The organism is Streptomyces olindensis (assembly GCF_040645895.1).
In the GTDB taxonomy this organism is placed as follows: domain Bacteria; phylum Actinomycetota; class Actinomycetes; order Streptomycetales; family Streptomycetaceae; genus Streptomyces; species Streptomyces olindensis.
This window is the reverse complement of record NZ_JBEYZD010000049.1, coordinates 11,899-62,476: the sequence shown is the minus strand read 5'-3', so window position 1 is coordinate 62,476 and position 50,578 is coordinate 11,899. Positions and strand designations below refer to the sequence as shown.

General features: G+C 72.3%; 49 protein-coding genes and 6 tRNA genes. 20 read left to right on the top strand and 35 right to left on the bottom strand.

Annotated elements, in window-relative coordinates; translation table 11 throughout:
• Positions 1–89: 89 nt before the first annotated feature.
• Both ABZ948_RS28020 and ABZ948_RS28015 read right to left on the bottom strand, forming a co-directional pair.
• Positions 90–161 (bottom strand) — tRNA-Val (locus ABZ948_RS28020).
• An 87-nt stretch (positions 162–248) separates the two neighbouring features.
• Positions 249–707: a TIGR02611 family protein gene (locus ABZ948_RS28015; RefSeq protein ID WP_359763997.1), complete on the bottom strand. Its 459-nt coding sequence runs from the start codon at positions 705–707 to the stop codon at positions 249–251.
• Between the two features lie 191 nt (positions 708–898).
• Between ABZ948_RS28015 and ABZ948_RS28010 the strand changes: the two genes are divergently transcribed.
• Positions 899–1,312, top strand: a complete 414-nt coding sequence (locus ABZ948_RS28010) for an SsgA family sporulation/cell division regulator (protein ID WP_004002642.1) — start codon at positions 899–901, stop codon at positions 1,310–1,312.
• A gap of 287 nt (positions 1,313–1,599) precedes the next feature.
• Positions 1,600–2,160: a CGNR zinc finger domain-containing protein gene (locus ABZ948_RS28005; RefSeq protein WP_359763995.1), complete on the top strand. Its 561-nt coding sequence runs from the start codon at positions 1,600–1,602 to the stop codon at positions 2,158–2,160.
• A 74-nt stretch (positions 2,161–2,234) separates the two neighbouring features.
• On the opposite strand, the gene ABZ948_RS28000 is transcribed toward ABZ948_RS28005, so the two are convergent.
• On the bottom strand, positions 2,235–2,411 hold the full coding sequence (locus ABZ948_RS28000) for a hypothetical protein (protein ID WP_359763994.1): 177 nt from the start codon (positions 2,409–2,411) through the stop codon (positions 2,235–2,237).
• A gap of 152 nt (positions 2,412–2,563) precedes the next feature.
• Positions 2,564–3,001: a hypothetical protein gene (locus tag ABZ948_RS27995; RefSeq protein ID WP_359763992.1), complete on the bottom strand. Its 438-nt coding sequence runs from the start codon at positions 2,999–3,001 to the stop codon at positions 2,564–2,566.
• A gap of 231 nt (positions 3,002–3,232) precedes the next feature.
• On the opposite strand from ABZ948_RS27995, the gene ABZ948_RS27990 reads away from it, so the two are divergent.
• Positions 3,233–3,757 (top strand): DsbA family protein, encoded by a 525-nt coding sequence (locus tag ABZ948_RS27990; RefSeq protein ID WP_359763990.1) that lies wholly within the window; start codon positions 3,233–3,235, stop codon positions 3,755–3,757.
• A 38-nt stretch (positions 3,758–3,795) separates the two neighbouring features.
• Here the strand turns inward: ABZ948_RS27990 and ABZ948_RS27985 are convergent, their stop codons facing one another.
• The 3 genes from ABZ948_RS27985 to ABZ948_RS27975 are packed head-to-tail and all read right to left on the bottom strand — an operon-like array spanning position 3,796 to position 6,536.
• Entirely contained in the window at positions 3,796–4,620 is an 825-nt protein-coding gene (locus ABZ948_RS27985; protein ID WP_359763988.1) for a GNAT family N-acetyltransferase, read from the bottom strand.
• 54 nt (positions 4,621–4,674) lie between these two features.
• The gene (locus ABZ948_RS27980) at positions 4,675–5,496 is read right to left on the bottom strand and encodes an aminotransferase class IV (RefSeq protein WP_359763986.1); all 822 of its coding nucleotides are present in this window, start codon (positions 5,494–5,496) and stop codon (positions 4,675–4,677) included.
• Positions 5,493–6,536 (bottom strand): chorismate-binding protein, encoded by a 1,044-nt coding sequence (locus ABZ948_RS27975; RefSeq protein ID WP_359763984.1) that lies wholly within the window; start codon positions 6,534–6,536, stop codon positions 5,493–5,495. Before ABZ948_RS27975 ends, ABZ948_RS27980 begins: the two co-directional genes overlap by 4 nt.
• A 177-nt stretch (positions 6,537–6,713) precedes the next feature.
• Here ABZ948_RS27975 and ABZ948_RS27970 point away from each other — a divergent pair.
• The 5 genes from ABZ948_RS27970 (at position 6,714) to ABZ948_RS27950 (ending at position 7,183) form a co-directional block, all read left to right on the top strand.
• A tRNA-Gly gene (locus tag ABZ948_RS27970) sits at positions 6,714–6,786 on the top strand.
• A gap of 37 nt (positions 6,787–6,823) precedes the next feature.
• Positions 6,824–6,897: transfer RNA gene (locus ABZ948_RS27965), tRNA-Cys, on the top strand.
• A gap of 1 nt (position 6,898) precedes the next feature.
• Positions 6,899–6,970: transfer RNA gene (locus ABZ948_RS27960), tRNA-Val, on the top strand.
• Between the two features lie 26 nt (positions 6,971–6,996).
• Positions 6,997–7,068, top strand: a tRNA-Val gene (locus tag ABZ948_RS27955).
• Positions 7,069–7,111: 43 nt separating this feature from the next.
• Positions 7,112–7,183 (top strand) — tRNA-Val (locus ABZ948_RS27950).
• Between the two features lie 61 nt (positions 7,184–7,244).
• On the opposite strand, the gene ABZ948_RS27945 is transcribed toward ABZ948_RS27950, so the two are convergent.
• From ABZ948_RS27945 to ABZ948_RS27930, 4 genes are all read right to left on the bottom strand, one after another.
• Complete coding sequence (locus ABZ948_RS27945; RefSeq protein WP_351348659.1) at positions 7,245–7,535, bottom strand: TFIIB-type zinc ribbon-containing protein; 291 nt, start codon at positions 7,533–7,535, stop codon at positions 7,245–7,247.
• A gap of 79 nt (positions 7,536–7,614) precedes the next feature.
• Positions 7,615–8,556: a phosphotransferase family protein gene (locus ABZ948_RS27940; protein ID WP_359763982.1), complete on the bottom strand. Its 942-nt coding sequence runs from the start codon at positions 8,554–8,556 to the stop codon at positions 7,615–7,617.
• A gap of 492 nt (positions 8,557–9,048) precedes the next feature.
• Positions 9,049–9,258, bottom strand: coding sequence for a hypothetical protein (locus ABZ948_RS27935; protein ID WP_031114762.1), 210 nt, complete (start codon positions 9,256–9,258; stop codon positions 9,049–9,051).
• A 234-nt stretch (positions 9,259–9,492) separates the two neighbouring features.
• Positions 9,493–9,732 carry a DUF8836 family protein gene (locus ABZ948_RS27930; RefSeq protein ID WP_359763980.1) on the bottom strand — a complete coding sequence of 80 codons (240 nt, stop codon included), beginning with the start codon at positions 9,730–9,732 and terminating at the stop codon, positions 9,493–9,495.
• 195 nt (positions 9,733–9,927) lie between these two features.
• On the opposite strand from ABZ948_RS27930, the gene ABZ948_RS27925 reads away from it, so the two are divergent.
• Positions 9,928–11,376, top strand: coding sequence for a serine/threonine-protein kinase (locus ABZ948_RS27925; RefSeq protein ID WP_359763978.1), 1,449 nt, complete (start codon positions 9,928–9,930; stop codon positions 11,374–11,376).
• A 27-nt stretch (positions 11,377–11,403) separates the two neighbouring features.
• Here ABZ948_RS27925 and ABZ948_RS27920 read toward each other — a convergent pair whose 3' ends face one another.
• The 10 genes from ABZ948_RS27920 to ABZ948_RS27875 form a co-directional block, all read right to left on the bottom strand.
• Positions 11,404–11,808 (bottom strand): NUDIX domain-containing protein, encoded by a 405-nt coding sequence (locus ABZ948_RS27920; RefSeq protein WP_359763976.1) that lies wholly within the window; start codon positions 11,806–11,808, stop codon positions 11,404–11,406.
• Between the two features lie 10 nt (positions 11,809–11,818).
• Positions 11,819–12,637 (bottom strand): TrmH family RNA methyltransferase, encoded by an 819-nt coding sequence (locus ABZ948_RS27915; protein ID WP_359763974.1) that lies wholly within the window; start codon positions 12,635–12,637, stop codon positions 11,819–11,821.
• A gap of 63 nt (positions 12,638–12,700) precedes the next feature.
• The gene (gene cobA, locus ABZ948_RS27910; protein WP_359763972.1) at positions 12,701–13,942 is read right to left on the bottom strand and encodes a uroporphyrinogen-III C-methyltransferase; all 1,242 of its coding nucleotides are present in this window, start codon (positions 13,940–13,942) and stop codon (positions 12,701–12,703) included.
• 310 nt (positions 13,943–14,252) lie between these two features.
• On the bottom strand, positions 14,253–18,545 hold the full coding sequence (gene cobT, locus ABZ948_RS27905) for a nicotinate-nucleotide--dimethylbenzimidazole phosphoribosyltransferase (RefSeq protein ID WP_359763970.1): 4,293 nt from the start codon (positions 18,543–18,545) through the stop codon (positions 14,253–14,255).
• Positions 18,546–18,924: 379 nt separating this feature from the next.
• On the bottom strand, positions 18,925–20,142 hold the full coding sequence (gene cbiE, locus ABZ948_RS27900) for a precorrin-6y C5,15-methyltransferase (decarboxylating) subunit CbiE (RefSeq protein WP_359763968.1): 1,218 nt from the start codon (positions 20,140–20,142) through the stop codon (positions 18,925–18,927).
• Positions 20,143–20,287: 145 nt separating this feature from the next.
• Positions 20,288–20,920 carry a GNAT family N-acetyltransferase gene (locus ABZ948_RS27895; RefSeq protein WP_359763966.1) on the bottom strand — a complete coding sequence of 211 codons (633 nt, stop codon included), beginning with the start codon at positions 20,918–20,920 and terminating at the stop codon, positions 20,288–20,290.
• A 140-nt stretch (positions 20,921–21,060) separates the two neighbouring features.
• A complete protein-coding gene (locus ABZ948_RS27890) occupies positions 21,061–21,879 on the bottom strand; it encodes a MetQ/NlpA family ABC transporter substrate-binding protein (RefSeq protein WP_359763964.1) in 819 nt (272 codons plus the stop codon).
• Between the two features lie 61 nt (positions 21,880–21,940).
• Entirely contained in the window at positions 21,941–22,648 is a 708-nt protein-coding gene (locus ABZ948_RS27885) for a methionine ABC transporter permease (RefSeq protein ID WP_359763962.1), read from the bottom strand.
• Complete coding sequence (locus ABZ948_RS27880; protein ID WP_359763960.1) at positions 22,645–23,679, bottom strand: methionine ABC transporter ATP-binding protein; 1,035 nt, start codon at positions 23,677–23,679, stop codon at positions 22,645–22,647. Before ABZ948_RS27880 ends, ABZ948_RS27885 begins: the two co-directional genes overlap by 4 nt.
• A 374-nt stretch (positions 23,680–24,053) precedes the next feature.
• Positions 24,054–24,704 carry an HAD-IA family hydrolase gene (locus tag ABZ948_RS27875; RefSeq protein ID WP_359763959.1) on the bottom strand — a complete coding sequence of 217 codons (651 nt, stop codon included), beginning with the start codon at positions 24,702–24,704 and terminating at the stop codon, positions 24,054–24,056.
• Between the two features lie 69 nt (positions 24,705–24,773).
• On the opposite strand from ABZ948_RS27875, the gene ABZ948_RS27870 reads away from it, so the two are divergent.
• Positions 24,774–25,133, top strand: coding sequence for a hypothetical protein (locus ABZ948_RS27870; RefSeq protein ID WP_359763958.1), 360 nt, complete (start codon positions 24,774–24,776; stop codon positions 25,131–25,133).
• Entirely contained in the window at positions 25,114–25,545 is a 432-nt protein-coding gene (locus ABZ948_RS27865; RefSeq protein WP_359763956.1) for a hypothetical protein, read from the top strand. The genes ABZ948_RS27870 and ABZ948_RS27865 overlap by 20 nt, the downstream gene beginning before the upstream one ends.
• Before the next feature lie 68 nt (positions 25,546–25,613).
• Here the strand turns inward: ABZ948_RS27865 and ABZ948_RS27860 are convergent, their stop codons facing one another.
• The 3 genes from ABZ948_RS27860 to ABZ948_RS27850 form a co-directional block, all read right to left on the bottom strand.
• Complete coding sequence (locus tag ABZ948_RS27860; protein ID WP_359763999.1) at positions 25,614–26,111, bottom strand: GNAT family N-acetyltransferase; 498 nt, start codon at positions 26,109–26,111, stop codon at positions 25,614–25,616.
• A 57-nt stretch (positions 26,112–26,168) separates the two neighbouring features.
• Entirely contained in the window at positions 26,169–26,663 is a 495-nt protein-coding gene (locus tag ABZ948_RS27855; protein ID WP_359763954.1) for an RNA polymerase sigma factor, read from the bottom strand.
• Positions 26,664–26,767: 104 nt separating this feature from the next.
• Positions 26,768–27,931: a glycerophosphodiester phosphodiesterase gene (locus ABZ948_RS27850; protein WP_359763953.1), complete on the bottom strand. Its 1,164-nt coding sequence runs from the start codon at positions 27,929–27,931 to the stop codon at positions 26,768–26,770.
• A 383-nt stretch (positions 27,932–28,314) separates the two neighbouring features.
• Between ABZ948_RS27850 and ABZ948_RS27845 the strand changes: the two genes are divergently transcribed.
• Positions 28,315–28,989: a lysophospholipid acyltransferase family protein gene (locus tag ABZ948_RS27845; protein WP_359763951.1), complete on the top strand. Its 675-nt coding sequence runs from the start codon at positions 28,315–28,317 to the stop codon at positions 28,987–28,989.
• Between the two features lie 33 nt (positions 28,990–29,022).
• Here the strand turns inward: ABZ948_RS27845 and ABZ948_RS27840 are convergent, their stop codons facing one another.
• The 11 genes from ABZ948_RS27840 to argH form a co-directional block, all read right to left on the bottom strand.
• Positions 29,023–30,249: a sensor histidine kinase gene (locus tag ABZ948_RS27840; protein ID WP_359763949.1), complete on the bottom strand. Its 1,227-nt coding sequence runs from the start codon at positions 30,247–30,249 to the stop codon at positions 29,023–29,025.
• Positions 30,249–30,917 (bottom strand): response regulator transcription factor, encoded by a 669-nt coding sequence (locus ABZ948_RS27835; protein ID WP_359763947.1) that lies wholly within the window; start codon positions 30,915–30,917, stop codon positions 30,249–30,251. Before ABZ948_RS27835 ends, ABZ948_RS27840 begins: the two co-directional genes overlap by 1 nt.
• A gap of 14 nt (positions 30,918–30,931) precedes the next feature.
• Entirely contained in the window at positions 30,932–31,840 is a 909-nt protein-coding gene (locus tag ABZ948_RS27830; RefSeq protein ID WP_359763945.1) for a S1C family serine protease, read from the bottom strand.
• Positions 31,841–31,856: 16 nt separating this feature from the next.
• On the bottom strand, positions 31,857–32,807 hold the full coding sequence (locus ABZ948_RS27825) for a VWA domain-containing protein (protein ID WP_359763943.1): 951 nt from the start codon (positions 32,805–32,807) through the stop codon (positions 31,857–31,859).
• 13 nt (positions 32,808–32,820) lie between these two features.
• Positions 32,821–33,729 carry a DUF58 domain-containing protein gene (locus tag ABZ948_RS27820; protein ID WP_359763942.1) on the bottom strand — a complete coding sequence of 303 codons (909 nt, stop codon included), beginning with the start codon at positions 33,727–33,729 and terminating at the stop codon, positions 32,821–32,823.
• Positions 33,726–34,724 carry an AAA family ATPase gene (locus ABZ948_RS27815; RefSeq protein WP_359763940.1) on the bottom strand — a complete coding sequence of 333 codons (999 nt, stop codon included), beginning with the start codon at positions 34,722–34,724 and terminating at the stop codon, positions 33,726–33,728. Before ABZ948_RS27815 ends, ABZ948_RS27820 begins: the two co-directional genes overlap by 4 nt.
• Positions 34,721–34,948, bottom strand: a complete 228-nt coding sequence (locus tag ABZ948_RS27810) for a hypothetical protein (RefSeq protein WP_359763938.1) — start codon at positions 34,946–34,948, stop codon at positions 34,721–34,723. Before ABZ948_RS27810 ends, ABZ948_RS27815 begins: the two co-directional genes overlap by 4 nt.
• Before the next feature lie 111 nt (positions 34,949–35,059).
• Positions 35,060–36,595, bottom strand: a complete 1,536-nt coding sequence (locus ABZ948_RS27805; RefSeq protein WP_359763936.1) for an MFS transporter — start codon at positions 36,593–36,595, stop codon at positions 35,060–35,062.
• A complete protein-coding gene (locus ABZ948_RS27800; RefSeq protein WP_359763934.1) occupies positions 36,592–37,143 on the bottom strand; it encodes a TetR/AcrR family transcriptional regulator in 552 nt (183 codons plus the stop codon). The genes ABZ948_RS27805 and ABZ948_RS27800 overlap by 4 nt, the downstream gene beginning before the upstream one ends.
• 92 nt (positions 37,144–37,235) lie before the next feature.
• On the bottom strand, positions 37,236–38,207 hold the full coding sequence (locus ABZ948_RS27795; RefSeq protein WP_359763932.1) for an aldo/keto reductase: 972 nt from the start codon (positions 38,205–38,207) through the stop codon (positions 37,236–37,238).
• A 154-nt stretch (positions 38,208–38,361) separates the two neighbouring features.
• Positions 38,362–39,795 (bottom strand): argininosuccinate lyase, encoded by a 1,434-nt coding sequence (argH, locus tag ABZ948_RS27790; RefSeq protein WP_359763930.1) that lies wholly within the window; start codon positions 39,793–39,795, stop codon positions 38,362–38,364.
• Between the two features lie 216 nt (positions 39,796–40,011).
• Here argH and ABZ948_RS27785 point away from each other — a divergent pair, with 216 nt between their 5' ends.
• From ABZ948_RS27785 to ABZ948_RS27750, 8 genes are all read left to right on the top strand, one after another.
• Entirely contained in the window at positions 40,012–40,950 is a 939-nt protein-coding gene (locus tag ABZ948_RS27785) for a hypothetical protein (RefSeq protein WP_359763928.1), read from the top strand.
• Between the two features lie 137 nt (positions 40,951–41,087).
• Entirely contained in the window at positions 41,088–41,675 is a 588-nt protein-coding gene (locus ABZ948_RS27780) for a pyridoxamine 5'-phosphate oxidase family protein (protein ID WP_359763926.1), read from the top strand.
• 3 nt (positions 41,676–41,678) lie between these two features.
• On the top strand, positions 41,679–42,380 hold the full coding sequence (locus ABZ948_RS27775) for a L,D-transpeptidase family protein (protein ID WP_359763924.1): 702 nt from the start codon (positions 41,679–41,681) through the stop codon (positions 42,378–42,380).
• A gap of 83 nt (positions 42,381–42,463) precedes the next feature.
• Positions 42,464–47,398, top strand: coding sequence for an HD domain-containing protein (locus tag ABZ948_RS27770; protein WP_359763922.1), 4,935 nt, complete (start codon positions 42,464–42,466; stop codon positions 47,396–47,398).
• Positions 47,391–47,786, top strand: a complete 396-nt coding sequence (locus tag ABZ948_RS27765) for a hypothetical protein (RefSeq protein WP_359763920.1) — start codon at positions 47,391–47,393, stop codon at positions 47,784–47,786. Before ABZ948_RS27770 ends, ABZ948_RS27765 begins: the two co-directional genes overlap by 8 nt.
• Positions 47,783–48,388, top strand: coding sequence for a hypothetical protein (locus ABZ948_RS27760; RefSeq protein WP_359763918.1), 606 nt, complete (start codon positions 47,783–47,785; stop codon positions 48,386–48,388). Before ABZ948_RS27765 ends, ABZ948_RS27760 begins: the two co-directional genes overlap by 4 nt.
• A 146-nt stretch (positions 48,389–48,534) precedes the next feature.
• Positions 48,535–49,917, top strand: coding sequence for a ferredoxin reductase family protein (locus ABZ948_RS27755; RefSeq protein ID WP_359763916.1), 1,383 nt, complete (start codon positions 48,535–48,537; stop codon positions 49,915–49,917).
• Between the two features lie 40 nt (positions 49,918–49,957).
• Positions 49,958–50,578 (top strand): FMN-binding protein (locus ABZ948_RS27750; protein ID WP_359763914.1); only part of this gene is annotated, 621 nt, incomplete at its 3' end.

The window sequence follows — 50,578 nt, the reverse complement described above, 5'->3', positions numbered from 1 at the left end:
GATCACCGGCGGCGCCGGCCACGACGACTCGGGCCTGCTGATGCTGGGCACGGGGGAGTCGTACACGAGCCCCGTCCCGCCGATCCGGGTGGGCGATACTGGGTTCGAACCAGTGACCTCTTCGGTGTGAACGAAGCGCTCTCCCACTGAGCTAATCGCCCGGACGCAGGAAGAACATTACCCCATGTCAGGGGGTGCCTGTGACCAGCACCGGCCGGTGCCCGCCGGCATCGGCACCCCCGCACCGCTCACTGGTTCTTGATCTTCCACGGCATGACGATGCCGAACTTCCACACGTAGATACCGGCCAGTACGGCCACGATCACCACCCCGATGGTCGTCAGGATGATGTTGCGGCGCCGCACCTTGGGGTCGAGGGCCCGCTGAGCCGCCTCGGTGACCTTCCGCTTGGTCCAGCGGAGCACCAGCTGCGCCCACACGAACTCCGTCGCCCAGATCGCCATGCCGCCGAAGATCACGACCCAGCCCGGCCCGGGCAGGGGCAGCATGATGATGCCCGTCACGACGACCGCGAGCCCGATGATGAAGACGCCGACCTGCCAGCTCACGTGCAGCAGGCGGCGCGCCTTGATGAATTCCGGCGCCCGCGAGCCGAGCCCCCGCTCCTGCTCGCCGTGCACCTCTTCCGTCCCCATTTCGTCCGACGCCACGGCCACCTCGCCCGGCTCGTCACTCCCCGTATTCATACAGCCAAACACTACCCGAGCGAAACCAGTCACCGGAATGGACGCACGACGCGAACGATCTCTCGGCCGGAAGAGTTACGTAAAGGCACGCAAAACACTCAGAGGGGTTTACAACGGCACCGTAGGTGGCATGTCGATTTCGCCGACGTGCGAATCCCCGAGCGCACACTGAGCGAAAGGCCCTGGCGCTTATGAACACCACGGTCAGCTGCGAGCTGCACCTGCGCCTCGTTGTGTCGAGCGAGTCCTCCCTGCCTGTCCCCGCAGGCCTGCGGTACGACACGGCCGACCCCTACGCCGTGCACGCCACCTTCCACACCGGAGCCGAGGAGACCGTCGAGTGGGTGTTCGCCCGCGACCTCCTCGCCGAGGGACTTCACCGCCCTACGGGCACCGGCGACGTCCGCGTCTGGCCGTCGCGCAGCCACGGTCAGGGCGTCGTGTGCATCGCCCTGAGCTCCCCGGAGGGCGAGGCCCTGCTCGAGGCCCCGGCACGGGCCCTGGAGTCCTTCCTGAAGCGGACCGACGCCGCCGTGCCGCCCGGCACGGAGCACCGGCATTTCGATCTCGACCAGGAGCTCTCGCACATCCTGGCGGAGAGCTAGGGCGAGGCCCCCACAAAGCCGCCCGGCGCCGTCGACTCGGGGAGACGGCTCGGGCCAGGACAACCGCATACGGGACACACCGGCGCCGGCACCGCGGCTCACGCGGGCCGGCGCCGGTTCGCGTCCGACCTGGGGCCGACCGCGGGCGGGACGGGAACCACGCCGGACCGGTCGGCGTTGTATTCGAAGCCATGTGCGGGCATGAGGGCCTTCCGACGGTGGTGGAGCCGTTACCATCGGCCAGCATCCGCGGGCGCCCGCCCGAGACCCAGGCCAGGGAGCGAATCGTGCTGATCACCCATGACACCCGGTGCGCCCTCGACACCGTGGTGGATCTGGTGAACACCGCGCCGGAGGACGACTCGGCGGCGGACGGGCTGCCGGACGTGGCGACCCTCGCGGACTTCGTACGCAACCACGAGATCAGCGACGTCGGGGTGCTCTCGGATTTCGACCTCTCCGCGGTCCGGAAGGTCCGCGGCCGGTTCGCCGCCGTCTTCTCGGCCCCCGACGCCCGGACCGCCGCAGGCCTGATCAACGAGCTGGTCGCGGCCGCCGGCACCACGCCCCGGCTCACGGACCACGACGGCTACGACTGGCATGTCCACTACTTCGCGCCCGGCGCCTCCGTGGCCGACCACCTGGCCGCCGACTGCGGGATGGCGCTGGCCTTCTTCGTGGTCGCCGGAGAGCAGGAGCGACTGCGGCGCTGCGAGGCGCCCGACTGCCGGCGCGCCTTCGTCGATCTGTCCCGCAACCGCTCGCGGCGCTACTGCGACAGCCGTACCTGCGGAAACCGCCTGCACGTGGCCGCGTACCGGGCGCGCCGGAAGGAAGCCGCGGGCTGAACCGGGAGGCGCCGGGGCGGGTCTTCGATGCCGACGCGGTCCCGGCGGGTGGCGCCGGGTACCGCGGGTACGGCTCACAGCAACAGCAGATCGTGCAACGAGGCCATGAGCAGCAGACACCCGATCACCGCCAGGAAGATCATCAGCGGTGGCTGGGAAAGGGCGAAGAGGCAACCACGTGGCTCGTCCCGCGGGGGGCGTGGCTCGTCCCGCGGCGGGGCGGGGTCGCTCTGTTCCGTCGTGTCCAGCATCTCGCGGCGATGATGGCGCAGTCGCCGTGCCGGACGCGATCAGCGCCCTCGTTCCGTGCGGGAGTGCGTCGATTGCGTGAGGTCCGGGTCAGGTTGTGATCACTTCCGCGCGCCGGCGGACCCACTGTGACGGTTCGGGCCGGGCGCGGGCGTCATATGCCGTGCTTCTTGAGGATGGCCTCGATGTCGCTGAAGTCCTCGTCTCCCCGGGGCGCCGCCGCGGGCCGGGCCGCCGGACCGGAGCCCTGTCCCAGGGAGGGCGCCGAGGCCCCGGGGGCCACCGCCTCGGGCTGAGCCGCGGCGCGGGCCGCCCTGCGCTCCTTGCGGGTGCCGCCGCGGCGGCGCTCCACCGCACGCGTGGTCGTGAACAGCACCCACGCGACGCCGAGCACCCCGAAACCGGCCCAGGCCGTCGGGCTGAAGGCGGTGTCGGCCAGCCACTCGACGACACCCGTCATCACCAGGCCGATCGGCACGAGTGAGTACGCCGCGATCCGCGTCGCCGCGAGGAAACGCTTGCGGTACGCCGTGATGGCCGCGATGCCCAGGCCTGCCGCGGACACGGCGGAGCAGACGGTCTCGGCAATCATCCGGTCCTCCAGGCGTGGCGCGGTCGAGCAGGGGCACTTCGTCCCTTCCATCCTGCACCCGCCGCACCCCGCCGGGCCATGCTCCGGCCCGACATCAGGGACATCTCCGGGTCGGCTCGTCCGCAGGTGCCGGTGCGATCTCCACCCCTAGGGCACCGCTCGCCCTGCGGTGGTCCCGGAGGCCGGGAGTCCGATTGGGGCGGAGACCGGAGCTGCTGGGAGACTGTCGGCATGAGCGACTCCTCCCCCGACCGTCCCTCCGTTGCCGTCCTCGAGGTCTGGTGCGAGCTGCAGTGCCCGGACTGCCGCACCGCTCTGGACGATCTCCGTGCCCTGCGCGCCCGCTACGGCGACCGTCTGGAACTGCGGCTGCGGCACTTCCCGCTGGAGAAGCACAAGCACTCCTTCGCCGCCGCGCAGGCCGTCGAGGAGGCGTGGGAGCAGGGGCAGGGGTGGCCGTACGTCGAGGCCGTGCTGGGCCGGGTCGAGGAGCTGGGCCGTAAGGGGGAACCCTTCCTGGTCGAGGTGGCCCGGGAACTGGGCCTGGACGCCGAGGAGTTCGACACCGCGCTGATCGACGGCCGGCACATCCTGATCGTGGACGCCGACCAGGCCGAGGGCAAGGCGATCGGCGTGACCGGCACCCCGACGTACGTCATCGGCGGTGAGCGGCTCGACGGGGGCAAGAGCCAGGAGGGCCTGCGGACGCGGATCGAGGAGATCGCGGACCGGCTGCTGGCCGGGCAGGAGGGCTGACCGTCGCCGCCCGGCCCCGCTCCCCCGGGTCCGGGCCGCTACAGCAGCGGCTTGTACATGGCGTACTGCTTGGTCTCGTAGCCGAGTGACGCGTAGAGCCGTTCGGCCGGGGTGTTGCCGGCGAAGACGTTGAGGCCGATGGTCCGCCGGCCCTCGGCGATCGCCTGGGCCTCGGCCAGCAGCATGAGGGTGCGGCCGTGTCCCTTCCCCCGGTGGGCGGCGTGGGCCTCGACGTCGAAGACGAAGGCGGCGTTCTCGCGCAGCGCGAGCCACAGCTCGCCCACCGGCGTCCCCAGGTGTTCGACGACGCTGATGAGCATGCCGGGGGTGGCGAGGCCGTCGGGCAGCAGGGTGGCGTGGTCCCGCTCGGACTTGGTCCGGGCCTCGGCCTCCGGAACGCCCCGCTCGATCCAGCTCCGGGCGTAGTCCTCCTTGCCCTTCTCCAGCCAGGGGACGAACTCGGCCTCGGTCATGGGCCGGGCACGGCTGCCCTCGGGCAGGTCCGGCGGGGCGTCGCCGAGCGCTTTCTCCATGAGGCGGTTGCGCACGACGTAACCGAGCGCGGTGGCGAGCCGGACCGCCGCCTCGGCCTCGGCGGGCACCGACGCCTCGATGCGGCGGCACCCCCACCCGCGGGCCACCTCCTCGGCGGCCAGCGCGGCCACCGTGCCGCGGCCGCGTCTGCGGTCGGGCTCCTCGATGCGCAGGTTCATGATCCGGGCCACCGCGTCGCCGAACACGGGGTGGGTGCCGAGGTGTATCGCCCCGACGGGACGGCTGTTCACGCACACCTGGTAGCGGCGCGAGCGCGTCCCGTCGGCATTCTGCTGAAGCGGCTCGGTCGGCCGCAGGGTCGTGGTCATCAGGGGTGTTCTACCCGCAACCGCGCCGCTGTTCAGCCCAATAAGCGCGGGCTGTCAGGGATCCAGGTCGTCCCCGGACCGCTCCTCGAAGATCCGCATGGCCTTGGCGGTCACCGGGCCCGGCGCGCCGGGCAGCTCACGGTCGTCGACGCGGTGCACGGCCTGCACGTCGCGCAGGGTGGACGTCAGGAAGACCTCGTCGGCCCGTGCCAGGACGTCCAGCGGCAGATCCGTCTCCTCGGCGCCGGTCCACTCGATGGTGAGCGCCCGCGTGATGCCCGCGAGGCAGCCCGAGGCGAGCGGCGGGGTGTGGATCTCGCCGTCGAGGACGACGAAGACGTTCGACCCGGTGCCCTCGCAGAGCCGGCCCACCGTGTTGCCGAACAGGGCCTCGGAGGCGCCCTGTTCGCGGGCGCGGGCCAGGGCGACGACGTTCTCGGCGTACGAGGTGGTCTTCAGTCCGGTGAGCGCGCCGCGTTCGTTGCGGGTCCAGGGGACCGTGATCACGGCGGTGGAGTCGGGGCGGCGGGTCGTCTCGCCGAGGGCGACGACGAGGGTCGGGCCGTGGTCGCCGCGGTCGGAGCCGAGCGGGCCGTGGCCGCCGGTGTAGGTGATGCGGAGGCGGCCGAGCGGCACGGGGTTGGCGTCCAGGACGGCGGCACAGGCGCGGCGCACCTCGTCGTGGTCCGGGTCGGGCAGTCCGAGGCCGCGCGCGGAGCGGGTGAGCCGGTCGAGGTGCCGGGTGAGCGCGAACGCCCGGCCGTCCACGGCCTTCACCGTCTCGAAGATGCCGTCGCCCACGGTCAGTCCGTGGTCGAAGACGGAGACGCGGGCGGACTCGATGTCCTGCAGCCCGCCGTCGAGCCAGATCTTCACGTCAGGTCCCCTCCACTCACGTCGTACTCTCCCGACGCTATCGCGAGCAGCCGGGCCGCCTTCAGCTCGGTCTCCCGCCACTCCCCCTCGGGATCGGAGCCCCAGGTGATGCCGGCGCCGGTGCCGAAGCGCAGCATGCCCTCGGCCCGGTCGATCCAGAAGGTGCGGATGCCGACGGCCAGCTCGCCGGTCCCGCGGTCGGCGTCGACCCAGCCGATCCCCCCGCAGTACGGGCCGCGGGGCGCCGTCTCCAGCGTGTCGATGATCCGCAGGGCACTGGACTTGGGCGCGCCGGTGACGGAGCCGGGCGGGAAGGCCGCGCCGAGCAGCTCGGCCCAGCCGGCCCCGTCCCGCAGCTCACCGCGGACCGTCGACACGAGGTGGACCAGCCCCGGGTGCTTCTCGACGGCACACAGGTCGGGCACCGTCACGCTGCCCGTGGCGCAGACCCGCCCGATGTCGTTGCGGACGAGGTCCACGATCATGACGTTCTCGGCGTAGTCCTTCTCCAGCAGGTCCGCCTCCGTGCGGCCGGTGCCCTTGATCGGCCCGGACAGAACGGTCCGCCCCTCGCGCCGCAGGAACAGCTCGGGAGAGGCGGTCGCGATCTCCACGCCGTGACCGGGCAGGCGGATCGTTCCTGCAAACGGTGCCGGGTTGCCGCGGGCCAGCAGTGCGGTGAGGGCGTCGACGTCGGCGCCGGGCCGCACGGGCGCGGACAGCACCCGGCACAGGTTCGCCTGGTAGACCTCGCCGGCCGCGATGTGCTCGCGGATGCGCCGCACTCCGGCCGTGTACGCGGCGCGGTCGAGCGACGACGTCCAGTCGCCGGCCGCCGGCCCGTGCCAGGCCCCGGGCACCGGCACCGGCACGTCCGCCTGTCGCACCTCCCGGAAGCGGGCGCAGGTCAGACGGCCCTCGAAGTCGGCGCAGACGGCCCAGAAACCGCTGGATTCCAGGGCTTCGGGATCGTCGGTGACGTCGAGGAGCCCGGTGGCGACGCGGTCGCCGAAGCGGGCCAGAGGAGGGAGGTCGAGCACGCATCGAGTCTATGGCGGGTGACCGGCGGGTGACCGGGACGTGTCCCTTCCGGAGGCTCCGCGACGTCCCTGAGCAGGTGAAGCGCAGCACGCTGCACAAACGCGTTTTTGTACTGGCCCCGGAATCCGCTAGAGTTCAACACGTCGCCGGGCCGCGAGGGCGGACCGAAACGACAAGCGGACGTAGCTCAGTTGGTAGAGCGCAACCTTGCCAAGGTTGAGGTCGCGAGTTCGAACCTCGTCGTCCGCTCGAAGGAACAGGGGGCTTCCCGGTCCCCTACACTCCTGGTGGAGTGGCCGAGAGGCGAGGCAACGGCCTGCAAAGCCGTCTACACGGGTTCAAATCCCGTCTCCACCTCCAAGGACGATTAGCTCAGCGGGAGAGCGCTTCCCTGACACGGAAGAGGTCACTGGTTCAATCCCAGTATCGTCCACTGGATCTTCTCGAAGATCCCGACCCGCGCGATTAGCTCAGCGGGAGAGCGCTTCCCTGACACGGAAGAGGTCACTGGTTCAATCCCAGTATCGCGCACGCAGTGCCCATGATCCGCTCCAGTGCGTGGTCATGGTCCCGAGGACGATTAGCTCAGCGGGAGAGCGCTTCCCTGACACGGAAGAGGTCACTGGTTCAATCCCAGTATCGTCCACATCACACCGGAGCCCCCGGCCGTACCTACGGCCGGGGGCTTCGTCGTGTCGGGAGTCCGGTCAGGACGAGAACAGCATGTGCCCGAAGCTCTTGTGGCGGTGGTGACCGTGGTGGCCGTGGTGGCCGTGGCCACCGTGCGGGGCTCCCCAGGCGGGGGCCGGAGGGGCCGGGTAGGCCTGCGGGGCCGGTGGGGGCGGAGGGGCGGGCTGGGACCACTGGGCCTCCAGGCGGGTCAGCGACTCCAGCTCGCCGTAGTCGAGAAAGATCCCGCGGCAGCCGCTGCACTGCTCGATCTGGACACCGTTGCGGTTGTACGTGTGCATCGGCGCACGGCACTTCGGACACTGCATGGTCGTTCAACTCCTCGCCGGTCGGTCCTGCTTCGCCTCTCGCCAGGACAGACTCTGTCCCGCTGTGGTCGGTTGCACCCTACTTCGCGTACTCCTGCGCCAACTGCGGCGGGACGGCAGCCATTCGGTCACAGGCGTCCACGACCGCCTGCTCCACCTCGTCCAGGGGCCGGCCTGCCGCGACCGCCTTGGCGACGGTCCGGGCCGCGGTCTGCACGGTGAGGGCGCGGGCGGGGGTGTCGAGAGCGGGCCAGGGGTCGCCGTCGGCGGGGACGGCCGGGCCGCCTGCCTGCTGGTAGGCGGTGAGGAAGCGGGCCCATTCGTCGGGCGGGAGGAGCCCGCAGGCGTACCAGGCCGCGGGGCGGGCCAGGTCCCAGGCCGGGACGCCGACGCCGAGGTCGTCCACGTCGATCAGCAGCCAGGGGCCGGTGGGGGCGGGATGGCGTACGAGCTGGCCGAGGTGGAGGTCGCCGTGGCAGAGGGTCGTGGCGTCGGGCTGAGGCGTCTCGGCGCGGGCCCAGGCGGGGAGGGTGCCCCAGGCGCGCAGGACGGGGGCGGCCGCGGGGTGCGCGCCCGCCGCGCGGAGCCGGGCGACGGCCCGGGCCGCCTTGGCGGGGCCGCGCATGGGCGGGAGGCCCTCGGGGGCCGGGGTGCGGTGCAGCCGGGCGAGGAGGGTGGCGGCGGCTTCCCAGGGCGCGGCGTCCGGGTCGTCCGGGTCGACGGGGGTGCCGTAGGGCCAGAGCGTGACCAGCCGGTCGTGCAGGTCGAGGGGGGCGGGGGCGAGCGGGGGCAGGAGGATGCCGGGGTGGCCGGAGGCGACGGCGAGCCGGCTGGTCAGCTCGGTGGGGCTGGTGCCCGGGGGGTGAGCCTTGGCGACGGTGTCGCCGTGGCGTACGACGGTGCCGTCGGGGCGGTCCGCGAGGGTGGCCGCGCCGCAGGGGCAGGACGAGGAGCGGGCGTGTGCGGTGGCCTGCGCTCGGGCGGTGAGGGCGGGTATGAGCAGGTCCGGGGCGGGTGTCACGGGGTGAGGGTACGGCCTGGGCCGCGTGGATGGTTCCGGGTGCGCGGTCGTGGATGGTTCCGGGCGCGCGTGGGTCGGGTGGTTGGTTCCCGGTGCGCGTGGATCGCGAGGATCGTCCGGAGGCGCGTGGGTCGGGTGGTTGGTTCCCGGTGCGCGTGGATCGCGAGGATCGTTCCGGAGGCGCGTGGGTCGGGTGGTTGGTTCCCGGTGCGCGTGGATCGCGAGGATCGTTCCGGAGGCGCGTGGGTCGGGTGGTTGGTTCCGGGCGCGCGTGGATCGCTGAATCGTTCCGGGTGCGGCGTCGGCGCTGGGGGCCGGGGGCCGCCGCCCGGCGGAACGGGGTGTCTCGCCCGAGTTCTTCAGGCAAAAGCAATGCCGGCGCAGCTCCCCAGCTGCGCCGGCATTTGTGCCGTCCGCCGCACCCCCGTCCCCACGGGGTTTCATGGGTGGATGTCCCCGCCCGGACCGCTCTTCCGGGCCTGGGGTCGCCGCTCAGCGCCCCAGCATCTCGCCCACGGACGACGCCTGTGTGGCCACTGTCTCCCAGCCGTCGAAGACGACGAGGAGCAGGACCGCCAGGGGAAGGGCCATCAGCGTCGCCACCACGGGGTGGCGACGGCCCTGACGGCGGCGGCGGAACGCGGCGGCGTACACCTTGCGTCCCTCCTCGCGGATCAGTGTCCGCGGTGCCGTGTGGGCCATGGTCCCTCTCCTGACCGTTCTCAGTTGTCGTTGGCAGCGGCGGGCGTCTGACCTCGGGGGACGAGTGCTGCACCCGCCGCTTGACCTCAAATCTAGGCGCCCGGCCCCTCCCCGGCGTCATGCCCTCGTACCGATTGGCGGGCCTCCCCGAGGATGAGCCGTCACCTGCGATGTACTCCCCTGGGTGGAGACGGGGAGGCGGGTCTCAGGGTCTTCCCCGACGGGGTGACCGGATCACCCCTCTTTGTCCGAGCTGTCCTCGCGCGGAACCGGCTGTTCCACCAGCGCCAGCACCCGATTCGCCATGAAGCGGGCGGTACGTACGACCGTCCCGCTACGGGTGACTTCGCTCACTTCCACGACACCTCGGCGTACCGCCGTCTCCACCCTGCGGCCCGCCCTGCTTGCCACCACCTCGTAGGTGCGCGTCGTGTCCCCCGCATCCACGACTATCTCCACTCGATCACCCTTCACAGGACCAATCCCCCTTCTGCGACGGGTGGTTGGGATCACTCACGACGCGAAGTCCGCCTCTTCACGCCCTCCCTGACCACCTTTCAAGTCTCCCACCCACCACTGACAATCCATCACCCTGAGAGGGCGCGGCCTCTGCGCGCGGGCGGCCGTGGAAACGTAAGCTGTGGCTCGTCACAGGACCGGGCAGCGGGGATGAACATGGCGATGATGCGCCTGAGGCGCGAGGACCCGCGCGTCGTCGGCTCGTTCAGGCTTCACAGACGGCTCGGCGCGGGTGGAATGGGCGTGGTCTACCTCGGCTCCGACAAGAAGGGGCAGCGGGTCGCGCTCAAGGTCATCCGACCGGACCTGGCGGAGGACCAGGAGTTCCGCTCGCGCTTCGCCCGTGAGGTCTCGGCGGCACGACGGATCCGCGGGGGATGCACGGCACGGCTCGTCGCGGCCGACCTTGACGCGGACCGGCCCTGGTTCGCCACGCAGTACGTCCCCGGCCCCTCGCTGCACGACAAGGTCGCCGCCGAGGGACCCCTCGGCGCGGCCGATGTCGCCGCCGTCGGCGCCGCCCTGTCGGAGGGCCTGGTCGCCGTGCACGAGGCCGGGGTGGTGCACCGGGACCTGAAGCCGTCCAACATCCTGCTGTCCCCGAAGGGGCCGCGGATCATCGACTTCGGCATCGCCTGGGCGACCGGCGCCTCGACGCTGACCCATGTCGGCACGGCGGTCGGCTCGCCCGGCTTCCTCGCGCCGGAGCAGGTGCGCGGGGCGGCCGTCACGCCGGCCACGGACGTGTTCTCGCTGGGCGCCACGCTCGCGTACGCCTCGATGGGCGACTCGCCCTTCGGCCACGGCAGTTCCGAGGTGATGCTGTACCGCGTCGTGCACGAGGAACCGCAGCTGCACGGCGTACCCGACGCGCTGGCCCCGCTCGTCCGGGCCTGCCTCGCGAAGGACCCCGAGGAGCGGCCCAGCACGCTCCAACTCTCCATGCGGCTGAAGGAGATCGCGGCCCGCGAGTCCCAGGACCTCGCCGGCGTGCGTCCGCCTGCGCCGCGCGGCGGCGAGGCCGACCGGCCCACCGGCACCTATCCCGAGCGCACCCGGCGTCCGCAGGGGCAGCAGGGCGTGGGGGCTTCCGGCGCGCAGCGGGGCCGCGGGACTCCCCCGCCGCGGGGGTCCTCGCCCGCGGAGGACGGCGGGCAGCCCCGGCGCAGGACCGGTGCGCAGGGCACGGCCAACCCGGTGGGCCGAGCGCCCCGCGGCGCTGCTCCGGCCAGTGGCCGCGGCGCCCCGCGTGGCGGCACCCCGTCACGCACCGGGGGTTCCGGGTCCCGGCCCACGCCCACCGGGCGCAACGGAACGCGCTCGGGCAGCGGCAGCCGTCCCGCCCCGCACAGCGGTACCGGGCGTTCCCCGTCCCGGAACACGGGGACCGGGCTGCGGCCCGCCAATCCGCGGCTGCTGCGGCAGCGGCTGTTCGTGTTCGTCGTGGTCACGCTGCTGGTGGCGGTCGGCATCGCGCTGGTGCAGGGCTGCCAGGGTCCGGCGCGCGGGCTCGGCGGTGACGGAGCCGGCGTACGGCAGGAGCAGGTGCAGCAGGAGCACGTGCAGCAGGATCCGGCACCGCGGGACTACCGGCCGTAGGGCGGCGGCCCCGCAGGTGACCGGATGTCAGAGTCCGGGCAGGATCCGCTCGAAGAACGCGCGGTCACCGTCGAAGACCGGGTCCAGGGCGAGGAACTCCTCCGGCGTGACCCAGCGGGCCTCGGCGACCTCGGCCGGGTCGGGGACCACCTCGCCGGTGTCCGCGCGGGCGGTCCACCAGTGGAGACGGAAGCGCCGGTCGTCGGTCTCCGACTCCCACACCTTGGCCAGCGGCACGACGGTGAGGCCGACCTCCTCGCGCACCTCGCGGGCGACGGCCTGCTCCTGGGTCTCCCCCGGTTCGACCTTGCCGCTGAGCGGCTGCCAGTAGCCGGGGCGTGCGACGGCCGGGCCGCGCCGGATCGCGAGCACGCGCTCCCCGCGCAGAAGTACGGCGACGATCGCCTCGCGCATCGCCTCGCGCTGTGCCATGGGCGGGGTCCTAGACCTGGGGGCGGCCGGTGGCCACGGCGTAGAAGGCCACGGCGGCCGCCGCGCCCACGTTGAGGGAGTCGACGCCGTGGGACATGGGGATGCGGACCCACTCGTCGGCGGCGACCAGGGCCTGGGTGGACAGGCCGTCGCCCTCGGCGCCGAGCATGAGGGCCACGCGGTCCATGGTGTGCGGGGCGGCCTCGTCGAGGGCCCGGGCCTTCTCGTCCGGGGTGAGGGCGAGGAGGGTGAAGCCCGCCTCGCGGACCGACTCCAGGCCCTTGGGCCAGGTGTCGAGGCGGGCGTACGGCACGGAGAAGACCGCGCCCATGGAGACCTTCACGCTGCGACGGTAGAGCGGGTCGGCGCAGTCCGGGGAGAGCAGGACCGCGTCCATGCCGAGGGCGGCGGCCGAGCGGAAGATCGCGCCGATGTTGGTGTGGTCGTTGACCGACTCCATGATGACGACGCGGCGGGCGCTCCGCAGGAGGCCGGCGGCCGTGGGCAGGGGCTTGCGCTGCATGGAGGCCAGCGCCCCGCGGTGCACGTGGTAGCCGGTGACCTGCTCGGCGAGTTCGGGGCTGACCGCGTAGACGGGGGCCGGGAGTTCGTCGATGACGTCCCGCATGACGTCGACCCACTTGGCCGAGAGCAGCATGGACCGCATCTCGTAGCCCGCTTCCTTGGCCCTCCTGATGACCTTCTCGCCCTCGGCGATGAACAGGCCCTCGGCGGGTTCGCGCTTGCGGCGCAGCTCCACGTCGGTCAGACCGGTGTAGTCGCGCAGGCGCGGGTCGTCGGGATCCTCGACGGTGATGAGATCGGCCACAGGGTGATACTGCCTTGTCCTGGGTGCGGTGCCAACGGCTCGGAACGGTTGTGTTACCCGGGGTTACTCGCGGGGTGCGGTGGGCGTGGGGCCGACCTTCACGACCTCGCCGACGACGATGACCGCCGGGGGCTTCACGTCCTCGGTCCGCACGGTCTCCGCGACCGTCGCCAGGGTCGCGTCGACGCGGCGCTGACCGGCCGTCGTGCCTTCCTGGACCAGGGCGACGGGCGTGTCCGGGGACTTGCCGTGCGCGATGAGCGTCTCGGCGACCTTCCCGATCGTGGCGACGCCCATGAGGATCACCAGCGTGCCGGTCAGCTTGGCGAGGGACGGCCAGTCGACCAGGGAGCGCTCGTCGTCGGGGGCGATGTGGCCGCTGACCACCGTGAACTCGTGGGCGACGCCCCGGTGGGTGACCGGGATGCCGGCGGCGCCGGGGACCGAGATGGAGCTGGAGATGCCGGGCACGACCGTGCACGGGACGCCGGCCTCGGTCAGCGCCTGGACCTCCTCCATGCCGCGCCCGTAGACGAAGGGGTCGCCGCCCTTGAGCCGTACGACCGACTTGCCCTGCTTGGCGTACTCGATCAGGGCGTCGTTGATGGCCTCCTGGGCCATGAACCGGCCGTACGGCAGCTTCGCCGCGTCGATCACCTCGACGCTCGACGGGAGCTCGGCGAGCAGGTCGCGCGGGCCGAGGTGGTCGGTGATGACCACGTCGGCCTCGGCGAGCAGACGGCGGCCGCGCACGGTGATCAGGTCCGGGTCGCCGGGGCCGCCGCCGACCAGGGCGACTCCGGGCGTGCGGGTGCGGTGGTGCGGGGCGACGAGCGTGCCGTCGCGCAGGCCCTCGACGACCGCGTCACGGATGGCGGCGGTGTGGCGGGGGTCGCGGCCGCGCGCGTCGGTGGTGAGGACGGCGATCGTGACGCCCTCGCTGTGGCCGGTGGCCGGGGTCCACGCCGTCGCCTGGTCGGCGTCGTCGGAGCGGACGCACCAGACGCGGTGGCGCTCCGCCTCGGCCGAGGCGCGGGCGTTCGCCTCCGTGTCGCCGGTGGCGATGAGGGCGTACCAGGCGTCCGCGAGGTCGCCTTCCGCGTACGGGCGCTTCTCCCAGGTGATCTCGCCGGCGTCCGCCATCGCCTCGACGGAGGGGGTGGCCTCGGGGGACACGAGGAGGACGTCCGCGCCGGCCGCGATGAGCGCGGGGAGACGGCGCTGGGCGACCTGGCCGCCGCCGAGGACGACCACGCGGCGGCCGGTGAGGCGGAGGCCTACGGGGTAGGCGGGGTGTTCGGCCATGGGGGTGCGGCTCCTGGTGATGGCGGTGCGGTGGCCCTGACGTGCGGATTTTAGTCGGCGGGAGGCATGGCGGGGCGGGGGGTCCAGTGGCTGGGCACCGGGGTCGTCCGCCGGCGGGTGGTCCGTGAGACCGGCAGGTGGTCCGTGAGACCGGCGGGTGGTCCGTGAGACCGGCAGGTGGTCCGTGAGACCGGCGGGCGGTCCGTGAGACCGGCAGGTGGTCCGTGAGACCGGCGGGCGGTCCGTGAGACCGGCGGGCGGTCCGTGGGAGGTGTGCCGCGCTGCGGCGGCCGCCCACGGACCGCGGCACCTACTTCTCGGTCACCCCTGCCGAGTCGAACGTCGCCACCTCGTGCATCGCCCGCGCCGTGCTCTGGACCAGCGGCAGGGCCAGCAGGGCGCCCGTGCCCTCGCCCAGGCGCAGGTCGAGGTCGACCAGGGGGCGCAGGCCCAGCTTGTTGAGGGCCGCCACGTGGCCCGGCTCGGCGCTGCGGTGGCCCGCGATGCACGCGGCCAGGACCTCCGGGGCGATCGCGCGGGCGACCAGGGCGGCGGCCCCGGCGCTGACGCCGTCGAGGATCACCGGCGTGCGCAGGGACGCGCCGCCGAGGAGGAGGCCGACGATGGCGGCGTGTTCGAAGCCGCCGATCGCGGCGAGCACGCCGATCGGGTCGGCCGGGTCGGGCTGGTGGAGTTCGAGGGCGCGGCGGACGACCTCGGTCTTGCGGGCGAGGGTCTCGTCGTTGATGCCGGTGCCCCGGCCCGTGACCTCGGCCGGGTCCGCTCCCGTGAAGACGGAGATCAGCGCGGCGGACGCGGTCGTGTTCCCGATGCCCATCTCACCGGTGAGCAGGGCCTTGTTGCCGGCCGCGACCAGGTCGCGGGCGGTGTCGATGCCGACCTCGATGGCCTGCTTGGCCTCCTCGCGGGTCATCGCGGGGCCGGTCGTCATGTCGGACGTGCCGCCCCGGATCTTGCGGGGCAGCAGCCCCGGGGTGGCCGGGAGGTCGGCGGCGACGCCCACGTCGACGATGCAGACCTCGGCGCCGACCTGGGTGGCGAAGGCGTTGCAGACGGCGCCGCCGCCGAGGAAGTTGGCCACCATCTGGGCCGTGACCTCCTGCGGCCAGGGGGTGACCCCCTGCGCGTGCACACCGTGGTCGCCGGCGAAGATCGCGACGGCGGCGGGCTCCGGGATGGGCGGCGGGCACTGGCGGGACAGGCCCGACAGCTGGGCGGAGATGATCTCCAGCATGCCCAGGGCACCGGCCGGCTTGGTCATGCGCTTCTGGCGCTCCCACGCCTCGCCGAGCGCCTTGGCGTCCAGCGGGCGGATCTGCGCCACGGTCTCGGCGAGCAGGTCGTGCGGTTCCTCTCCGGGAAGGGCGCGGCGGCCGTACGTCTCCTCGTGCACGACCCAGGACAGCGGGCGGCGCTTGGACCAGCCCGCCTGCAGCAGCTCGGGCTCGTCCGGGAACTCGTCGACGTAACCGACGCACAGGTAGGCGATGACTTCGAGGTGCTCGGGCAGCCCCAGGGCGCGGACCATCTCGCGCTCGTCGAAGAAGCTGACCCAGCCGACGCCGAGGCCTTCGGCGCGGGCGGCGAGCCAGAGGTTCTCCACGGCCAGGGCCGCCGAGTAGGGGGCCATCTGGGGCTGTGTGTGGCGGCCGAGGGTGTGGCGGCCGCCGCGGGTCGGGTCGGCGGTGACGACGATGTTCACCGGGGTGTCGAGGATGGCCTCGATCTTCAGTTCCTTGAACTGCTTGGCCCGGCCCTTGGGCAGGGACTTCGCGTACGCGTCGCGCTGGCGCATGGCCAGTTCGTGCATGGCCCGCCGGGTGTCGGCGGAGCGGATGACGACGAAGTCCCAGGGCTGCGAGTGGCCCACGGAGGGCGCGTGGTGGGCGGCCTCCAGGACGCGGAGCAGCACCTCGTGCGGGATGGGGTCACTGCGGAAGCCGTTGCGGATGTCGCGGCGTTCGCGCATGACCTTCAGTACGGCCTCGCGCTCGGCGGGGTCGTAGCCGGGGGCGGCGGGTCCGGAGGACTGTCGTGCTTCTGCCACTGCGGCCGCGCTCTCTCCTCGGTGGTGTTCCTGGTCCGCCAGGTCGTCCTGATCGGCGGCCCGGGTGTCCAGGTCGTCGGCGTTCTGCGCGAGTTCGGTGTCGCCGTCGCGGGGGGCCGGGACGGTGGCGACGGGCGCCGGGGCTTCCGGTGCTCCGGGCTGTGCCGGCTGGGACTGCTGCGGTCCCTGGACCGGGTGGCCGCCGTGTTCCTCCGGGGTCGGGGCGGGGAGGACGACGGTGACGTCCTCGGAGGATGCCGGGGCGGGGGCCGCGGGTGCGGGTGCGTGTGCGGGTGCTTCCGGGCCTGCCGGGGAGGGGGCGGCTTCGGCGGTCTCGGGGGTGGCTTCGGCTGTCTCGGGGGTGGGGGTCACCGGCTCGGGCGCGGCAGCCACCGGCTCGGGCGCGGGTGGCGTTTCGGCGGGTGCGTCGGCAGGCGACTCAGCCGGTGCCTCGGCCGCCGGGGCGGGCGCGGGGGGCTCGGGGGCCTCGGTCGGTGAGCCGGGGGTGGCCGTGTCGGCGGTCTCGACGGGCGCGGCTACGGCAGGGGGCTCGGCTGGGGCGGTGGTCTCCGGTGCGTCGACGGGGGCGGCGGCTGCCGGTACGTCGGCGGGGGCGGCTGTCTCGGCGGGCTCCGCTGCGTCGGCCGGCGTCGGTGCCTCGGCGGGCAGCGCGACTGCTTCCTCGGCGACCGGCTCGGCTGCTGCCGGAGCGACAGCTTCCGGGCCGACGGGCTCGGCTGCCGGGGCGGTGGCGTCAGGGGTGGGCGCTTCGGGGGCTGGCACCTCGGCGGCGGGCATGGCGGTCTGCTGAGCCGTCACCTCGGGGCCCTGCGGGGCTGCCTCGGCGTCAGGCGCCGTGGGTTCTTCGGGAGTCTGGGGGTCCGCCTCGCCGCCGGGGGTGACCGGCTGCTGCGCGGCGGCCTCAGGGGCGGGCATGGGTCCGGCCGGTGCGGCGGCCTCGGAGCCGACGGCCGGTGCGGCAGCGTCCGGGCCGACGACCGGCGCCGACGTCGGGGGGGCAGCCTCGGGGCTTGCCGCTTCGGGGGCCTGGGCGTCCTGGGCGGCGGCCTCGGGGGTCACCGCGTCCGGCGCCTCGACGGCAGTCTCGGGACCCACCGCGGCAGGCGACTCGGCGACGGCGTCAGCAGCAGTCGCGTCAGGTGCCGGGGTGGCGACGTCAGGTGTCTGGGCGTCAGCTGCAGGGTTCACCGCGTCAGGTGCCTGGGCGACAGCGTCCTGAGCCACCGGCTCCGGTACCTCGTCAACGCCCTCGGCAGCCACCGCACCCGGAACCTGGGGAACAGCGCCCGGCTCCTGCGCAACGGCCTCCGGGCCGCCGCCCTCCGCCCCGGTCACCGCCTCGGGCGCCGCGACGACACTCTGCTCCGGCCCGGTCGCAGCGTCGGGGAACGGGACCGCTTCCGGGGCCGGTGCGGCCTCCGGAGCGGGGGCGGGCGCCGCGCCCTGCTCCGCACCGGCGGCCGGGACCTGCTCGCCGCCTGCGGCGGAATCGTCGGCGGAGTCGTCGGCGGCACCGAGCCCCGAGGCCTCGGGAGAAGCGGCCGGCTGTCCCGGCTCACCATCCTGCCCCGCACCCTCAACGACCGGAACCGGCGCCTCGACCGGCGCCGGCACCACATCCGGGGCGGCAGCGGCCTGGCCGGAGTCCGGGGCGACGCCCGCCCCGGCGGGGCCGCCCGCAGCCGCCTCGGCCTGCCCGGCCTCGGCCACGGCCACCTGGCCCGCGTCCGGAGCGGCGACCGCACCGGCGGCGTCGCCCTCGGCCGCCGTCCCCTGCGCGGGAACGTCCTGCGCCGCCCCGGCGGCGGCCACCTGGCCCCCGGCGGGCTCGCCCACAGGCGCCGCGCCCTGCGCGGGCTGCTCGGCGTGAACCCCCTGCACGGCCCCCTGCACAGCCCCCTGCGCGGCCTCCGTCGCCACCCGGGCCACCACGGCCTGGGCCGCGCCGACCGGCTCGGCTGCCGGAACAACCGTTTCCGCAGGCGCCGCCCCGGCGCTCACCTGGGCGGCGGGCGCGACCTGTACGCCCCAGGGCGCCGCCGGCGCCGAGGGCGCCTCCGGGGCGCGCGGGACGTCGAGGTACTCGGGGCCGGCCGACGGCGCCGCGGGCTGCCGTACGGGCGCGTCCGCGGGGCCGCGGTCGGCGAGGGAGCGGACCGGGCTGGCGGAGCTGTCGGGCAGGGGCGGGCCGAGGTGCAGCGGCCGGCGCGGGGTGATGGGCGGGATCGGCGGAGGGTCGGGCAGCCGGACGCCACTGAGGTCGACCGAGCCGCTGTCGCGGCCGGAGATCTCGTGCGGGCCCGGCTCGTGGACGGCCTCGACGACCGGTTCCGGCGCGGGCGGGGGGACCTCGTTGCCCCAGGCGCCCTGGGCGCCCGGCAACAGCAGGTCTTCGTCCTCGGCGGAGTTGTCGGAGAGGTAGGCGTACGCACCGTGCGCGGGGGCGCCCGGCTGATCCACCATGCCTGCGTTCTCCGGCAGTCCCTCGCCCGGGACCTGGCCGGTGTCGGTCATGCGTACCCCTCGCCCATCGGTTAGTGCTCCTACGACCAGCTCACCCGGAACGGCGCACCGACCGCCCCACAGTGGAGAACGAGCGTGCGTCCCCAGCGGCACGAGCGGCCCGCCCGGAAAAGGCGACAAAGCCATTCACTGGCATTGTTGCGGCCGTGGCACCCTCACGGCAGCTCGATCCGTGACGGTTCCGCTGTGGACTGCGCCACGTTGCGCGTCCTCCGGTTCTGCCGTACCACACCCACCCCAAAACGGGTAGGTTTTCCGGACATTGACCGACGAAGTGCCGGGCGTCCGCGTGCGGTGCAGCGATCGGCCAGCCTACCGCGCGCAGTACGACAAACCGATCACGGGGACGGCCGTCGGGACGGTCGCCGGGTCAGGCGCCGCGCTTCGGCAGGACGCCGCTGAGCAGGAACGCGACGCTCCGTTCCTTCTCCGTCCAGGCCCGGGTGTCGAGTTCGACGGACTGCAGCAGGGCGCACTCGACGCCGTAGCCGTGCTCGGTCAGGTCGCGGCCGATGAGTTCGGCGGCGTCGCGGGTGGCGGCGTGCGTGACGATGCGCTGCGGGCGGCGGTCGGCGACGGCCGAGACGACGGCCGCTCCCCCGCCGGCGACGCGGACGACGTCCGGTTCGGGGAGGTTCTCCAGTACGTGCGGGGCGGTGCCGTGCACGATCTGGAGCTGGACGCCGAGGCGGCGGGCGGTGGCGTCGGTGCGGGCGCAGGCGGCCCGGTCGCGGTCGACGGCGATGACGGCGGCGCCGGCGCGCGCGGCCTCGACGGCGAAGGCACCGCTGCCGCAGCCGATGTCCCACACGAGGTCGCCCACGCGCGGGCCCAGGCGGGCGAGTTGGGAGGCGCGCAGCAGCGGGGTCTCCCCCTCGCCGAGGTCGCCGCCGTACGCGTCGGCGGGCAGGGCCCAGCCGCGTGGTCCGGCGGACGGGTCGCGGCCGGCGATCCAGCCGGTCTCCCCCGCCGTGTCCGGCCGGGCCGGGCCGCCGAGGACGATGACGACGTTGGGGTCGCGCCAGGTGTGGTCGGCGGCCTTGTCGGAGGTGACGACGCTGACCCGCTCGCGTTGGGTGCCGAGTTCCTCGCAGATGACGAAGGAGCGGTGGACTCCCTCCAAAAGCAGACCCAGTTCGGCGGGGCCGGCGCCGGGTGAGGTGAGCACGGCGACTTTGGTGTGGGCCCGGCATACGTTCACCGCGCGTCGCAGGGTGCGGCGGTGTGCGACGACCACCTGTGCGTCGTCCCAGGGCATACCGGCGCGGGCGAAGGCTGCGGCGACGGAGGAGACGGCGGGGACGACCTCGACCTCGAGGCCGAACTCGGGGGCGCGCAGGGTGCGTACGACGCCGAAGAAGCCGGGGTCGCCGTCGGCGAGCACGACGGCCGTGCCGCGGTGGGCGGCGATGCGGCGGGCGGCGAGGGCGACGCTGCCGAGGCGGATGCGCTCGGCGCCGGCGGGTACCTCGGGGAGCGCCAGGTGGTGGGCTGCGCCCGCCACGAGCGTGGCGGCGCCGAGGGCGGCGCTCGCCGCGGCGGTCAGCGGCGAACCGTCCCAGCCGATCACCGTGACCCGGTCGGCCATCGTCGTCAGTCTCCAGGGGTTTTCGCAGGTCGTCTGCGTGTCGTTGCGGGGAACCGCCCGAGGGCGGGCTCCGTGAGGGTACCCGGTGGAGGTGTCGGAGGGGGCGCCGGTGCTGTCGTCGCCGTCTGCCTCCGGGTGGTTCCGGTCAGTTCCACTCGCCGAAGGACGTGAAGCCGTCGGGCAGCTGGTCGCCGACGCCCTCCAGGTCCTCGGGGAGCAGGCTCCAGACGATCAGGTCGGTGCGGACCTCGGTCCACTCGTCGTTGTCCGTCCGGGTCCGCGCTATCCAGGCGCCGCGCAGGACGCCCTCGCTGATACAGCCGATCTTCTGGGCGACCTGCTGGGAGGCGGTGTTGTCGGCCGCGGTGCGCAGTTCGAGGCGCTCGAACTTCTGGTCGTTGAAGAGCCACTGCGCCGTGACGAGCGCCGCCTCGGAGGCGTAGCCCTCGCCGCGGGCCCAGGGGGCGATGACGTAGGAGATCTCGCTGGAGCGGACCCGCCAGTCGGTGTTCTTGAGGTGGACGATGCCGACGAGGCGCTGGGTGAGGAACTCGGTGACGGCGAAGACGATGCCGCGTCCCTCGGTCCGCTCGGCGGGGGCCTGTTCGGTGATCCAGGCGCGGGCGTGGGCCTCGGTGTAGGGCCGCGGGACGGAGGTCCACGCGGTGACGAGTTCGTCGTTCATCATGTCGGCGAACGCCTGGATGTCCGGCTCCTCGAAGGGGCGCAGGACCAACCGCTCCGTGCTGATGGAGATGTTGGGGAAGGTGCTCGTCATGCGCCGCTCCGTAACCGTCGGTGAACCTTCAGGGCCTGCTGAACTGCCCAGCATGCAGCATGAAAGCACTGATCCGCACCACGGGGCCCTCCCCACCGGGTGAGGGAGGACCCCGGCCGTGGCGGGTGCCGGAGGCGGGCTCAGAAGGAGGCGAGCACGGAGCCGGCGTACTTGTCCTGGATGAACTTCTTCACCTCGGGCGAGGTGAGGAGCTTGGCGAGCTTCTTCACCCGCGGATCGTCCTCGTTGCCCTTCTTCACGGCGAGGAAGTTGCCGTAGGGGTTGTTCTTCGGGGACTCCAGGACGAGGGCGTCCTCGGAGGGCTTGAGGTCGGACTCGATGGCGTAGTTGCCGTTGACGACGGCGGCGTCCACGTCGTCGAGGGAGCGCGGGGTCTGGGCCGCCTCCAGCTCCTTGAACTTGAGGTTCTTGGGGTTCTCGGTGATGTCGGACGGGGTCGCCTCGTTGCCGACGCCCGCCTTGAGCGTGATGAGCCCGTCGGCGGCGAGGAGCTTGAGGGCGCGGGCCTCGTTGACGGTGTCGTTGGGGATGGCGACGGTCGCACCGCTCTTCAGGTCGTCGGCCTTCTTGACCTTGTGGGAGTAGAGGCCGAGCGGTTCCAGGTGGACCGTGACGACGGGCACGATGTCGGTGCCGTTCTTCTTGTTGAAGTCGTCGAGGTACGGCTTGTTCTGGAAGTAGTTGGCGCCGACGGAGCCGTCCTGCGTCGCCGTGTTCGGGGTGACGTAGTCGGTGAACTCCTTGACCTGGAGGTCCAGGCCCTCCTTCTTCGCCAGGTTGTCCTTGACGTAGTTCAGGATCTCGGCGTGCGGGACGGGGCTGGCGGCGACGATCAGAGGTCCGTCGGTGCCGGAGCTCCCGGCGCCGCAGGCGCTGAGCCCGAGGGTGAGGGCTCCGGCGGCCAGGGCGGCGGTGGTGATCTTGGCGGTGTTACGCACGAAAAGTGCCTTTCCTTATGGCCTTGCGAGGGTGCGACCCCGTTGTGGGTGAACGGGGGGTCTAGGAGGCGGCTTTGAGCAGCCGCAGTTTCGGGGCGGGTCCCGAGTGGGCGCCGCGGCGGTGCAGGGAGCGGGCCGCGTAGTCGCCGGCGAACTGGATGAGGGAGATGACGACCGCGAGGATCGCGACGGTGATCCACATCAGCCCGGTCTCGAAGCGCTGGTAGCCGTAGCGGATGGCGAGGTCCCCGAGGCCGCCGGCGCCGACGGTGCCCGCCATGGCCGAGTAGCCGATGAGGGCCACGATGGTGGTCGTGGTGCTGGAGATCAGCGAGGGCAGGGACTCGGGCACGAGGACCTTGCGGACGACGGTCCAGGTGTCGCCGCCCATGGCCTGCACGGCCTCGACGAGCCCGTGGTCCACTTCGCGGACGGCCGTCTCGACCAGGCGCGCGAAGAAGGGGATGGCGCCGACGGCGAGCGGCACGATGGCCGCCTCGACGCCGATGGTCGTACCGGTGATGAGGCGGGTGAACCCCATCAGCGCGACCATCAGGATGATGAACGGCAGGGAGCGGGCGATGTTCACGACCTGCCCGATGACCTTGTTGGCGACCAGGTTCTGCAGGAGGCCGCCACGGTCGGTGAGGACCAGCAGGATGCCGAGCGGGAGTCCGCCGACGACGGCGATGAGCGTGGACCAGCCGACCATGTAGAGCGTGTCCCAACACGCCTGTTCCAGCAGGGGCTGCATCTCGGACCAGGTCACTTGGCACCTTCCTTCACCAGCGCGGATTCGCGGCCCGGCACGTCGATCTGCAGGCCCTTCTCGCGCAGGAAGCCGATCGGCACGACGTTGTCCTCGTAGCGGCCGGGCAGTTCGATGCGCATCCGGCCGACCTGGAGGCCGCCGACGGTGTCGATGGCGGCGCCGAGGATCGATATGTCGATGTTGTAGGTGCGGGCGAGCTGCGAGATGACGGGCTGGGTGGCGCTCTCGCCCTGGAAGGTGACGTCGACGACGGTGCGGTCCTCGCCGGAGGCCTCGCCGTCGAGCGGGAACAGCGCGGCGGCCAGCTCCGAGCCGGGGGTGGCGAGGAGCTCGCTGACCGTGCCCGACTCGACGATGCGGCCGTTCTCCATGAGCGCGGCCGAGTCGCAGACCGACTTCACGACGTCCATCTCGTGGGTGATGAGCAGCACGGTCAGACCGAGCTGCCGGTTCAGGTCGCGCAGCAGCGCCAGGATCGAGCGCGTGGTCTCGGGGTCCAGGGCGCTGGTGGCCTCGTCGGACAGCAGCACCTTGGGGTCGCCGGCGAGGGCGCGGGCGATGCCGACGCGCTGCTTCTGACCGCCGGACAGCTGCGCCGGGTAGGCCCCCGCCTTGTCGGCGAGGCCGACCAGGTCGAGCAGTTCCAGGGCCTTGCGGGAGCGTTCCTGCCCGGACTTGCCGAGGATCTCCAGCGGGAGTTCGACGTTGTCCTGGACGGTGCGCGAGGACAGCAGGTTGAAGTGCTGGAAGACCATGCCGATCCGGCTGCGCGCCCGGCGCAGTTCCTTCCCGGCGCGCGGGCCGCGGCCGGCCAGGGCGGTGAGGTCCTGCCCGGCGACGGTCACGGTGCCGGAGGTGGGGCGTTCCAGCAGGTTGACGCAGCGGATGAGCGAGGACTTGCCGGCGCCGGACTGGCCGATGACGCCGTACACCTCGCCTTCGCGGACGTGCAGGTCGACGCCGTCCAGGGCGGTGACCTCGCGGCCGCGTGCACGGTAGACCTTGGTGAGGCCCGTTGTGGTGATCACGTGGGTTTCCGTCACTGTCGAGTGCGCGGGCGTGGGTGTGCCCGGACACAGGGGCATTCGTTCAGGGACGCGACACGGTTCTCGCTGGGCGGGGAACCGGGGAGAACATGTGCGCGGGCGGCGGGCGTCACGCACCGCTCGGGGCGTGCGGACATGCCGCGGTCTCGCTTCGGGGCGCGAGCTCAGGGGGTGGTGCGGGGGCCCTCTAGAAGGCGCACATTCGACACATACAACGAGCACCGGGCGTCAGGGTCGCCTCGGTCGCGGGGATGCGGTCGCTCGTCGTGGTCATGCCGTCAGTAAAACATGCGTACGGTCCTGACAAGCCGCCGCTGTCCGGATGCTGGACAGCGGTGGACAAGGGCCGGGACGCGTCAGCCGCGGAGGGAGATCTCCACACCCTGCTCGGTGACCAGTGCGGACAGGGCCGACAGGTCCTCGACGACCAGATCGGCGTGGAGTTCGTGGGCCTGGTGGGTTGTGGTCAACGCCACGGTGGTCATGCCGGCGGCGCGGCCGGCCGCGAGTCCCGCGGGGGCGTCCTCGAAGACCACGCAGCGGGCGGGGTCGACGCCCAGGGTGCGGGCGGCGAGCAGGTAGGGCTCGGGGTCGGGCTTGCCGCGGGTGATGTCGTCGGCGGCGACGAGCGTCTTGGGCAGGATGCCGACGGCGTCGAGCCGGGCCTCGGCGAGCCGCCGGGTGGCGGAGGTGACGACGGCCCAGCGTTCGGCCGGAAGGGAGTCGAGGAAGGCGCGGGTGCCCGGCAGCAGGTGCACACCGCCGTTCGGGACGTCCTCCACCTCCAGGTCCTCGATCCGTGCGACGGCCTCCGGCACGACGTGGGCGGGCAGCAGGTCGGCGGCTATCTCGGCGGCCGGCCGGCCGTGCAGCTCGACCCGGGCGAACTCCTCGGCCGTGATCCCGTACTCCGTGGCCCACCGCGTCCAGCAGCGGTCCACCGAGGCGAGGGAGGAGACGAGGGTTCCGTCGTTGTCGAACAGCAGGGCCTGCGCGTGGATCTTCATGCTCTCGACCCTACGGTGCAGGCCAGGGGCGGCGGCATCGGGCCTTTTCGGCCGTAATAAGGTCGCAGCATGCTTGATGCCCTGACGCTGGTGACCGGCGTCGCCGCGCTGCTGCTCGCCGCCTGGTGCGGCTGGGCGGCCTACCGGGACCAGCCGACGAAGGACTGGCACTTCATCGGGATGGCCGTGGTCACGCTGCTGGCGCTGGTCCAGCTGATCGCGGGGATCGTGCTGCTGGCGCGGGGCGAGAAGCCGGAGCAGGGCACGACGATCTTCGTGGCGTATCTGCTGGGGGCGTTCGCCTGTGTCCCGGCGGCCGGGTTCATGTCGCTGGCCGAGCGGACCCGGTGGGGCTCGGTGACGGTCGCCGCGGGCGGTGTGGTGCTGGCGGTGCTGGAGGTGCGGCTCTATGACATCTGGGGAGGCTGAGGTGGCCCGGCGGCGGCTGATCAGCGGGCCGGGCACGCTGCTGGTGTGGCTGTACGGCGTGATGGTCGTCGGGGCGGTGTCGCGTTCCGCGTATCAGATCGCCACGGAGTTCGACCGGGCGCCGCTCGCGTACTCGCTGTCGGCCGTGGCCGGTGTCGTGTACGGGTTCATCACGTACTCGCTGGTGCGGGGAGGGGAGACGGCGCGGAAGGCTGCGCTGGCGTGCTGTGTCGCCGAGTTGGTGGGTGTGCTGACGGTGGGGACGTGGACGTTGATCGAGCCGTCGGCGTTTCCCGATGCGACCGTGTGGTCGGACTTCGGGATGGGGTACGTGTTCATCCCGATTCTCTTGCCGGTGTCGGCGATCTACTGGCTGCGGAAGTCGCGTTCGCGGGAGGGGGATGCCGCCTGAGGTGATCAGGCGGCCGCGGGTGCGTCGTGGTTGTTCGCGCAGTTCCCCGCGCCCCTAAAAGCCGGTCATCAAGCCGTCGCCGCGTAGGTACTGGCCGGCTTCTCCAGGACGATCATCGGGATGCCGTCCGCGCCCTGGGACGTGCCCACCGTCTCGTAGCCGACCTTGCGGTAGAGGCGGAGGTTGCCCTCGCTGCGGTGGCCCGTGTGGAGGCGGAAGCGGGTCGCGCCGTGCCGGTCGGTCAGGGCCGATTCGGCCGCCCGGAGGAGACGGGCACCGATGCCGTGTCCCTGGAGGCGGGGGTGGACGCAGAGCTTGCCGATCGCGGCCGCGCCGTCCTCGGTGATCGAGCCGCGGACCGAGCCGACGACCTCCTCGCCGAGCCGGGCGACGAAGACGCAGTCCCGGACGACTTCCTCGCGGACCGAGTCGAGGGTTTGGACGAGCGGGTCGATGCGGTAGTTCCCGTACAGCGCCGCCTCCGTCTGGAAGCACAGGTACTGCAGCCTGAAAATCTGCTCGGCGTCCTGCTCGGTCGCCGCAGAGATGGTCACGCTCATGCCCATGTGCGCACGCCTCCCGCTCATCTGATCACCTGTCGTTCCTCACTCCTATCCCCGTCCTCAACGGGCCGCAACCTCCGGTGCGAGCAATCTGCGCAGACATCCCAGGCATCTGGAACGTTCCGGACCAAGACTCCCCTGTGAGATACCCAACTCCCCTGCGATTTCCCGGTAGGTCAGGTCCTCGGGAGAGAGCAGGGCCTCCATGAGCCGGGGGCAGCGGCCGGGAAGGCGCCGCACGGCCTCGCGCAGGGCACGGCCGCGGGCGGCGGCGAGGGCGAGCTGCTCGGGCTCCCGGTCCGGGTCGTCGGCCGGTTCGACGACGTACGGCCGTTCGAGTCGGCTCGTACGGCGGCTGCGGCGCGCCTCGGAGCGGACCGCCCGGCGGAGCCATTCCTGGGGGTCCCGTGGCGGGCCCTCGGCGTCGAGACGCTCCAGCAGGCGGAGCCAGACCGCCTGCTCCAGGTCCCCCGGCTCGGCTCCAGCGGCATATGCCTCCGCGGAGGCCTCGGCGGTGAGCAGCGGGCGCAGGGAGGTGACCAGGTCGTGCGTCATATGCGGAGCGACGCAGCCGCCCGGGCGGCGGGTTGCCCGGGCGGCCGAAGCTCACTCGACCGGAGGGTGTGAGCTGATGTGTTGACGTTCGCTCCGTGCGGGGCTCAGTCGGCGAGGAAGGCCTCCCGGGCCAGCAGGCCCGTGTCGGGCTGGTCGGTGAAGACACCGTCGATACCGGTCGCGAAGTACGCCTGGTACGCGCCGAAGACGTCGCCGTAGGCGTCCGCGTCCGTGCCCTTGCGGAAGTTCGCGGGCAGGAAGGGGTTCTCGTTGCGCAGGGTCCACGGGTGCAGGATCAGCCCCACCTTGTGCGCGTCCGAGACGAGCGTGGTCGGCCGGGTCAGGTTGCCCTTGGCGTCACGCGGGATGACCAGGTCGAGCGTCGGGCCGATGCCCTGCGCGTAGGAGGCGATCTCCCGCAGGCCGGCCGGCTTGATCAGGTCCGCGACCGTGCGCGGGTCGCCCGTCTCGACGAAGTCCCACGGGCGGGAGTCCGCCGACGACAGCAGGACGACCAGCGGGTTGTCCACGAGCTTGTTCAGGCGCTCGATGCTGGTCGGCTCGAACGACTGGAGGATGACCGGCGAGGTCCGCCGGTCCTTGCGGTACTTGCGCAGCAGCTTGGCGACGCGCTCCTCCAGCGGGAGGCCCTGCTTGCGGAAGTAGGTGGGGTGCTTGAGCTCGGGGTAGATCCACACCTGCTTGCCGCGCCTGCGGGTCTGCTCGTCCTGCCACTTCAGGACCTCTTCGAAGGTGGGGATCTCCCAGCGGCCGTTGTAGAGGGTGTTGTGGGGGCGGTTGGCCGGGATGCGCTCGACCGCCCGCAGGGTCTTCAGCTCGGCGAGCGTGAAGTCCTCGGTGAACCAGCCGGTGGTGGAGACGCCGTCGAGCAGCTTGGCCTTCCTGCGGTCCGCGAACTCGGGATGGTCGGCCACGTCGGTGGTGCCGCCGATCTCCGGCTCGTGGCGGCAGACCAGGTGTCCGTCCCTGGTCGGCACGAGGTCGCCCGCCTCGACGATGTCGGCGCCCATGTCGAGGGCCAGCTGGTAGGAGCCGAGGGTGTGCTCCGGGCGGTAGCCGCTGGCCCCGCGGTGACCGACGATCGTCGGCTTGGGCAGGCTCCGCACGCCACCGCCGTGCCGGGGGGCGTCGGCTCTGGCCGTGCCGGTCACGCCGAGGACCGCTCCGCCGGCGCCGAGCACCGCCGCGCCGAGCAGGGCCCGTCGTCCGGTCCGGTTCGTTTCCTCGTTCGACTCCTGCGTTCCCATGAGCGCCCTCCCTGCCGTCGGCCCGTCTGTGCGCGCCGATCGTAGGGGCGCGTACATGACGGGTGGGAGACTCCGGGCGGAACACGCGGGTGACGTGGGATGTCGTAGTGGCGGGAGGGGGTGGCGAACTGACGGCTCGTCCGCTCCTGTTCGATTCGGTGGGGCCGTTCGGGGAACGCGTCCGGTGCGGGGAGGCGATGTCCGTCACATCGTGGCGGGCGTGTTACGGACGGTCGGCGACACGCCACCGCAGGTAAACACGCGTCAACAGTGCGTAAGGCCTCGGTGAAGTCGCCGTGCCCGATGTGCGCGACCCCCGGGGCCGCGAGTATCGTCCTCACCTGCACAGACTCATACAGCATCCCTTGACACCGGAGGGTCCGTTGTCCCGCTTCGCGCTCATCAAGGCAGTGCTCGGCCCGATCATGCGCCTGATGTTCCGCCCACAGGTGGAGGGTGCGGAGCACATTCCCGGCCACGGCCCGGTCATCCTGGCCGGCAACCACCTGACGTTCATCGACTCGATGATCCTGCCGCTGGTCTGCGACCGGCAGGTCTTCTTCATCGGCAAGGACGAGTACGTGACCGGCAAGGGGCTCAAGGGCCGGCTGATGGCCTGGTTCTTCACCGGTGTCGGCATGATCCCGGTGGACCGCGACGGCGGCCGGGGCGGTGTCGCCGCGCTGATGACCGGGCGGCGGGTGCTGGAAGAGGGCCGCGTGTTCGGGATCTACCCGGAGGGGACGCGGTCGCCCGACGGGCGGCTGTACCGGGGGCGGACGGGTATCGCCCGGCTGACGCTGATGACGGGCGCTCCGGTGGTGCCGTTCGCCATGATCGGGACGGACAAGCTCCAGCCGGGCGGGGCCGGCCTGCCCCGGCCGGGCCGGGTCACCGTGCGGTTCGGCGAGGCGATGGAGTTCTCCCGGTACGAGGGGATGGACCGCGACCGCTACGTGCTGCGGGCCGTGACGGACTCGGTGATGGCCGAGGTCATGCGGTTGTCCGGGCAGGAGTACGTGGACATGTACGCGAGCAAGGCGAAGGAAGCGGCGTAGGTCCCCGCTCCCGGAGGGGCGTGTCCCGCGGCTCTAGAGAGGCGTGTCCTCCGGCGGGTCTCCGTTCGTTCGGCCGGTTCCCCGGGCCGGGAGCCACAGGACGAACGTCGAGCCCTCCCCCACCTGGGAGAACAGACGGACCTGGCCGCCGTGGGATTCCACGATCTGGCGGACGATCGCGAGGCCGAGACCGGCATGACGGTCTCGGCCTCTGCTGTTGCCCCCGGCCCGCCAGAAGCGGTCGAAGACCCTCGCCCGGTCGTCGTCGCCGATGCCCGGGCCCTCGTCCCGTACGGCCGTCCAGAGCCAGGAGCCGTCCCGGCCCGCCGCGACGGTGATGCGGGAGCCCGGCGGGGCCAGCCGTACCGCGTTCGAGAGCAGGTTGCCGACGGCCCTGCGCAGGGCGTCGTGGTCGCCGATGACCGTGAGGCCGGGGGTGAGGCCGCGGTGCAGGGCGAGGCCCCGCTCGGCGGCCAGCGGGGCGAACTCCTCGCAGGCCTCGGCGGCCGCCGCCGACAGGTCCACGTCCGCGTCCGCCAGGGCGGGGGCGCTGCGGCGGGCCGTGGCCAGGAGGTCCTCGACCAGTCGGGTCATACGGGTGGTGGCCCGGTCGACGCTGCGCGCGGCGATACGGCGGTCCTCCTCGTCCGAGTCCTCTGCGGTGAGGACGGCGTCGACGTTGGCGCGGATGATCGCCAGTGGGCTGCGCAGCTCGTGGGAGGCGTCGTCGATGAGCTGGCGTTGGGCGCGGAAGGCCTCGTCCAGGCGGTCGAGCATGGAGTCGACGGTGTCGGCGAGGTCCCGCAGCTCGTCCTTGGGGCCGGTGAGGCGGATGCGCTGGGAGAGGTCGGTGGCCTGGATGTCGGCGGCCGTGCGGGAGATCGCGCGGACGGGGCGCAGGGCGCGGCCGGCGAGGATCCAGCCGATGACGGGGCTGGCGACGGCGAGGGCGCCGAGGACGAGGAAGGAGAAGCCGCGGAGGTTGGCGAGGGTCTCGTAGGTGACGGCCGCCTCGACCTCCTGGAGCTTCACGGCGTCGAACTCACCCATGTAGACGCCGTTGACGTACTTCTCGGCCCGGAACTGCCTGCTGACCGGGCGGGCCTCGCCGCTGCGCCGGACGGCGAAGTAGGTGGCGCCGAGGACGAGGGCGGTGAGCAGGAAGAGCAGGCCGGAGTAGAGGACCGTGAGGCGGAAGCGGATGGTGTGGGTGAAGGCGGGCAGCCGCATCCGGGCCCCGGCCGGCCGGAACGCTTTCATCACGGCGTCTCCTTGAGGCGGTAGCCCTGCCGTATCACCGTCTCGATGAGCGGCTCGCCCTCGCCGGTGACCTTCCGGCGCAGGGAGCCGACGGTGACGCGGACGGTGTTGGTGAACGGGTCGGCGTGCTCGTCCCAGACGTGCTCGAGCAGTTCCTCGGCCGGGACGACGCGTCCGGGGCGGGTCATCAGGTAGTGCAGGACGCCGAACTCCTTGGGCGTGAGGGTGAGCCGGCGCTCCCCTCGGTAGGCCTCGAAGCGGGCGGTGTCCAGGCGGAGCTCGCCGACCTCGACCACGGAGGTGCCGCCGTCCTCCCGGCGCAGCAGGGCGCGGATGCGGGCGAGGAGCTCGGGCAGCGCGAAGGGTTTCACGAGGTAGTCGTCGGCGCCTTCGTCGAGGCCGCGGACCCGGTCGGCGAGGCGGTCGCGGGCGGTGAGCATCAGGATGCGGGGGCCGCCGGGGGTGGCGCGGATGGCGCGGCAGACCGAGAAGCCGTCGCCGTCGGGCAGGTTGAGGTCGAGCAGGACCAGGTCGTAGTCGTTCACGGCGAGCTTCTCGGTCGCGGTGTCGACGTCCGGGGCGGCGTCGACCGCGTAGCCGGCCTTGGTCAGGCCCACCTTCAGGGCGACGACGAGGTCCTCCTCGTCCTCGACGACCAGCAGTCGCATGGGCGGGGCCCCCTTCAGCCACCGTCGATGATGGTCCGGGCGGACTCCACCGCGTCGCCCACGGGGATCGCGAAGCCGATGCCGATGGAACCGCCCCTTTCCTGGTCCAACGTCGCGATGGCCGTGTTGATGCCGATGACCCGGCCCTCGTCGTCGACCAGGGGCCCGCCGGAGTTGCCGGGGTTGATCGAGGCGTCGGTCTGCAGGGCCCGCCGCGGCCCTCCCCCGCTCCCCTCGCCGAGCCGGACGGAGCGGTCCAGGGCGCTGACGATGCCGGAGGTGACGGTGCCGCTCAGGCCGAGCGGGGAGCCGATGGCCAGGACCGGGTCGCCGACGGCCGGGCGGGTGCCGGTGGCGAGCCGGGCGGCGCGCAGGCCCCGGGAGGTCTCCGGTTCCAGTACGGCGACATCGTGGTCGGGGTCGTCGCCGATGACCTCGGCGCTGAGGCGGCGGCCGTCCTGGAGCTCGACGGACACGCGTGAACTGCCCTGGACCACATGGGCGTTGGTGAGGATGCGCCCCCGGTCGTCGAAGACGAACCCGGAGCCCTGGCCGCGGTCCGTCCGGACGGAGACCACGCTGGGCAGCACCCGGGCGGCGACGGCCTGGAGGTCGCCCGGGGCGCGGGCGGCCGGTGCGGAGGCGGGGGCGGGGTCCTCGTCGCCGAGCGCCCCGGCGGCGTACCCGGCGAGACCGCCCGCGAGGACGGCGGCCAGGACGGCGGTGGCGAGAGGGCGGCGGGTCGGGTGTGCCGGGGTGAGCGGAGGCCGGGTGGGCGGAGGCTGGGCGGGCGGGGGCTGCCCGGCATGGGGCCGCGGTGGGGCCGGTGGTGCGGGCGGCTCGGGGCCGGGGCGCGGGCGGCCCGGGAGGAACGACGGGCCCCGGGGCTTTCCCAGGCCGGTGCGGGGGTGACGGTCGCGCACGGTCCTGCCTCCTTCGTCAGGGGAGCCGTGAGAACCACAGCAGGGAGGTCGCGGCCGTCACCAGCGCCGTGACCAGGCCGGCGGCGACGAACCACTGCCAGATCTCGCGTTCCTCGGTGCGGTGGCCGACGGAGCTGCCGATGTCCTCGTAGACCGCCTGGAGTTCCTCTCCGCTGGCGGCCTCGTGGTAGTCGCCGCCGGTGCGCGAGGCCAGGTTCTCCAGGGCGGGGCCGTCGACGGGGACCTGGAGGATGCGGCCGCCGCCGAGGTCGACGACGCCGTCCTCGGTGCCGTAGGCGATCGTCGAGACGGGGATGCGGTCGCGGGCCGCCTCCTCGGCCGCCGACTCGACCGTGCGGCCGGAGGTGTTGGCGCCGTCGGACAGCAGCACGATGTGGGCGGGCGGCGGTTCGGTCGCGGCCCGCCGGTCGAGCGCCCGGATGGCGTCGCGGGCGGCGACGACGGCGTCGCCGATCGCCGTGGCCTGGCCGAGGGTGAGCTGTTCGATGGCCGAGCGCAGCAGCGCCCGGTCGGTGGTCGGGGGCACGGCGACCGTGGCGGAGCCGTTGAAGGAGACGAGTCCGGTGTTGAACCGTTCGGGCAGCCGGTCGACGAAGGCGAGGGCGGCGCGCTGGGCGGCCACGAAGCGGGTGGGTTCGACGTCGGTGGCCTCCATGGACCCGGACGTGTCGAAGGCGACCATGATGGTGGCCCGCTCCCGAGGGACCTGCACGTCGGCCGTCGGCCGCGCGAAGCCCAGCACGAGCAGGGCGAGTGTGGCGCAGAAGACGGCGGCGGGGACGTGCCGGCGCCAGCCCGGGCGGCGGGGGGCGACCTTGTCGAGCAGGTCGAGGTTGGTGAAGCGGACGGCGTAGCGGCTGCGCCGGCGCTGGACCAGGACGTAGGCGGCGATCAGGCCGGCGAGCGGGACGAGCAGCAGGAGCCAGCCGGGTGAGCGCAGACTCATCGTGCCTCCTCCTTCACGCGGCTCCGCCGCCGGCCCGGCGGCGCTGGGTCTCGACATGGCGGACGACGTCGCGCACCCAGTCCCGGTCGGTGCGCAGCCGCAGGTGGGCCGCGCCCGCGCGGCGGATGGACTGCCGGATCAGTGCCCGCTGTTCCAGTGCGGCGCGCTGGTAGCGCTCCCTCAGGCCCCGGCTGTGCGTGGAGACCTCTCGCCGTCGTCCGGTCTCCGGGTCGACGACGGTGAGGAGCCCGACGTTCGGCAGGTCCAGCTCGCGCGGGTCGACGATCTCCACGGCGAGGACCTGGTGGCGGCGGGCCACGGTCTTCAGGGGCTGCTCCCAGCCCGTCTCCAGGAAGTCGGAGATCACGGCGACCAGACCGCGGGCGGGCAGCGCGCGCAGGGGGTGCAGGGCGTCGGCGAGGTGGTGCGCCGGAGGGCCGGGGGTGACGCGCGGGCGTTCCAGCGCGGTGCGCAGCAGGGCGAGCAGGTGGCGGCGGCCGCTGCGGGGCGGGATGTGCCGGCTGCCGCCCGGCCCGGCGATGTGGGCGCCGAGTCGGTTGCCGGCTCGTTCCGTGAGGAAGGCGACCGCGGCCGCCGCGCCCACCGCGAGGTCCCGCTTCTCCATCCGGGCGGTGCCGAAGTCCATGCTGGCGGAGGCGTCGAGGACGATCCAGGTGGTGAGTTCGCGGTCGGCGAGGGTGAGGCGGACGTGCGGGACGGTGGTGCGGGCGGTGGCGTTCCAGTCCATCCGGCGGACGTCGTCCCCGATGACGTACGGCCGGGTCTCCGCCATCTCCTCGCCGGGCCCGGGCACGAGGGAGGGGTGGTCGCCCTGGAGCAGGCCGTCGGGGTGGCGGGTGAAGAGCAGTTCCAGGTGGCGCAGCGCCTGCTCGGGCGTGAGTTCACCGAGGGTGGGGGTCATGCCACGGCCTCCTCGGCGGCCTGGCGGGGGCTGATCCGCGGCTGTTCCACGGAGGCGAGCACCTCGTCGACGATCACCGCTCCGGTCACTCCGTCGGCGAGCGCGTCGAAGGACAGGACCAGACGGTGCCCGATGACCTCGTGGGCCAGGTCGCCCACGTCGTCGGGCAGGACGTAGCCGCGGCCCCGCAGCAGGGCCAGGGCGCGGGCGGCGGCGACCAGGCCGAGGGTGGCGCGCGGACCGGCGCCGTGGGCCAGCCGCCGCTCCGGGCCGGCCAGGTCGCGGGTCGCGCAGACGAGCCGTACGGCGTACTCGGCGACGGCGTGGTGCACGAACACCTCGTCGGCGCCGCGCTGGAGCGCGACCAGCCGCTCGGGGGTGAGGACCCGGCGCGGGCGGGGCGGGTCGACGCTCATCCGGTACAGGATGGCGAGCTCCTCGGACTCGCTGGGCGCGGTGACCTCCACCTTGAGCAGGAAGCGGTCGCGCTGGGCCTCGGGGAGGTGGTAGACGCCCTCGGACTCGATCGGGTTCTGGGTGGCGAGCACGAGGAACGGCTCGGGCACGGGGAGCGTGGTGCCGCCGATGGAGACCTGGTGCTCGCCCATCACCTCCAGCAGGGCGGACTGCACCTTGGCGGGGGCGCGGTTGATCTCGTCGGCCAGGACGACGTTGGCGATGACCGGGCCGGGTTCGATGTCGAAGGTCTCCCGGGAGGGCCGGTAGACGCGGGTGCCGGTGATGTCGGAGGGGACCAGGTCGGGGGTGAACTGGAGCCGGGCGAACCGGCCGCCCACGACGTGCGCCAGCGTCTTCGCGGCGAGCGTCTTGGCGACGCCCGGCACGCCCTCCAGCAGGCAGTGGCCGCGGGCCAGGACCGCGGTGAACATCCGCTCCACCATGCGGTCCTGGCCGACGATCACCCGTTTGACCTCGAAGAGGGCCTCTTCCAGGAGCTTGCCGTCGGGGTTCACGCCGTCGGCCGGCACGGTCACAGCTCCGAGGCGGGGTCGCCGCCGCGCGGTGCGGTGCCGCCGTCCTTCCACGGGCAGTCCTCGCCGTTCGCCCCGCCGGACGGCGTGCCCTCCTCGACGACGAACCTGACCTGCTCGCGCGGCGGCTCGTCACCCTCCGCGGCGAGTGCGGCACCACCGCCGGCGAGGCCTGCGGCGGCCAGGACGGAGACGGTGACGATCGCCTTCTTGGTACGACGTGTCATGGTCGGTGGCTCCTTCGGCCGTGGGGAACGACGTCGGGTACGGAGCCAAGACCATCAGGCGAGGGCGAAAACGGGCTTAAAGCCGGTGCCGGGCCGGGCAGCGCCGTGGGGCTACGGGTGTTCCGTCCCGCCGCTCTCCAGCCGTTGCCCCCGCAGCAGGAACCACGCCGCCACCGCCGCGGCGAGCAGCACCGCCGCTCCGACGCCCGCGGCCAGGGCCAGGCCGTCGACGAAGGCCGTGCGGGCGGCGTCCAGCATGGTCGCGGCGGTGTGCGCGGGCATGCCCGCGGCGGCCTCGACGGCGCCGCCCAGCGACTCGTGGGCCGCGTCCGGGGTGCCCGCGGGGCCGGTGAAGTCGCGGTAGACGCCGGTCACGATCGAGCCGAGCACCGCGATGCCGAGGGCGGCGCCGAGTTCGTACGCCGTCTCGGACACGGCGGACGCGGAGCCCGCCTGCTCCTTGGGCACGCTGGAGAGGATCACGTCGGCGGTCACGGTGAACGAGAAACCGGCACCGACGCCGACCACGAGCAGCGCCGCCCCGAGCAGCGGATAGCCGGTGGACTGGCCGATCACCGTGAGCGCGGCCAGGGCGAGGCCGATCGCCGCGAGGCCGCCGGAGACGACGACCCGCACGGAGAAGCGCCGGGCTGCGCGCCCCGCGACCAGACCGGCCACCACCGCACCGATCGCGGCGGGCAGTTCGGCCAGCCCCGCCTCGAACGGGCGCCTGCCCTGGACGAGTTGCAGGTACTGCGAGAGGAAGAACACCAGCCCGGACAGACCGAGGATGGTGAGCAGGTCGGCGAGCACCGCCCCGCTGAAGCCGCGGTGGGCGAACAACCGCATGTCCAGCAGCGGGGCCGGCAGCCTGAGCTGACGGCGGACGAATCCCCAGAGGGCGGCCGCGCCCAGCAGACCGGCGGCCAGGGTGCTCCAGGCGAAGCCGTGTGCCGCCGCTTCCTTGACGGCGTACACGATGCCGATCATGCCGACCAGGGACAGCACCACACTGACCAGGTCCCAGGGGCCGGGGTTCGCCGTGCGCGACTCGGGCAGCAGCCTGATCCCGACGAGGACCAGGACGGCCATCACGGGCAGGTTGATCAGGAAGACCGAGCCCCACCAGAAGTGCTCCAGCAGGAACCCACCGACGATCGGCCCGACGGCCGTGCCGGCGGAGGCGGTGGCGCCCCAGATGCCGACGGCGAGACTGCGCTCGCGGGGGTCGTGGAAGAGGTTGCGGATCAGCGCGAGCGTGGCCGGCATCAGGGTCGCGCCGGCGACACCGAGCAGCGCCCGGGCGACGATCATCATCTCGGGCGTGGTGGCGTAGGCGTTGAGCACGGATATCGCGCCGAACGCCGTGGCACCGACGAGCAGGATCCGCTTGCGGCCGATCCGGTCGCCGAGACTGCCCATGGAGACGAGCAGACCGGCGATGACGAACGAGTAGACGTCGCCGATCCACAGGAGCTGCGTGCCGGTGGGCTTCAGGTCCTCGCTGATGTAGGGGGTGGCGAGACCGAGGACGGTGGCGTCGACGGCCACCAGCAGCACGGCGAGCACGAGGACGCCGAGCGCGAGCCAGCGGCCCGGGCGCTTCACCGCCTCGCTGGTCGACGCCGGCTGCAGGGTGCTGGTCATGATTCCTCTCTCCGTACGGCGCCGCCGAGCAGCAGCTCGACGATCATGTGCTGGAAGTCCTTGGGGGCGCCCTTGCCGCTGTGCACCAGCCAGGCGCCGGAGGCCATCAGGCCGTACAGCGCCTCGGTGAGCCAGGCGGGCGTGAGGTCGATGCGGAACTCGCCGTCGAGCTGGCCGCGCCGGAACAGGGCGGAGATCCGGTCGTCGATCCGGGCCCAGCCCGCGTTCTGCCCCTCGCCCTCGAACAGCTGGTTCTCGGTGTAGAGGAACGCGAGCAGTCCGGCGACGGGCTCGACGGCCCCGACGAGCCGGCGTACAGCCTCGCTCGCCGTGCCCTCGTCGAGCCGGGCCGCGTCCAGCGCGGCCTGGCACTCCTCGATGCCCAGCGACTCCAGGGCGCGGACGAGGGCGTCCCGTCCGGCGAAGTGCCGGTGCAGCGTGGCGCGGCTGATCCCGGCGGCCTTCGCGACCTCGTCCATGGTCGCGGTGGATTTGCGGGTCAGCAGGGCCGCGGCGGAGCGCAGCACGTGGTCGGGATCGACAGCCATGAGACAACCATAACCCATATGAGACATCAATGTCTCACACTGGGCATGCGTGACTCATGCGTGAGTCACGACTGTCGGGGCTCAGCGCATGACTAGTGCCAGGGCAGCCGGCCGCGCCGCTCCCAGTAGGCGTGCGGTTCCTCGGCCAGCGTGGCGAGGCGGGTCAGCTGGTCGTCGTCGAGGTCGACGACGGCGGCGTGCAGGTTCGAGGCGAGCTGGTTGGTGGTGGCGGCCCCGGAGAGCACGACACCCGCCCAGGGCTGCCGCAGGATGACAGCCAGGGCGACGGCGTCGCAGCCCAGTCCGGTCCGCTCGGCGATCTCCTTCAGGACGTCCGGGGCGTGCGGCCCCGCGAGGCGGCCGTTGGCCATGCCCTCCTTGACGATCACGGTGAGCCCGGCGTCGTGCGCCTCGGCGAGGGCCGGGGCGGCGGAGGTCTCCAGCGCGTTGTAGGTGGACTGCACGGTACGGAAGAGGGGTTCGCCGTCGACCGTCACGGCGAGGGCGGCGCGGATCGCGTCCGCCTGGGCGGGGCCGCTGGTGGAGAAGCCGACGGTGAGGCCCTGGGCGGCGGCCTCCGCGAGCTTGGCGTGCAGTTCCTTGTCGGTGAGGGCCGGGCTGTCCGGGGTCACCGAGTGGATCTGGTAGAGGTCCAGGCGGTCGCCGAGCAGGGCGTCGCTCTCGGCGCGCTGCCGTTCGTAGGTGGCGAGGGTGTGGTCCTTGACCTCGTGCGTCTCGGCGTCGGTGGACCAGTCGGCGGTGTAGGTGTAGCCCCACTTGCTGCCGATGACGATGTCGTCGAGGCCGGGCCTGTCCTTCAGCCAGTCGGCGAGGAACTCCTCGGAGCGGCCGTAGGAGCGGGCGGCGTCGAAGTAGCGGACACCCTGGGCGTAGGCGGCGTCGAGGAGTTCGTGGGTGCGGGTGCGCAGCGTCTCGACGCTGCGGTCGTCCCCCAGGTCTTCTTCCCGACCGAGGTTGATGTAGCCGGGGCGTCCGACGGCGGCGAGGCCGAGGCCGATGTGGCAGGTGGGGGTTGTCGCTGTGGCCAGGCGGGCGAAGGGCATCGTCGGCTCCGTTCGGTCGGCTCACGGTGGCTTCCGAACAACGTAACCTGCGATGACCTTCGCCTCGGAGCTCGGCTCTCGCTGTGTTTCGGCGGGTGCGGGTCGTCGTCGCTTGCTCGCGCAGTTCCCCGCGCCCCGGACGGGGCGTTCCCTCTCAGCCCTTCTTCTTGGCCAGGGCCCACTCGTGCTGGGCCGCCACGTCCTGCTTCACCTCGGCGAGCTGGACCGCGACCGCGCTCGGGGCCGTGCCGCCGCGACCGTTGCGGGAGGCCAGGGCGCCGGGGACGTTGAGGACCGAGCGCACCTCCGGCGTGAGGTGGGAGGAGATCTTCGCGAACTGCTCGTCCGTCAGCTCGTCCAGTTCCTTGCCCTCGGCCTCGGCGGCCTTCACGCACTCGCCGGCCACCTCGTGGGCCACGCGGAACGGGACGCCCTGCTTGACCAGCCACTCGGCGATGTCCGTGGCGAGGGAGAAGCCGGCGGGGGCCAGTTCCTCCATGCGCTCGCGGTGGACGGTGAGCGTGGCCATCATGCCGGTGAAGGCGGGGAGCAGGACCTCCAGCTGGTCGATGGAGTCGAAGACCGGCTCCTTGTCCTCCTGGAGGTCGCGGTTGTAGGCGAGCGGCAGGGCCTTCAGGGTCGCCATCAGACCCGTCAGGTTGCCGATCAGGCGGCCGGACTTGCCGCGGGCCAGCTCCGCGATGTCCGGGTTCTTCTTCTGCGGCATGATCGACGAGCCGGTGGAGAACGCGTCGTGCAGGGTCACGAAGGAGAACTCCTTCGTGTTCCAGATGATGACCTCCTCGGCGATCCGGGAGAGGTTGACCCCGATCATCGCGGTGATGAAGGCGAACTCGGCGACGAAGTCGCGGGAGGCCGTGCCGTCGATCGAGTTGCCAGCGGAGCCGTGCTCGAAGCCGAGGTCCTTCGCCACCGCCTCGGGGTCCAGGCCCAGGGAGGAGCCCGCCAGGGCGCCCGAGCCGTACGGCGACACCGCCGTGCGCGCGTCCCACTGGCGCAGGCGCTCCGCGTCCCGGGAGAGGGACTGGACGTGGGCCAGGACATGGTGGGCGAAGAGGACCGGCTGGGCGTGCTGGAGGTGCGTGCGGCCGGGCATCGCCACGTCCGGGTGGGCCTCGGCGAGGCCGATCAGCGCGTCCTGGAGCTCGGCGATGAGACCGCCGATGACGCGGGCGTGGTCGCGCAGGTACATCCGGAAGAGGGTGGCGACCTGGTCGTTGCGGGAGCGGCCCGCGCGGAGCTTGCCGCCGAGGTCGGGACCGAGGCGCTCCAGCAGGCCGCGCTCCAGGGCCGTGTGCACGTCCTCGTCGGCGATCGTGCCCGTGAAGGAGCCGTCGGCGACGTCCGCCTCGAGCTGGTCCAGCCCGGCGATCATGCGGGTCAGCTCGTCCTCCGTGAGGAGGCCCGCCTTGTGCAGCACGCGCGCGTGCGCACGCGAACCGGCGATGTCGTACGGCGCGAGCCGCCAGTCGAAGTGGACGGACGCGGACAGCTTCGCCAGGGCCTCGGCGGGACCGTCGGCGAATCGGCCGCCCCAGAGCCGGACGTCACCGCTGTTGCTGCTCACCTGCTGCGCTCCTCGATGGGTAGGGATGCGACCTGCATGATTATGCAGACCTCTGCATGATTCGTCAATCTGCCTCGCGGTGAGGGCGGTTTCCGGTCAGGCACGGGGAATTTGAAGATCCGTTGAACGCGCGAAACCGCTTACCCGTACCTCTCGCCGAACGCAGGCGCCGCGTTTGTACACCGACGACCCACCGACCCCTAGTGAGGCACCCCCATGTCCAGGGCTCTTCCGAAGTACAACAAGCGTCGCGTCGCGTTCATCGGCGGCGCGGCCGCGGTGGCGCTGTCCGGCACGGCGATCGCCGGCTTCGCCCTCGCCGGGGAGACGTCCAAGAGCGGCGGCACGAACGCCCGGACGCTGGCGGGCCCCGGCACCATCACGTGCCCGGACGTCACCGGCCAGCTGCCGGCGATCCCCGCCTCGGCGCAGGCGGAGGTGGACCGCAACCTCGCCCAGCTGCAGACCCAGATCCAGGAGGCCAACAAGCGCCTCGTCGACACCGTCGGCCAGGGCGGACCCAACTTCGTCCAGAACGCCATCCTCGGCCCGCTGGAGGACAAGCGCGTCGCCGCCCTGAACCGCATCGAGACGGCCATCGGCCGCGCCGCGGAGAAGCCCGAGGGGCTCGAGGCCTTCGCCGCCTGCCAGCTCAACGCCGACGGCGGCGCCGGAGCGGGCGAGGCGGCGGGCGGCGAGGCGGGCGCCGGTGCGGAGGCGGGCGCGGGAGCCGGCGAGGGCGCGGGCGCCGAGGCCGGTGCGGGTGCCGAAGCCGGTGCGGGCGCGGAGGCGGGCGCGGGCGCGGGCGCCGAAGAGGGTGCGGGCGAGGGCGCGGGTGCGGGCGAGGCGGGCAACGCCGGTGCCGGCACGATCAGCTGCCCGGACGTGGCCTCCCAGCTGCCGGCGATCCCCGCCTCGGCCCAGGCCGAGGTCGACCGCAACCTGGGCCAGCTGGACACCCAGATCCAAGAGGCCAACAAGCGCCTCGTCGACACCGTCGGCCAGGGCGGACCCAACTTCGTCCAGAACGCCATCCTCGGCCCGCTGGAGGACAAGCGCGTCGCCGCGATCAACCGCATCGCCACCGCCATCGGCCGCACGGCCGAGCGTCCGGCCGGCCTGGACTCCCTGGCCGCCTGCACGCTCACCAAGTGAGGTGACAGGCGCTGTGGCCGCCCCGTGTGAGCGCCGGCCGGGGCGGCCACGGGCAGGCGCCCGCGGAATCCGGCAGAGGTGACCGGATCCCGCGATTCCTTAGACAGGCGAAGGATATGCACCCATAATCGTTAGACATGGGAAAGACTTATGAGCGCATAGAAGGCCGGCTCCGCTCGTTCATCGAGGCGCAGCCGGTCTTCTTCACCGCCACCGCCCCCCTGTCCGCCGACGGCACGATCAACCTCTCCCCCAAGGGCCTCAGGGGCTCCTTCACGGTGCTCGACGAGCAGCGCGTGGCCTACCTCGACTTCGCCGGCTCCAACGCCGAGACCATCGCCCACCTGCGGGAGAACGAGCGGATCACCCTGATGTGGTGCGCCTTCCAGGGCCCGCCGAACATCGTCCGCGTGCACGGCAAGGGCGAACCGGTCTTCCGCGACGACCCCCGTTTCGGCGAACTGCTCGCGCGCTTCCCGGACATCGACCCGACGCAGCACGGCCTGCGCGCGATCATCGTCGTCACGGCCGAACTGGTCCGTGACACCTGTGGTTACGCGGTGCCCTTCATGGCGTACGAGCAGGACCGTGATCTGCACGGCAAGCGGTTCGCGCGGGAGGACGACGCCTCCCTCGACGCCTACTTCACCAAGAAGGAGCACATCGCCACCAGCCTGGACGGACTGCCCGGGCTGCCGTTGCCGCTGCCCCCCTCTACCGTCTGAGGCATGCGCCCCGGTGCCGTCGCCCTCGCCGTCTGCTCCCTCGTCGTGCTCGGCGCGGGGCCGCCCGCCCCCGCACCGCCGCCGCTGCCGGCCCGGATGGCGGACACCGGCGGCGGCACCCAGCTGATCACCGCGGTGGCCCCGAAGAGGACCTCGACGACGGGCACCGTCACCTGGTGGGACCGCACCGGCGGGCGTTGGGTGAGGACCGGTTCCGCACCGGCCCGCTTCGGAGCGAACGGACTCGTCGCGGGCGCCTCCCGCGAGCAGGGCACGAACACCACGCCCACGGGCGTGTACGGCCTGCCGTACGCCTTCGGCATCGAGGCGGCGCCGCGCGGGACGGCGTACCCGTACCGCCGGGTGCACCGGGACTCCTGGTGGTGCCAGGACAACGACTCGCGCTCCTACAACCGCTGGAGCGAACCTCGCGCGGCCGACTGCCGGGCCGCCGAGTCGGAGCACCTGATCACCTACGGCGAGCGGTACGCGCACGCGCTCGTCATCGGCTTCAACTACGAGCGTCCGGTGCGCGGGCGCGGCGCGGGCATCTTCCTCCACGTCAACGGGCGCGGGGCGACGGCCGGTTGCGTCTCCGTGCCGAAGGACGCGATGCGGCGGATCCTCACGTGGGCCGACCCGGCGCGGCGGCCGCACATCGCCATCGGGACGGCGGGCGGGCCGACGGCGCTGGTCCGCTACTGAAGTCCGCTCGGGGAACGTTCCGGCCCCCGCTGTCGGACCGCGATGCCATCATGTTCCCCTGCTCGTAGGAGGGGAACGGGGACATGAACGAAGCGCGCAGGGCCCTGCTCATCGGCGTCGGGCAGGCGCCCGCGACCGCCGACGAGCTGGAACCTCTCAGCGAGGCGGCCGAAGCCGACCTGCGGCTGATGAGCACGGCACTGCACGCCTCCGGTTACGAAGTGGAGTCGCTCCACAACGCGGGCCTCAGCCTGATCAGGTCGAGCATCTACGAGATGGCTCGCGACACGCCGGCAGGCGGCACCCTCCTGCTCTACTTCACCGGCCACGGCCTACGCGTCAACCGCACGGACTACCTGGTCCCCGCCGACGCCGTCCCGCCATCCGACGGAAACTGGCGGGAGCCCTACCTGAGCTCCCTCCTTCCGGCCAACATCGGTCCTCTGCTCAAGGACTGTCCTGCGGCCACGGTCGTCTGGCTCATCGACGCCTGCAGGACGGACACCGCCAGTGACGGGGCGATCTTCGGCGCCAGCGTCGACTATGGCCCCCCGAAAGGCGGCTTCGCCGTACTGACCGGGTGCTCCGCCGGCGAACGCTGTGGCTACACGGCCGACGGAAGCTTCTTCACCCGCGGGCTGGCGGACGCGCTCGGCCCGCTGACGCCATCCCGAACGGTCCAGGCCGTCTTCGACACCGCACTCGCCCGCACGAGAGAAGCGGCCCTGCGCCACGGTCTGATCCAACGCCCACGGATCCGTTACGGCACCGACTACTCCGAGGCAGGGACCAAGGAGAGCGAGATCTGTAGCGGCCGTCCCCTCCTCGAATCCTGGCTGGAGGCGGCTCGGTCCACGTCGTTGTGGGACCGCGTACCCGCATCGGACCAGGCGCATGTACCCGGCTTTCAGGACGCGCTGGCGGTGTTCGTCGAACAGTGCGCCCGTACCGTCCATCTCGCGCAGCAGCGTCTGCCGCATCCCGACCCGTGGGTGGACGACGCGTTCCTGGTCAGGCTGCTTTCCGACAGGCTGCCCCTGCTGTTATCGGAGGACACGTCACTCTCCGCGATCGAGGTGGTCGCGCTCGTCGCGGCTCCCTTCCTGCATGAAGTGGCCTGGGCCGAGCGGCTCAGCCAGGCGGCGGAGACCGATCCCTACACGCTGGAGCGGCGCGCGCAGGCGCGGGCCCACCGTCGGCACTACGAGCAGATCGTCGAGCAACACGGGCGTATCGCGCGGAAGCTGACCGATTGCCAGGCTCGTGACCGCGTCGAGGACGCGGCGTCGGTCGCCATGTGGCTCGTGCACCGCTGGATCGCGGACCGCTTCCAGACGGACGACGAAGTCGTTCCGGACGAGCCGGCTGAGGCACTGGCGAAACGGCTGGGCGTGACCGACGACCGGGTGCACGAACTGTCGGAGCTGCTCCGGGTGGCGGCCTCAGGACTGAGTAGGGAAGAACCTTACGACGAGCCGAACGGCTGGGCGTCCCGCAAGGTGCTCCTGTCCGGTGGCCACCAGCGGCTGCGGATCCGTCCACTGGCCGCTCTGCTCCGTCTCGCCGCGACCCTCGCCGTGGACGTCCGCACCCTACCGGACGTCGTGGCTGAGCACTTGGCCGTCAGTGACCCGGTTCTTCCGCAGCAGATCGTGGCCATGGCCCGCGGGCTGAGCTGGCATCGCGAAGGAAACGCCCTGCACCTGGACGCGCCCTGCCCGCACCAGGCGGTACACGCCGCTCTCACGGAACTCGCGCACGAGGCGGACCAGCTGACGGCCCGGACCTGGGAACTGGCCGGCCGTCTGCGAGAGCCGGAGGTCGAGATGTTGGCGGCCGTGCCCAGCCGCATCACCGACCGGGACCTGCGGCCCCTGCGCGTAGGTTCTCACGCCGCGTACGAAGTTCCCCTTCTGCGCTTCCACCTCGCCCAGACCGAGGTGCGCGATCTGCTGATGGGCGAGCAACTGTACGGCGGCGAGCCGCAGCTGGCGTTGCGAGAGCTCTATCAGAACGCCATGGACGCCTGCCGCTACCGTGCCATGCGGTGGGAGTTCCTCCGGCGCACCGGGACCAGGCCCGCCGGCTGGACCGGGCGGATCGTGTTCGCCCAGGGCGAGGACGAGCGCGGGCGGTACGTCGAGTGCCGGGACAACGGTGTGGGCATGAGTGCGGAGCAGCTCAAGCAGACGTTCACACGGGCCGGCAGCCGGTTCGAGAGGTCCACGGCCTTTCGCAAGGAGCAGTCCCGCTGGCTGCGCCACGATCCTGCCCTGCGCCTGTACCCCAACAGCCGTTTCGGCATCGGTGTCTTCAGCTACTTCATGCTCGCCGACGAAATGACCATCGTGACCCGCCAGGTCAGCGCGGAGGGCATTCCCGCGGAACAGGCGCTCCGGGTCGACATCCCGAGCAGTGGGAGCCTCTTCCGCATCCAGCGCCATGACGGCTCGGACGACGGCCTCGCGGAGGGCGGTACGCGGGTGCGGCTGTACCTGCGGGAGGGCGCGACGAGTCGGCCCCTGTCATGCGTCTCGGTACTGCGGCAACTGGTACGGATGAGCGAGTTCGCTCTCGAGGCGCGGGAGGCCACGGGGCACGGGCACGTATGGGAGCCCGGTGCGCTCCAGCCGCTACCGGGCGTCGATCCCGTCGATTGCCTGGAGGCGGTTCCGGGAGCGCTCTGGTGGGTGGTCGGAGACGGAGCGCTGCTGTGCGACGGCATCGTTACGGACAAGAAGCCGTTCGGCTATGTGGTGAACCTGACGGGGCCGCACGCCGGAAAGCTCAGCGTCAGCCGCAAGGAACTGCAGGAGTTCGACGCGGAGTGGATCGAGAGGCTGTGGCGGCGGGGAGCGAAGGAGCTCGCGGCTTGGCCCGGTCTGTCGTTGCACTGGCTGGGGCAACTGGACGAGAAGAGCAACGGCGCAGCTCGCGTGCTCGATCGTGAGTGGCGAGGCAAGGGCGTTCTCGCAGCGGGGTGGGAGGAAGAGGACGTGGACCTCGACCAGGTGGGCTGGTTCCACCTGGACCGCGGTGTCACCCACCAGCGGCTGGGCACCGTGCAACGTGCGTGGGACCCCTGGCGGGCCCGCGTCCTCCGGGTCGCCCACCGGAATGACAGCATGGCGATGCCGTCGAGCCTGGTCGGGCATCCGGTGGCCGCGGCCGGGGACGCCGCCGTCGTCACCTCGGCGCTGTCCTCCTGGTGCCAGGTGGTGGACTTCGCGGCACGCCACGGCATGACCGTCGAGGAGTTGTTGCGGCGGTGCAGGGCCCTGCGCATCGTGCACCCCACTTACGCGCCGCTGCGCGACAGCGGCGGCCCACTGGACCTGGTGCCCGACGCCGTGGACGGTGCTGTGGCCAACCTGTTGCACGGGGAACTCGAGGAAGTGCCCGCGGGCGACGGCTCCGACCACTGGGGGGCGCTGATCCTGGCATCGGACCGTCTCTCCATGCCCTTGGGGGACCTGGTGCGACAGCTGCGCAAGTTCGCTCCACTCCTCCCGTCCCCTCTGCCCAATGTCCCCCCGGAGTACGAACATCACGTTTGCACCCAGGACGACTTGGAGGGCATGTTCATCCGGTCGTCCGACAACCGGTCCACCGTGTGGAAACTGGCGAACGACCCCTTGGACATCCGCAGGTTGTCCGGACGCACCCACCTGCCGCAATCCGAGGTCCTGCGCAAGCTCACCGCCTTTTCGTGGCTGGGCTGGACGGTCCCCTCGCCGCACGAGGTCTCCGCCTGGGCGACCCTCCCGGATCAGACGTACGAGGTGGTGCGCCTGTTCACCACCCGGCTCCCGGATGGCGTTCGGATGCTCCACTGGGCTGCAACCGTGGACTTCGCGGACACGCTGGACACCAATCTGAGGGACGCCGAGGAGCGACTCGCCCGTGATGCCGAAAGACTCGGTCTCCGATACGAACGCCGGTACGCCCACGATCCGACGGCGGGCGCCCTCATGCCGTCGATCGACGCGGCCATCCTCTCAAGACGCCTGATGGAGCTCGAGCGGACCCTTGAGCAGGGAGTCGACACCGAATCTTTGGCCGTCAGCTGCCTGGGTTACTCGTCCGAGATCGACATGCTCCTCGCGGCCGACGACCTGGCCCAGGCAGGAGTCTCGATACCGGAGAACCTCAGTGTCGTGAGTGAATGGGCGAAGCTGCCGTTGCGGGCCCGCTACGTCCTCTCGGGCAAGGAAGCGACCCTCGACGAGGAGGACTTCCCCACCGGGAGCATTACAGCCGCCATGTTGTTGAGCTCGGCGGCACTCCTCAACGAGACGCTGGGGGAGGTGTGGGCGCTGGCGGCGCAGTACGCCGAGCGCTACGGCCTCGCGATGCCGGCACTCCCCGAGTCCCTCGCCGACTTCCGCCCCACAGATCCGGTATGCGCCGCTGTCATCGGTCGCCCCAGCCTCAACGGCGGCTATTACGGCCCTGCGACGTGGCATCGGCTGACACCTCTGCGGCTGGCCACCCATGCCCGTCAGCTGGCCGTAGAACCGGCCACAGCCTACGAGCGCCTGCTGCCCCTGCGTTCCCTCGACGCCCTGATCCCCGAACTCCCCGGACGGTCGCTGACCGCGCTGCGCAGCCGCATACCGGACGCCTACGACCTCCTGGCGCTGCACTCCTCTCATCGAGTGACAGAGGAAAACGCCCCCTACGTCCCTCTCGACCTCGTCAGCATCGCCGGGCGTCTGGGCGAGCCGATCCCGCGCACCGTCGACCGCATCGCCCCGTACCTCCCCCTCTGCCCGGTCGCCACCGTCCTTCCCGACGTCGTTCCGGACGTCGTCCCTCTCTGGCAGGACCTGACCCTGCTCACACAGTTCTTCGACGGCCTGCTGCCCGCTGTCCAAGGACGGGTGACGTCGCGACACATCCGGCGTGCCGCCGAGGCCACCGGTGAGAGCGAGGCGTGGATCACCCAGCGCCTCCGGCTCTACGCGGAGATGTTCGAGCTGGCGGTCGACGAAGGGGAGTGCGACGCGGATGAGTGAGTCACGGAACCCGGACCACGATTTCGGCGCGGTGTACGTGGAGGCGTACGTCGGTGTGGGCACCGGACACTTCGTCCGGCGTGCCACAGCCGACCGGCAGGGCGTTCTGGTGAAGGGCGCCTGTCCGCGCTGCCTCGGCGACACCGCTTCGGAGTACCGGTACGGCCTGCCCGGCACCGGCACGAAAGGACTCCTCGACCGGCTCCGCGGAGCGCACCCTGCCCCGACGGGGACCGAGGCGATACCGGACGGCGCGGAAGTCCTCCTGCGCGAGGTGCACTTCTGTGAGTGCGGGCACCCGCACCCCGGCCTGCCCGCCGACGCCCCGTTCGTGGGATGTGGGGCGAGCTGGCGCGTTGCCGCGCTGCACGCGGAAGACACGGTATGAGCAGGCAGTCGGACCGACGCTGGGCACAGCTCGCCCGCGAGCTGGAGTTCACCCAGCTCCCCGAGCTGCGGCGCCAGGCGGAGGGATGGCGCACGGGCCTCACCGGCCTCACGGCACTCCTTGCCATCCTGGTCATGCTCAAGGGACGGGACGACCTCGCTCAGCTCCCGGCCGCCGCGCGGCAGGCGGCCGGAACGCTGATCGGCTTCGCGTTCCTGCTCCTGCTGCTGGGATCGATCCTGGCGGTGCGTGCCGCGCACGGAAGTCCGGGCGAGCGGGTACTGCTAGCGGGGCAGGCACTGCGGGAGTGGACGCGACAGGAAATCGTCCGAGTCACCAGATCTCTGCGCTACGCCGCCGTGTGTTGCATCACCGGGGTTGCTCTGGTCGCCGTCGGCGTGGTGGTCGCGTGGACGACGACCGGTGCGCCGCCGGACCATATGGTGCGGGTCGTGACGACGAGCGGGGAACGCTGCGGGAAGTTCCTCGGCTCCGGACCGGCCGGTGTGGTGCTGGGGCTGGAGAACGACAAACCGACCGTTGTGCCCGCCCGCACGGTGACCTCGATCATTCCGGTCACCGTATGCGGTTCTTCCGGGTGATCACGAATTCTGTACCGGGACATGTCCTGCGGGGATGAGTGTTACCGCCGGTCACTCCGGTGCGCACATGACTCGGCACGCGACTGAACACTCCCGTGTCCCGGCACGTATCTGTGGGCCAAGGGTCAAGTCCCCACGGAGGAACCGTGACCACCACGCTCGCAGGCGGCCGTGCCGCCCGCCGCCAGACGATGCGCCGCATCCGCCCGCGCCGCTCCCCGGCCGTACCGCTGCTGATCGCCCTGTGGGCGGGTGCGGCGGCCGTGCTGTGGCTGTGGTGGGACAACACGCCGTCCCTCGCGGACACCACGAGCAAGATCCTGGCCGCGGGCCGGATCACCGGTCTGCTCGCCGGCTACCTGATGGCGCTGGTGGTGCTCCAGATGGCGCGCGTCCCGGCGCTGGAGCGCCGGGTGGGCACCGACCGGGTCGCGCGCTGGCACGCCATGACCGGCCGCTACACGCTCTGTCTGGTCCTCGCCCACGTCTTCCTCACCATGTGGGGCTACGCCCTGCAGGCGGGCAAGGGGCTCGGCGACATCGTCCAGCAGACCGTCGACTCCATCAACCAGCTGCCCGACATGGGCAAGGCGGCGATCGGCACCGGCCTGCTGTTCCTCATCGGGATCCTGTCGATCGGCGGCGTCCGGCGCCTGATCGGGTACGACACCTGGTACCACGTGCACCTGCTCACGTACGCCTCGGTGTACATGACGTTCTGGCACCAGATCACGACCGGCAACGAGTTCGCCGTCGAGCCCACCGCCAAGACCTTCTGGTACGGGCTGTACGGCGTGGTGACCGCGCTGGTGGTCTGGTACCGGATCCTCACCCCGATCCGCCTGAACATGCGGCACCGCATGCGCGTCGAGGCGGTCATCGAGGAGACCCCGGGCATCGTGTCCGTGCTGATCGGCGGACGCAAGCTGCACCGGATGGGCGCCGAGGCCGGGCACTTCTTCCGCTGGCGGTTCATGGCGCCGGGCATGCGGTTCAGTTCGCACCCGTACTCCCTGTCGGCGGCGCCCCGCCCGGACATGCTGCGGATCACAGTCAAGGCGATCGGCGACCACACCGAGCGGCTGCGCGAACTGACACCCGGCACCCGGGTGTGGGCGGAGGGCCCCTACGGCGCGATGACCGCGCAGCGCCGCAGCCGCGGCAAGGTGCTGCTGGTCGCGGGCGGGGTCGGCATCACGCCGATGCGGGCGCTGTTCGAGACGCTGCCGGGCGCGTCGGGTGACATCACGCTCCTCTACCGGGCCAACAGCACCCAGGACCTGGCCCTGTGGGGCGAACTCGCCAAGATCGCCGACGAGCGTGGCGCGCGGCTGATGTACGCGGTCAACAGCCCGGACGGCGCCCGCCCGGACATCTCCGCCGAGTCCCTGCAGCGGAAGATCCCGGACATCGGCGACCACGACGTCTTCATGTGCGGGCCGCCCGGCTTCGCGCAGTCGGTCTACGAGGCACTGCGCGGTGCGGGAGTCCCCGCCCGCCGTATCCATCACGAGTCGTTCGAGATGTGAGCGACGGGACACCAACGGCCCTTCAGGAGCTTGAGAAACGATGAGGAAGTCTCACCCCGTCCGGCGTGCCGTGCTCGCCGGCGCAGCCACCGTCTCCGGGATCGTGCTGCTGCTGTCCCTGAAGCCGGCCTCCGACCCGGGCGCCGCCCAGGCCGCGGGCGGCCAGGTCCCGCCGGCGGCCGCCGGGCAGGCCCCGCAGGGCGGCGTGAACGGCGCGGTCACCGGTGACGCGGCGCAGACGCAGTACGGCGCGGTGCAGGTCCGCCTGACCATGGCCAACGGGAAGATCACGCAGGCCGAGGCGGTCCAGGCGCCCAAGGGCGGCCGCAGCGACCAGATCACGGCCAGCTCGGTCCCCCGCCTCAACCAGGCGGCGGTCGCAGCGCAGAGCGCGGACATCGACGCGGTGTCGGGGGCGACGTACACCAGCGCCGGATACAAGAAGTCCCTCCAGTCCGCCCTGGACAAGGCCAAGGCCGCGGGCGGCGCCTCGCAGGGTTCGGGCGGCTCCGGGACGGTGACCGGCGATGTCGCGCAGACGCAGTACGGCCCGGTCCAGGTCCGGATCACCGTCGCCGGCGGGAAGATCACCCAGGCCGAGGCGGTCCAGGCCCCCAAGGGCGGGCGCAGCGACCAGATCACCTCCAGCTCCGTGCCCCGC

Coding starts and splice junctions, on each gene's coding strand:
- ABZ948_RS28015 (WP_359763997.1), bottom strand. CDS start 707: ATGAATACGGGGAGTGACGAGCCGGGCGAGGTGGCCGTGGCGTCGGAC.
- ABZ948_RS28010 (WP_004002642.1), top strand. CDS start 899: ATGAACACCACGGTCAGCTGCGAGCTGCACCTGCGCCTCGTTGTGTCG.
- ABZ948_RS28000 (WP_359763994.1), bottom strand. CDS start 2,411: ATGCTGGACACGACGGAACAGAGCGACCCCGCCCCGCCGCGGGACGAG.
- ABZ948_RS27995 (WP_359763992.1), bottom strand. CDS start 3,001: ATGATTGCCGAGACCGTCTGCTCCGCCGTGTCCGCGGCAGGCCTGGGC.
- ABZ948_RS27990 (WP_359763990.1), top strand. CDS start 3,233: ATGAGCGACTCCTCCCCCGACCGTCCCTCCGTTGCCGTCCTCGAGGTC.
- ABZ948_RS27985 (WP_359763988.1), bottom strand. CDS start 4,620: ATGACCACGACCCTGCGGCCGACCGAGCCGCTTCAGCAGAATGCCGAC.
- ABZ948_RS27945 (WP_351348659.1), bottom strand. CDS start 7,535: ATGCAGTGTCCGAAGTGCCGTGCGCCGATGCACACGTACAACCGCAAC.
- ABZ948_RS27935 (WP_031114762.1), bottom strand. CDS start 9,258: ATGGCCCACACGGCACCGCGGACACTGATCCGCGAGGAGGGACGCAAG.
- ABZ948_RS27925 (WP_359763978.1), top strand. CDS start 9,928: ATGAACATGGCGATGATGCGCCTGAGGCGCGAGGACCCGCGCGTCGTC.
- ABZ948_RS27920 (WP_359763976.1), bottom strand. CDS start 11,808: ATGGCACAGCGCGAGGCGATGCGCGAGGCGATCGTCGCCGTACTTCTG.
- cobA (WP_359763972.1), bottom strand. CDS start 13,942: ATGGCCGAACACCCCGCCTACCCCGTAGGCCTCCGCCTCACCGGCCGC.
- cobT (WP_359763970.1), bottom strand. CDS start 18,545: ATGACCGACACCGGCCAGGTCCCGGGCGAGGGACTGCCGGAGAACGCA.
- cbiE (WP_359763968.1), bottom strand. CDS start 20,142: ATGGCCGACCGGGTCACGGTGATCGGCTGGGACGGTTCGCCGCTGACC.
- ABZ948_RS27895 (WP_359763966.1), bottom strand. CDS start 20,920: ATGACGAGCACCTTCCCCAACATCTCCATCAGCACGGAGCGGTTGGTC.
- ABZ948_RS27875 (WP_359763959.1), bottom strand. CDS start 24,704: ATGAAGATCCACGCGCAGGCCCTGCTGTTCGACAACGACGGAACCCTC.
- ABZ948_RS27870 (WP_359763958.1), top strand. CDS start 24,774: ATGCTTGATGCCCTGACGCTGGTGACCGGCGTCGCCGCGCTGCTGCTC.
- ABZ948_RS27865 (WP_359763956.1), top strand. CDS start 25,114: ATGACATCTGGGGAGGCTGAGGTGGCCCGGCGGCGGCTGATCAGCGGG.
- ABZ948_RS27860 (WP_359763999.1), bottom strand. CDS start 26,111: ATGGGCATGAGCGTGACCATCTCTGCGGCGACCGAGCAGGACGCCGAG.
- ABZ948_RS27855 (WP_359763954.1), bottom strand. CDS start 26,663: ATGACGCACGACCTGGTCACCTCCCTGCGCCCGCTGCTCACCGCCGAG.
- ABZ948_RS27850 (WP_359763953.1), bottom strand. CDS start 27,931: ATGGGAACGCAGGAGTCGAACGAGGAAACGAACCGGACCGGACGACGG.
- ABZ948_RS27840 (WP_359763949.1), bottom strand. CDS start 30,249: ATGAAAGCGTTCCGGCCGGCCGGGGCCCGGATGCGGCTGCCCGCCTTC.
- ABZ948_RS27835 (WP_359763947.1), bottom strand. CDS start 30,917: ATGCGACTGCTGGTCGTCGAGGACGAGGAGGACCTCGTCGTCGCCCTG.
- ABZ948_RS27825 (WP_359763943.1), bottom strand. CDS start 32,807: ATGAGTCTGCGCTCACCCGGCTGGCTCCTGCTGCTCGTCCCGCTCGCC.
- ABZ948_RS27820 (WP_359763942.1), bottom strand. CDS start 33,729: ATGACCCCCACCCTCGGTGAACTCACGCCCGAGCAGGCGCTGCGCCAC.
- ABZ948_RS27810 (WP_359763938.1), bottom strand. CDS start 34,948: ATGACACGTCGTACCAAGAAGGCGATCGTCACCGTCTCCGTCCTGGCC.
- ABZ948_RS27805 (WP_359763936.1), bottom strand. CDS start 36,595: ATGACCAGCACCCTGCAGCCGGCGTCGACCAGCGAGGCGGTGAAGCGC.
- ABZ948_RS27800 (WP_359763934.1), bottom strand. CDS start 37,143: ATGGCTGTCGATCCCGACCACGTGCTGCGCTCCGCCGCGGCCCTGCTG.
- ABZ948_RS27795 (WP_359763932.1), bottom strand. CDS start 38,207: ATGCCCTTCGCCCGCCTGGCCACAGCGACAACCCCCACCTGCCACATC.
- ABZ948_RS27785 (WP_359763928.1), top strand. CDS start 40,012: ATGTCCAGGGCTCTTCCGAAGTACAACAAGCGTCGCGTCGCGTTCATC.
- ABZ948_RS27780 (WP_359763926.1), top strand. CDS start 41,088: ATGGGAAAGACTTATGAGCGCATAGAAGGCCGGCTCCGCTCGTTCATC.
- ABZ948_RS27775 (WP_359763924.1), top strand. CDS start 41,679: ATGCGCCCCGGTGCCGTCGCCCTCGCCGTCTGCTCCCTCGTCGTGCTC.
- ABZ948_RS27770 (WP_359763922.1), top strand. CDS start 42,464: ATGAACGAAGCGCGCAGGGCCCTGCTCATCGGCGTCGGGCAGGCGCCC.
- ABZ948_RS27765 (WP_359763920.1), top strand. CDS start 47,391: ATGAGTGAGTCACGGAACCCGGACCACGATTTCGGCGCGGTGTACGTG.
- ABZ948_RS27760 (WP_359763918.1), top strand. CDS start 47,783: ATGAGCAGGCAGTCGGACCGACGCTGGGCACAGCTCGCCCGCGAGCTG.